General features: G+C 47.2%; 36 protein-coding genes and 2 pseudogenes. 15 read left to right on the top strand and 23 right to left on the bottom strand.

Going from position 1 to position 52,719, the window contains the following annotated elements:
• Window positions 1-114: 114 nt before the first annotated feature.
• From H3001_RS10275 to H3001_RS19460, 7 genes and pseudogenes are all read right to left on the bottom strand, one after another.
• Window positions 115-1,716, bottom strand: coding sequence for a TonB-dependent receptor (locus H3001_RS10275; protein ID WP_246368549.1), 1,602 nt, complete (start codon window positions 1,714-1,716; stop codon window positions 115-117).
• A 132-nt stretch (window positions 1,717-1,848) separates the two neighbouring features.
• Entirely contained in the window at window positions 1,849-2,946 is a 1,098-nt protein-coding gene (locus H3001_RS10270) for a DUF4932 domain-containing protein (RefSeq protein ID WP_181214848.1), read from the bottom strand.
• A 375-nt stretch (window positions 2,947-3,321) separates the two neighbouring features.
• A complete protein-coding gene (locus H3001_RS10265; protein WP_181214847.1) occupies window positions 3,322-5,643 on the bottom strand; it encodes an outer membrane beta-barrel family protein in 2,322 nt (773 codons plus the stop codon).
• 179 nt (window positions 5,644-5,822) lie between these two features.
• Window positions 5,823-6,551, bottom strand: a complete 729-nt coding sequence (locus H3001_RS10260; protein ID WP_181214846.1) for a hypothetical protein — start codon at window positions 6,549-6,551, stop codon at window positions 5,823-5,825.
• Between the two features lie 2 nt (window positions 6,552-6,553).
• Window positions 6,554-6,712 (bottom strand): hypothetical protein, encoded by a 159-nt coding sequence (locus H3001_RS10255; RefSeq protein ID WP_181214845.1) that lies wholly within the window; start codon window positions 6,710-6,712, stop codon window positions 6,554-6,556.
• 277 nt (window positions 6,713-6,989) lie between these two features.
• Complete coding sequence (locus H3001_RS10250; RefSeq protein WP_181214844.1) at window positions 6,990-7,685, bottom strand: hypothetical protein; 696 nt, start codon at window positions 7,683-7,685, stop codon at window positions 6,990-6,992.
• 141 nt (window positions 7,686-7,826) lie between these two features.
• A pseudogene (locus H3001_RS19460) lies at window positions 7,827-7,982 on the bottom strand (DUF6926 domain-containing protein).
• A 148-nt stretch (window positions 7,983-8,130) separates the two neighbouring features.
• Here H3001_RS19460 and H3001_RS10245 point away from each other — a divergent pair.
• Window positions 8,131-8,682: a hypothetical protein gene (locus H3001_RS10245; protein WP_181214843.1), complete on the top strand. Its 552-nt coding sequence runs from the start codon at window positions 8,131-8,133 to the stop codon at window positions 8,680-8,682.
• 2 nt (window positions 8,683-8,684) lie between these two features.
• A complete protein-coding gene (locus H3001_RS10240; RefSeq protein ID WP_181214842.1) occupies window positions 8,685-8,990 on the top strand; it encodes a helix-turn-helix domain-containing protein in 306 nt (101 codons plus the stop codon).
• Between the two features lie 143 nt (window positions 8,991-9,133).
• On the opposite strand, the gene H3001_RS10235 is transcribed toward H3001_RS10240, so the two are convergent.
• Window positions 9,134-11,464, bottom strand: a complete 2,331-nt coding sequence (locus tag H3001_RS10235; protein WP_181214841.1) for a TonB-dependent receptor — start codon at window positions 11,462-11,464, stop codon at window positions 9,134-9,136.
• A gap of 179 nt (window positions 11,465-11,643) precedes the next feature.
• Window positions 11,644-12,558 carry a coiled-coil domain-containing protein gene (locus tag H3001_RS19455; protein ID WP_246368548.1) on the bottom strand — a complete coding sequence of 305 codons (915 nt, stop codon included), beginning with the start codon at window positions 12,556-12,558 and terminating at the stop codon, window positions 11,644-11,646.
• Between the two features lie 1,310 nt (window positions 12,559-13,868).
• On the opposite strand from H3001_RS19455, the gene H3001_RS10225 reads away from it, so the two are divergent.
• The 3 genes from H3001_RS10225 (at window position 13,869) to H3001_RS10215 (ending at window position 19,144) form a co-directional block, all read left to right on the top strand.
• Complete coding sequence (locus H3001_RS10225) at window positions 13,869-14,135, top strand: DUF3836 domain-containing protein (RefSeq protein ID WP_317170766.1); 267 nt, start codon at window positions 13,869-13,871, stop codon at window positions 14,133-14,135.
• A gap of 566 nt (window positions 14,136-14,701) precedes the next feature.
• Window positions 14,702-16,267, top strand: coding sequence for an ATP-binding protein (locus H3001_RS10220; protein ID WP_181214838.1), 1,566 nt, complete (start codon window positions 14,702-14,704; stop codon window positions 16,265-16,267).
• Between the two features lie 393 nt (window positions 16,268-16,660).
• On the top strand, window positions 16,661-19,144 hold the full coding sequence (locus H3001_RS10215) for a sensor histidine kinase (RefSeq protein WP_181214837.1): 2,484 nt from the start codon (window positions 16,661-16,663) through the stop codon (window positions 19,142-19,144).
• Here the strand turns inward: H3001_RS10215 and H3001_RS10210 are convergent.
• The 5 genes from H3001_RS10210 to H3001_RS10190 all read right to left on the bottom strand — a co-directional run bounded on the left by H3001_RS10210 (window position 19,059) and on the right by H3001_RS10190 (window position 25,707).
• Window positions 19,059-21,776 carry a hypothetical protein gene (locus H3001_RS10210; RefSeq protein ID WP_181214836.1) on the bottom strand — a complete coding sequence of 906 codons (2,718 nt, stop codon included), beginning with the start codon at window positions 21,774-21,776 and terminating at the stop codon, window positions 19,059-19,061. The genes H3001_RS10215 and H3001_RS10210 overlap by 86 nt on opposite strands.
• Before the next feature lie 426 nt (window positions 21,777-22,202).
• Window positions 22,203-23,576, bottom strand: a complete 1,374-nt coding sequence (locus H3001_RS10205; protein WP_181214835.1) for a C1 family peptidase — start codon at window positions 23,574-23,576, stop codon at window positions 22,203-22,205.
• Between the two features lie 138 nt (window positions 23,577-23,714).
• On the bottom strand, window positions 23,715-24,302 hold the full coding sequence (locus H3001_RS10200; protein ID WP_178244386.1) for an aminotransferase class IV family protein: 588 nt from the start codon (window positions 24,300-24,302) through the stop codon (window positions 23,715-23,717).
• Window positions 24,286-25,275: an aminodeoxychorismate synthase component I gene (locus H3001_RS10195; RefSeq protein WP_178244416.1), complete on the bottom strand. Its 990-nt coding sequence runs from the start codon at window positions 25,273-25,275 to the stop codon at window positions 24,286-24,288. The genes H3001_RS10200 and H3001_RS10195 overlap by 17 nt, the downstream gene beginning before the upstream one ends.
• Window positions 25,276-25,332: 57 nt before the next feature.
• Window positions 25,333-25,707: a YbaN family protein gene (locus H3001_RS10190; protein WP_178244417.1), complete on the bottom strand. Its 375-nt coding sequence runs from the start codon at window positions 25,705-25,707 to the stop codon at window positions 25,333-25,335.
• Between the two features lie 204 nt (window positions 25,708-25,911).
• Between H3001_RS10190 and H3001_RS10185 the strand changes: the two genes are divergently transcribed.
• Entirely contained in the window at window positions 25,912-26,769 is an 858-nt protein-coding gene (locus H3001_RS10185) for a nitroreductase family protein (protein WP_178244387.1), read from the top strand.
• A gap of 338 nt (window positions 26,770-27,107) precedes the next feature.
• Here the strand turns inward: H3001_RS10185 and H3001_RS10180 are convergent, their stop codons facing one another.
• The 6 genes from H3001_RS10180 to H3001_RS10155 all read right to left on the bottom strand — a co-directional run bounded on the left by H3001_RS10180 (window position 27,108) and on the right by H3001_RS10155 (window position 34,374).
• Entirely contained in the window at window positions 27,108-27,782 is a 675-nt protein-coding gene (locus tag H3001_RS10180) for a GNA1162 family protein (RefSeq protein WP_178244388.1), read from the bottom strand.
• Window positions 27,779-28,129 carry a DUF4810 domain-containing protein gene (locus tag H3001_RS10175; RefSeq protein ID WP_181214834.1) on the bottom strand — a complete coding sequence of 117 codons (351 nt, stop codon included), beginning with the start codon at window positions 28,127-28,129 and terminating at the stop codon, window positions 27,779-27,781. Before H3001_RS10175 ends, H3001_RS10180 begins: the two co-directional genes overlap by 4 nt.
• 17 nt (window positions 28,130-28,146) lie before the next feature.
• Window positions 28,147-28,488, bottom strand: coding sequence for a hypothetical protein (locus tag H3001_RS10170; protein ID WP_178244389.1), 342 nt, complete (start codon window positions 28,486-28,488; stop codon window positions 28,147-28,149).
• Between the two features lie 6 nt (window positions 28,489-28,494).
• Window positions 28,495-29,424 (bottom strand): CsgG/HfaB family protein, encoded by a 930-nt coding sequence (locus H3001_RS10165; RefSeq protein WP_181214850.1) that lies wholly within the window; start codon window positions 29,422-29,424, stop codon window positions 28,495-28,497.
• Between the two features lie 243 nt (window positions 29,425-29,667).
• Window positions 29,668-31,332, bottom strand: a complete 1,665-nt coding sequence (locus H3001_RS10160; RefSeq protein WP_181214833.1) for a RagB/SusD family nutrient uptake outer membrane protein — start codon at window positions 31,330-31,332, stop codon at window positions 29,668-29,670.
• Window positions 31,333-31,359: 27 nt separating this feature from the next.
• Window positions 31,360-34,374 carry a SusC/RagA family TonB-linked outer membrane protein gene (locus H3001_RS10155; RefSeq protein ID WP_181214832.1) on the bottom strand — a complete coding sequence of 1,005 codons (3,015 nt, stop codon included), beginning with the start codon at window positions 34,372-34,374 and terminating at the stop codon, window positions 31,360-31,362.
• A gap of 705 nt (window positions 34,375-35,079) precedes the next feature.
• On the opposite strand from H3001_RS10155, the gene H3001_RS10150 reads away from it, so the two are divergent.
• Window positions 35,080-37,362: a glycosyl hydrolase family 95 catalytic domain-containing protein gene (locus H3001_RS10150; protein WP_181214831.1), complete on the top strand. Its 2,283-nt coding sequence runs from the start codon at window positions 35,080-35,082 to the stop codon at window positions 37,360-37,362.
• 171 nt (window positions 37,363-37,533) lie between these two features.
• Here the strand turns inward: H3001_RS10150 and H3001_RS10145 are convergent, their stop codons facing one another.
• On the bottom strand, window positions 37,534-38,184 hold the full coding sequence (locus tag H3001_RS10145; RefSeq protein WP_181214830.1) for an SH3 domain-containing protein: 651 nt from the start codon (window positions 38,182-38,184) through the stop codon (window positions 37,534-37,536).
• A gap of 442 nt (window positions 38,185-38,626) precedes the next feature.
• Complete coding sequence (locus H3001_RS10140) at window positions 38,627-39,394, bottom strand: hypothetical protein (protein WP_178244394.1); 768 nt, start codon at window positions 39,392-39,394, stop codon at window positions 38,627-38,629.
• Between the two features lie 284 nt (window positions 39,395-39,678).
• Between H3001_RS10140 and H3001_RS10135 the strand changes: the two genes are divergently transcribed.
• From H3001_RS10135 to H3001_RS10100, 8 genes and pseudogenes are all read left to right on the top strand, one after another.
• On the top strand, window positions 39,679-40,242 hold the full coding sequence (locus tag H3001_RS10135; protein WP_178244395.1) for a Crp/Fnr family transcriptional regulator: 564 nt from the start codon (window positions 39,679-39,681) through the stop codon (window positions 40,240-40,242).
• Window positions 40,243-40,308: 66 nt separating this feature from the next.
• Window positions 40,309-41,448 (top strand): annotated as a pseudogene (locus H3001_RS10130) (acyltransferase).
• An 811-nt stretch (window positions 41,449-42,259) separates the two neighbouring features.
• Entirely contained in the window at window positions 42,260-44,809 is a 2,550-nt protein-coding gene (locus H3001_RS10125) for a DUF4493 domain-containing protein (RefSeq protein ID WP_181214829.1), read from the top strand.
• Between the two features lie 24 nt (window positions 44,810-44,833).
• A complete protein-coding gene (locus tag H3001_RS10120) occupies window positions 44,834-46,048 on the top strand; it encodes a DUF4493 domain-containing protein (protein ID WP_178244397.1) in 1,215 nt (404 codons plus the stop codon).
• Between the two features lie 14 nt (window positions 46,049-46,062).
• A complete protein-coding gene (locus tag H3001_RS10115) occupies window positions 46,063-48,300 on the top strand; it encodes a DUF4493 domain-containing protein (RefSeq protein WP_181214828.1) in 2,238 nt (745 codons plus the stop codon).
• Between the two features lie 59 nt (window positions 48,301-48,359).
• Complete coding sequence (locus tag H3001_RS10110; RefSeq protein WP_181214849.1) at window positions 48,360-49,037, top strand: hypothetical protein; 678 nt, start codon at window positions 48,360-48,362, stop codon at window positions 49,035-49,037.
• Window positions 49,038-49,040: 3 nt separating this feature from the next.
• The gene (locus H3001_RS10105) at window positions 49,041-49,889 is read left to right on the top strand and encodes a hypothetical protein (protein WP_181214827.1); all 849 of its coding nucleotides are present in this window, start codon (window positions 49,041-49,043) and stop codon (window positions 49,887-49,889) included.
• A 3-nt stretch (window positions 49,890-49,892) separates the two neighbouring features.
• Window positions 49,893-51,524: a PCMD domain-containing protein gene (locus tag H3001_RS10100; protein WP_181214826.1), complete on the top strand. Its 1,632-nt coding sequence runs from the start codon at window positions 49,893-49,895 to the stop codon at window positions 51,522-51,524.
• A gap of 142 nt (window positions 51,525-51,666) precedes the next feature.
• Here the strand turns inward: H3001_RS10100 and H3001_RS10095 are convergent, their stop codons facing one another.
• A complete protein-coding gene (locus H3001_RS10095) occupies window positions 51,667-52,413 on the bottom strand; it encodes a DNA alkylation repair protein (protein WP_178244401.1) in 747 nt (248 codons plus the stop codon).
• Window positions 52,414-52,719: the final 306 nt, after the last annotated feature.

The following is a 52,719-nucleotide window of genomic DNA, read 5'->3' as shown; positions in this document are numbered from 1 at the left end:
CACTCCTGCGGAGGGAGCGCCATACGGCAAGGGACTGAGCAGTCAGGCCCGACGAGCTTTCATTATACATAAGCATAAACATACTTATAATTGTTAAATATATTCAAGTTTTTATTATAGTTCATTCATATAGGTAGTACTGGTCTGCATATCCCAATAGGCAGGATAGTCCTTTTCTGACGAGACACCCAGCATGAACGTATGTTTCTCCGAAGGCGAATAGGTCAGACTAGCCTGCGGATAGACCGCCCATTTATGATAGTCACCAATGGAATAATACTCACCGGTTGCCGAAAGAGAAAGCGACAGTCCGTTTTCAAATTCCTTGTCGAAGCCACCATAAAAATTGGTAATCTGCTCATAAAGACGTGATGAAGAATTGCAGACACCCTCCTTCCCCTCAGTCTGATTAAAGAACTGAGCGTTCTTGTTGTCCGTATAATCATAACGGACACCGTATTTCAAAGTCCAGTCATTGGCAAGACCGTGGCTCTGGTCGGCATATACAGAGAACTTACGGATTTTCTGGTCCGAAGTATAATCAAGCAGCTGGCGTGTATTGTCTGTCAGTTCACTTTCCAGACGATTCTTGTCATTCATGGTATAGTCTGTATAATCCACCCCAAGATCAAGTCCGAATCCGGAAGAATAGCGGGCAAAGACATTGTGCAGACGACTGTCCTGCAACTTGTCATTGTGGCTGTTCTGGAAGTTTCCATTTACATCAATCGTACCCTTACCATTATCGGAAAGAGCACCGTTGTAGCCCACACTCAATTCGTTATCCTCGTTTATCTGATAGCCATATTCAGCATAGATGTTATGCTTCCAACCCTTTGTATTGATTTTCTGTGTCTGCGTGATATCATATACCTTTCCGTCATACGTATGTTGGGATGCCAGGTCCATCACCGTCATTATATGCGAATAACCCGGATTGTAAGAGACATTCAGCGATGACTTTCCCTTCGTCAGCAGGAAGTTTACATTGCCGCTGTAACTGCTGAAATACTGATTGCTGTAGCTGGCAGACAGTTCACTCCGGAGGGTATTGTCGGCTGCCTTTGCCGTTACGATATTAATGGCTGCCCCACGTACATGATATTCGGGAGGGGTACTATACATCACTTCAGCTGTCTGTACCTGCGAAGCAGAAGTATTCTTCAGCATCTCAATCAGCTGCTCCTGCGTCAGTGTGCTTGCCTTTCCGTTCAGTATCACCGTCACATCCTTTGCGCCCACCAGCGAGAGTTTGCCGCTCCTGTCCTGTACCCCCGGCAGCTTACAGATAGCCTCATAAGCATTGTTTACAATATGTTTCTCCGAGATTGCTGAAATATTATAATTCAGTTTTCCCTGTTCTACAGTCACGAACGGGCGTTCCCCCTCTACTACCACTTCGTCCAGATTATAGTCCTTTTGTTCCAAGGTAATGATACCGGCATCACGCGCCTGCCCCTTTACCTGTCTTGTCTGGTAAAGCAGATGCTGGACAATGAGCTGATAATCCTCCGGTTCGGGCTCAAGCACGAAAGTACCGTCAGCAGCAGATATGGCCGCACCCAGGTAAGTTGAATCCGGCAGCTGCATGATAACGGTGGCACCTCCTACTGGCTGTTGATTGGTATCGAGTATTTTTCCGGTTGTCTGGCAGAAAGCTGAAGCCGAAAAACCGGCACATATCATTGAAAGCCCTATAATTCTTTTACTATTCATAAACTGCTGTTACATTTTGTAATGTCTTATCATAACCATTTAAGCCGCTCGCATGAAATCAGTACATTTCTTAACCTGTAAAATACATGAAGCGTTTTAATAAACAGTACGGATAATTTATATATACGCTATTTATTTTAAGACATCAAATCGTTCATTTTCACTTTTAGCGAAATCTTTAAAGAAATCTATAATTTCGGGATAGAAATTCTCAAAATTTCCATACTTTGAGTGTTTCTTTTCGTATTTTCTCAGCAGGGTAACCAGTTCGGGCATCCATCTGAAATTACGCTGTATCTGTTCCAACAGTACACTTCTTATATCTTCTGTCTTAAACTCATTATCAAGCATATAACAGATAACAGCAGCACGAACAAGCGATTCATTTATCATTGTCTGCCAACTACCATAGGCCTGTTGCGACATGCTCATTTGTGAGTTCATATACAACACATTAGCTGCTGCTTCCAGTTGTCTTACATGTTCGGGATATTTATTTTCATCCAAATAATGATTGATGAAAGAATGGTTAAATTCATGAATCAGAGTAGGCAGAAATCTATTGTTATACATTGGTGTGTCCTCCTCATCTACAAAATAACCGACAATAGCATAGACATCTTTCTTTTGTCCTTTTAATTGTCTTTCTGCACCATAGTTTCCACCCCCGTTACAGAATCCGATTATAATAGTGTAGTTTTCCTGAGGTTCATTACCATAGAAATCGGAATACCAATCTACATTAAAGGAACTTGTTACATTTTTCTGAAAAGATTTAATACCTTTTTCGTAAATATCATTATGAGCTTTGAAAAACTCATTGAACTTTGTATCATTATAAAAGTTATTCAGATAAGACAGAAATTTATCTTTATCAACATCTGTCCATCTGTCATCCAATTCGGGAGTTTCTTCCTCTATCAAAGATAACACGCCATCCTGATTTTTCAGATGTACTGCCATTGACATAACCGCATCATAAGATATGCCATATTTATTTCTTAATTCTTTCATGTACTGGACTGCCGGATGTTCTTTATTATCCTTAAAATAGCTGTCCATATCCTTTATGTATTGGCCTGCCATATCCATACTGTATTCAGGGAAACCAGCCATACGGGACAATATACTCATCAGTTCCACATTTTCATTAGCCTGTGGAACAATAGGCTGTGCCTTTACATAAAGACATGCTATGAATAAGGCGAAAAATAATATTACTTTTTTCATTTTATAAAAATGGTTCTTTAAGGTTATAGTCCTGTATTTACATGACTTTTTATATTGTCTTTGTTTTCATAATACATTGATTAACAGTTATGTATTAACTCTTATTATCTGTACTTGACCATTATTCGAAACCGCCAGTATCGCAAATATAGTGTTTATAATTGAAAGCAAATGCTCTCATCTAACATTTATTTGATAAATAAACCTAATATTCAGCAACTTATAACAACGTGTATATAGTAACACATAAAAATATCCTTCTGCTTTTGTCACAGAATTATATCCTCCTAAAAAGGAAAAAGCATATAGAAGGTAGCTGAAATGAGCTACCCTATATGCTTATGAGAGATTATATTCATGAAATTGATGTTATTCTTACATACGGCTCTTCTGGCTGTCTCCGGCTCCCGTTCCTTTATACTTACTTTTGGCAGTATTGAACTTATAGCGGACTGTTACCGCAAACTCCTGTCTGTCCCATACACTTTTCTGATACAGATAGTAATCGCCGCTATACATGCTATAGCTCATCCTGTTTGTCTTGAGAATATCATTTCCTCTTAATTCTACACTTAAAGCATCATTAAGAAAACTCTTTCTGACTGACACATTCACATAGCCGTTCGGTTTTTCAGAATAAATATTCTGTGTGGCTCCTGCACTCTGTATGTATGAATCAAGACCTAACATAAAGCCAAGCGGCAATTCCCAGGTATTATTGAAAGAGGCGGTAAATATGGGATTATCCAAGTTTTTCGATTCTTTAAAATAATCTATGGTAAGCCACTGTTTCTGCATACCTACACTCATCATAGGCGCCCAGCACCCGATTTTAGGAGAGGCAGACAGAAATGCGGTAAACATAGGAATGGATTTATCCCAGTTGCGCTGACTTAGCATGGTAAGAGAAGCATCTTCATTCACAAGTTCACCCCAATTGAGAATCCAGTCCTTTGTCTGAGAGTAGGATAACGACATCTGCAGAAATCTCCATGCACCGGACAATGTAAGATCGTGTATGATTGTAGGACGAAGAGTAGGATTACCTTTCTGGAGAGTAAATCGGTCAGAATAAAACACATTGTTGCTCAACTCGCTGTAAGTAGGTCTTTGAGTTTTGGCCGTATAGCTCAACTGTGCCTGTACTTTCCCCAATTGTGTTGAAAATGAGATATTCGGAAAAAAGTTATCGAATGTACGGCTCTGCTCATCAATATGTCTGCCGTCTTCATAATAGTCAAACTTTACATGCTCATACCTCAGGCCAAGCGACCAGTCACCCCATGGAAAACTACGGTTATATTCAGCATATCCGGTCGCATTAAGTTCTTCTATTTTACTGTATGAAGCCGGTACATAGTTTTCTTCATTTATATAGTCATCATTTCTATGAGTATAGGTTACTTCACTGCCTATGGCAAAAGTACCTCCACCCAATGGGAGTGATAGAGTAAGCTTTCCAGCCACAAGCCGGTTCTTTACATTATTAACAGAATGCACATCACGGTTTTCTGATGTCTGGCTGATTTCCTGGAATAAAGAGTTGCTGCTCTTACCATTTTGAAGGTAATCTGCATTGAAGTCAACATTGACCTCACCCAACTGTCCGTTATAGTACGCATTCAGTTCATGGTCAGGATCGTAATAGTAATTGTCACAACTGTGTACCTTAATGTTGTCATAGAATACATTATCCACATTTATATTGGTTTCTTTAGAAAGAGGATTTCTTTCATTCAGAGTCTTTCCGGATTTATATTTCATACCGAAAGCATGATTATCATTTAGCTGATAATTAAAACCGATATTACCGCTAAGCATCTTCGAATAAAACTCGCCATAACTCTTCATATCATGATTCCATACTTTTGTACCTCTCTCTTCCAGTTGTAAAGTGAAATCCTGCCAACTTTCCATCTGATTATAGTATACGGAACCGAAAATATCCAGATTATTATGCCGGTAATTGAAATTAGCCTGCTCTATCAAGTCCGTGTTATCCGACTGATAATAACTGGAACGAAGGTTGAAACCGAATCCGTCACCCTGACGCTTAACAGTCTGAATGCGGACCACAGCCTTTACAGTTGCGTCATATCTTGATCCAGGATTGCGGATAACCTCCACACTCTTGATATCATCGGAGTTAAGCTGTTCAAGTTCCGACAAGTCATGCAGTTTTCTGCCGTTGATATATATAAGAGGCGTTCCTTTACCGAAGACCTCAAAAGCATCCTGCTTCTTGGTAATTCCAGGTATTTTGGTCAATACATCATTGGCAGAACCGACTTTGCTCAACACACTGTTTTCCACACTTGTCACCATGGCATCCCCTTTCATGCGTGTCACAGGAAGATTGCCTTCTACCACCACTTCACCGAGCATCTGTGCATCCGAAACAAGCTGCACGATACCAAGATTTACCGGAGATACCGCCTTACATATGGTCTTATATCCGATGGATGAAATTTTCACTATCTGATTTACCGATGTTGCCTCCAGTGTGAATGTTCCATCCTCACTACTGATGGTTCCACTCACAAACACCGAATCCGGCAAGGACAGTAGTACCACATTGGCGTATGGCAACGGCTGGCTGTTCTCGTCAATCAATTTTCCGCTAACTGTCTGTGCGGATAAACAGACAGGTAGTATGATTCCTGTCAGTACGAACAAAAATACTTTAATAAACCTCATTGTATATTACTCTTATTGTTTACGGTTACCAATTCCGATCACAAAGTTAGTATATACAACATTAAAGCGTATAAAACGCATATCTACATTTCAGCCTGAGCAAAAATCAACATATTACACTAATATACAATGATTTATCATATATTTTACACCAAACCCAAAATCTACATTTTCATTTTTCAGAACTCAGCCACCCATCTGTCGAGTGTCATTTCATCCGAAAGACCACCTCGCAACGCATCGCTCAGATGCTTCTTCAGGCGGAACTTTTTCTGAGATACGGAAGTCGTATTCACACCGAAGATCTCTGACATCTGTGCGTTGTTAAAACGTAGTTTTATCAGCAAACAGAGATGCAATTCCTGCTTCGTAAGAGTTGGGCATACACCCTGAAGGCGGCTCACGAAGTTGCTGTACGTACTTTCACACATTTGTTCCAGAATCTCCCATTCCCTATCTTTCAGAATACGGCATCTTTCCCTCAGTTCCTTCACCAGTCTGTCATTGTCCACCACATAGTCGGTAAGCACACGTTCACGCTGCTTCAGATAGAGATTTTCTTCCGATAGGTTGCGGAACTTATCTGCCTCCCGTCTGGCTTTATCCAGTTTGGAAGAATAGTCATTAATATGATGTTGAAGAGAGTTTATCTTTTCAGTCAGCCTGCCGTTCTCAACCTGAAGGCTGTCTATCTGTTCACGGTATGATTCTATATCTTCAGAATTAACTTCCTGACGGGATATCTGCTCCTGCAGTTCCTCCATATAGCGGTTGTTCTGCATGAGACGTGTCTCGTATTCGTGAAGTTGAAGCATGTACTCCTGTAACTTTTCGGACTGTTTACGGATGGTGGTTTCCTTACGGACAAGACGTCTCTGATAAAGATAGGCAACAATAGCCGTAACCACAATCAGGCTATTGTAATGATGAACAGCATACGCTGCACATCCGCCTTCTCCAGCTTCAGACGCTGCTGTTCGGTAATGAGTTTCTGGTGGTCATACTTCTCCTTGTAGGCGATGATTTCCTTGCCTTTGTCAAGAGCTATGATAGAATCGTTATAATACAACAATGAATCACAGTAAGTTTTCAGATATTGACGATATTTAGAGTTATCGCATAATCTATACAAATATCTATAAACAGATTCTTTAGTATAAACATTATCAGTATTCAATGCTTTGTTTAAATAATAGAAAGCAGAATCTAATTTACCTAAACTAAACAAATTCTTTCCTATTAATGAATTTGAACGATATTTTACAGGAAATGGTCGCAAAATACTCAAAGATTTCTCATATTCACAACTGTTAGTATATACCAAAGCTGTTTCTTGTTGCACACCATTAATAATACTTATCATTTTCAAGTCCAAGTTCCAATGCAATCTCCATACATTTCTGATAAGTTTTTATCGCTGCTGGTAGTTTATCCAAAAGACAATAGCATCTGGCCAGATATTGTAATGACACCATCTGATACCTCTTGTTTGAATCCTCTACAGCATAATCGTATGCTTTAGAACAAGCTTCAAAGGCATATCTCTCAAAATCACGATATAAATAAAGCTTTCCTAGAGAAGACATTATCAGATATCCGGTCTTATAATCGTCTGTTTTCTCCATTTCCGTTTTACCCTCCAGATAATACTGCATCGCTTCTTCTATATTCCCTAAGTCATAGTTTATATCTCCCATATAAAGGGCTGCCATCGCCTTTCTTCGGGCATTATCTGTAGGTTTGTAATAATCGTAGGCTATCCTCACAAGGGAATCAGAAGAGATTTTCATGATTAGTTTTACTTGTGCCTGTGTCACCAGCAGACACCACAGCGCATGGTTCTCCTTATCCCAGCGTGCTGAAGGCATCGGCATGTCCTCAAGGATATGAAGCGCACTGTCCGGGTGGTCAAACATCACGGATTCTGCATGAACCAGTTCCGGAAGCGGTGTTTTCTCCTTGCCGTTTCCGCTGCATTGGATATTCAAAAGTGCTGCAAAAGCAATCAGAATGTACAGAATATAGTGGGTTACCTTTCTCATTTCACGAATTTTGCAGCAAAATTAGGAAAAAAGCGAAATACATAAAATGTATTAAAGAAATAGATGCAGCATATTTCCCGGCAAAACTGGAATTTCCGTTTCTATTCAAGGGAACGGAAATTCCGAAGCAGAAGGCTCCGGTCAGGAGCCTTTTATGATTACCACACAGTCCTCGACTTCGGTGGGCAGACCGAAAAGAGGGTATTGAGTGAAATAGGGTTACACTTCTTCATCTGTCAGACTGGTCATATCGCCGTTGAAGATATAACCGAAAGCCCATGTCGGAATTTTCTCAATGCTGCCTTGTCTATTGACTTGTATTCGTACCAGCAGGGGAAGAACTTCACTTATCTCTATAGGAGAAATAAATTATTGAAAAATAGCACACTAAACTTATAGGTTTAGAATAAAATGACTATATTTGCATCGTAATGTTTTTGTAGTTATGGAATTTGTAAGAGTTATAAGAGGATACGACCATCTTTGGGCGGTCAAAGAGCCAGATAAAGAATCAGATGAATTGACATCATTGTTTGATCGCTGGAACGATGCAGAATTTCTCTTTCAGTTTTTCAAGGACAACATTGACGATTTAAAGAGTTATTTTAAGATAGAAAGAATCTCACAGGCGATACATGATACCTTTGAAGACGCTGACGCACTGGAGGAACTGATTCTTACATTTCCTTATACAGAAGAATTGGATACACTATTTAAGCCTCTTGATGTGACAGATACGAAAAGCATGGAGCTGACACGACAGAAAGCGAGAAACTGGGAACGGGAAAGACATGACAGCTGGCTAAGAATATATGCCATTAGACTTGAGCCAAATGTATATGTCATTACCGGCGGTGCCATAAAGCTGACAAGAGCGATGCAGGATAAGGAGCATACCATGATAGAACTTAACAAACTGAACAGGTGTAAGGAATATCTAATAAGAAATGGTGTATTCGATAAAGACAGTTTCATAGACTTAAATATGGAGGAATAAAAATGAGCAGAACGATCGATTTTTTGAAGCAGCATGAGAGTAAAACGCCTTCAAAATTCCAGGAAAATGCGGAATGGAGACGTGAAAACCGTGAATGGCTTAAATGGTCTCGTGATGTAGCCTTGTCACTGGTTGATTACATGGAAACAAATGAAATCAACCGTAACGGACTGGCAGAACGGCTCGGTGTTACGCCACAATATGTAAGTAGAATGTTGTCCGGCAAGGTAAATTTCTCATTTAAAAGCATAGCTGAGATAGAGAACAAACTATCCATCAAGCTTTTGAACATTATGGAGCCAGCATAAATGACAGAAATAAAATAAGGGAAGAACCACATGGATAATGTCTGTTCTTCCCTTATTATTTTGACTGTGTAACAGAATCAAAAGCGAAAGCGGTTCTTTATGTAGCGGAGGAATGGGATAGCTTCCTTGTCAATTGCACAAGTTTACATTGTAATACCTGTTTCGCGGTCCACATTATTTGTGATCTTACCCTCTGCATTGTGTTTCTTACCCACACTGAAATCCCATGATAGAGAGAGAAGGAACATATTTCCGTTATCTTTTATGAAAGACCAGGTTTCCTTACGTACCTCATTGCTCAGCAATTTGGTTCCACCACTCCATCCTTTCGGCTGAAAAGGATAAAGCATACCTGCACCCACATTGACATTTTTGATTCTGTACGAACATTGAAGCATACAGTTCTTTTCTCCGTAGCTGATAGTTTCGCCATATAAAGTATTGTATCGGCTGCTGACGACCGCATTAGCAGAGAATTTCTTGTATGAGAATGACAGATTACCGCCACCATACCATGCGTTGAAGTTATGCGTATAGGAATTCCCCTTTGATTCAAATCTGTTCACACCACCATAGAGACTGAGTGAAAGCATATCAGGAACAAGATTCACATTAGCATAGAGTTGTCCGTTCAGTCTTGAAAAGCGGTTTTGGTTATCTACGCCATATTCAAAAATATAGCTGCCGTCCGGCTGCGCTACCATATTTACCTCTTCCATGATCGGATTCTTGCTTAAATAATAGCCACCTTTCAACTGTAAGTCAACCCATTTATTACCCCATGAAAGCTGAAGTGTGTTGCTGTAAGAACGATACGGCTTCAGATTGGGGTTTCCACGGTTTACCTCTATATCCGTAAGCTGCTGCCGGATGTCGCTGAGTGATGACAAAGACGGCACATTAGGAGTGCTGGAAAATACGTATTTAAGGGTAGCTCCCTCAAATGGTTTGTAGGACAATGAAGCAGAAGGACGGAACATATAAAATGAATAACCTTTTCCAGATTCATCATAGCTTTGTCTTGAAAGACCAACACCCAACAGGTAGCTTAATTTCTTCCATTTACCGTTTACCTGCACATAACCGTACAAGTCGGAGCTGTGCATTTCATCTGTCTGGTTTACATCACCCATATACTTATTGTTCGTATAAGCCAGCGTATATTTCAATCCTCCGCTTAAAGCCACGTTTTTGAAGTTTTTCTTGTAAATACCTTCTCCAATCAGGGAGTATCTTTTACCATCCGTACTGTAGATATATTCAGAATACGGAGTACCTCCTTCAGTAAGCGATTCATTGTAATTACGTTCATAATCGGAACTGATATAAGTACCTACCATATTCAAAACCAGTTCCTGGTCTTTAGGCAGCAGAACTTTTCCGTACAAGTCCAAAGAAGGAGAATTGGAATTGTTGATTTTCTTTGTAAAACTATAGATGTCGTTTTTACCTTCTTCCTGGATAATCTGGCCATAATCATTATGTGGAGAGCGGAAAAGATTATCCGTGAAAGAAGCATTGAAAACATATTTCTCCGGCTTGGTCAGATTATAATTCAGTTCCAGGTAATGGTCGGCATAGTTGAAAGGAGTAGTTATACCTTTCAGATAACGGTCACGGTTTCCATCCGGAAGGCTGAAAGTCTGATCCTCATTCACAAAACGGTCATTATAGTCGCGATAACTCACATAGTAGTTGAAACCAAATTCCGACAACTTATGATTAGCTTTTATATACACATTGTCATTACCGAAACCGGTTGTTACGGCATTGGTCAGATTGAATCCTCCCGCTACACCCGATTCCCTGCGCTTCACGACATAATTGATGACGGCTTCCACATCTGTATTGGCATATCGCATATCCGGGTTATCTATGTATTCCACCCTCAGCACTTCGTCAGGACGTAATGCCTGAACCTGTGCGGTAGATGCTTCAATATCATTAATCCTCAGCTGTACACTTCCACCGCTTACCGTAGAAATACTTCTCTCAATGCTGTTTACCTTCAGCCCAGGGAGCTGCATGTGGCTCAGCAATTCATATCCTGATGTAGCTGCTTTAATTTGTCTGGAAGAAGGAATCACAATCTGACGGTCTATTTTTTCCATCACATTACTGCCTGTTACGGTTACACCTTGTAAAGAAACGGCATCCTGAACCAACCGGATATCCCCTAAGTTTATTTTCCGGTCCAGATTTTCCAGTAATATAGACTGGGGCTGATAGCCTATATAAGATACTTGCAAAAGATAACTGCGTGCTGACAAATCCTTCAGGACAAAGTTTCCTTTGTCATCTGAAGTAGCTCCGCTCACAAATGCCGAATCCGGCAAGGACAGTAGTACCACATTGGCATAAGGCAACGGCTGGCTGTTCTCGTCAATCAATTTTCCGCTGACAGTCTGTGCGGATAAACAGACAGGTAATATAATTCCTGTCAGTGCGAACAAAAATACTTTAATAAACCTCATTGTATATTACTCTTATTGTTTACGGTTACCAATTCCGACCACAAAGTTAGTATATACAACATTAAAGCGTATAAAACGCATATCTACATTTCAGTCTGAGCAAAAATCAACATATTACACTAATACACAACAATTTATCATATATTCTATTCCATAGCCAAAATCTACATTTTCATTTTTCAGAACTCAGCCACCCATCTGTCGAGTGTCATTTCATCCGAAAGACCGCCTCGCAGCGCATCGCTCAGATGCTTCTTCAGGCGGAACTTTTTCTGAGATACGGAAGTCGTATTCACACCGAAGATCTCTGACATCTGTGCGTTGTTAAAACGTAGTTTTATCAGCAAACAGAGATGCAATTCCTGCTTCGTAAGAGTTGGGCATACACCCTGAAGGCGGCTCACGAAGTTGCTGTACGTACTTTCACACATTTGTTCCAGAATCTCCCATTCCCTATCTTTCAGAATACGGCATCTTTCCCTCAGTTCCTTCACCAGTCTGTCATTGTCCACCACATAGTCGGTAAGCACACGTTCACGCTGCTTCAGATAGAGATTTTCTTCCGATAGGTTGCGGAACTTATCTGCCTCCCGTCTGGCTTTATCCAGTTTGGAAGAATAGTCATTAATATGATGTTGAAGAGAGTTTATCTTTTCAGACAGCCTGCCGTTCTCAACCTGAAGGCTGTCTATCTGTTCACGGTATTCATGAAGTTCATCAGAGTTCATTTCCTGACCGGAGAGCTGCTCCTTCAGCTCCTCCATGTAGCGGTTGTTCTGCATGAGCCGTGTCTCGTATTCGTGCAGTTGAAGCATGTAGGCCTGCAGCTGCTCGGACTGTTTGCGGATGGTGGTTTCCTTTCTCACAAGGCGTTTCTGATAGAGGTAAGCTACAACAGCTATAACCACTATCAGGCATATTGTGATGATGAATATCATACGCTGTGCATCTGCCTTCTCCAGCTTCAGACGCTGCTGTTCGGTAATGAGTTTCTGGTGGTCGTACTTCTCCTTGTAGGCGATAATTTCCTTGCCTTTGTCTAAGGACATGACAGAGTCGGTATAGAAAAGAAGTGAATCGCAAAACTCTTTCATGTATATATTAAATTCTGAATCACAAGATAACTGATACAACGTTTTATAGACAGAACGTTTCGTATATACGTTATCGGTTCTTAATGATTTTTTTAAATAATATAAAGCTGAATCTGCCTTAGACAGACATAAATATATTTGTCCTCGCAACAAATAGGTTTGAGAAGAAGGTTGTAACGTTTGTACTACCTCAAGAGATTCATAAAATCTTTTTTGAGCAATATAAACCAAAGCCAATTCTTGCTGTACAACAGCATAAAAATCATTATTCTTTAATTCTAAAGCCAGCTCTGCACTTTGTTCATATATCTGTTCAGCTTTATCCAAATTATTCAATAAGCAATAACATCTTGCTAAATATTGTAAAGAAACCATCTGATAGCGCAAATTCGAATCTTTAACAGAATAATTATATGCACTTTGACAAGCTTCAAACGCATACTCAATAAGATTACGATATAAATATATTCTTCCTAATCCTGACATAACCAGATAGCCCAATTTATAATCATTGGTCTTCTCCATTTCAGTCTTGGCCTCTAAATAAAATCTGATAGACTCTTCAATATTACCAAGATTATAATTCACCCCTCCCATATATAAAGCTGACATAGCCTTTCTACGGGCATTGTTTGTTGGTTTGTAATAATCGTATGCTATCCTCACAAGGGAATCAGAAGAGATTTTCATCACCTGTTTGTACTGCGCCTGTGTCAACAACAGACACCACAGCGCATGATTCTCCTTATCCCTGCGTGCTGAAGGCATCGGCATGGCCTCCAGAATATGAAGCGCACTGTCCGGGTGGTCAAACATCACGGACTCCGCATGAACCAGTTCCGGAAGCGGTGTTTTCTCCTTGCCGTTTCCGCTGCATTGGATATTCAAAAGGGCTACAAAAGCAATCAGAATGTACAGAATATAGTGGGTTATCTTTCTCATTTCACAAAAATTTCCTGCAAAATTAAAAATATTCCAGTACTACACACATCAGTATGCACATTTTGTTAAGGCTAAAGGAAAGGAATAGTTCTGCATGGAGCACTTCTGATTTTCAATTGTAAAAGGAAGATTTATGGCTTATCATGAGTTGAAGACTCCCAAAAATCTTTGTATTTGTAAGTTAATATCAATCTATAATGTTGGTATTGCCTATAATTTGTAATAATCATTTTTATAAGAACATCGAAAGAGTTCTTGCAGAAAATTTCTTAACCTAAAGATAACATGGCGATAACATAAATTCTTGTTCTTTGCGCATACCTTTGCTGTACAAGAAACAAGAAAATAAAGCCTAACTTAAAAATTTAATCATTATGATAGCAGAATTAATAGTTTCAGCAGTAGCATCGGTATCATTGTCAACACCCAAGGTTGTTTATAATGTAGCTTCAGACGAAAAGAAGGTGACAAACATCGAGGCTTACTCGGTAAGTGAAGGTAAATATCTTAAACGTATGTATAAGATAAACTTTATCTATAATGCAAAGGGGGAAGTAACAGACAAGAATACTTATCAGTGGGATGAGAAAAGTTCGGATTATATTCTGAAGGCTACTGAGAAGTTCACCAAATAGCCTCCACAAGGTTTTCTCTCTTAAAAGTTTAACTCTATAATCTCTGATATTCTGTATGTTTCATACTGGATATCAGAGATTTTTTATGGATACACATAATACATTAGATATATATGATATCATCGTCATGATAAACAGCATTATGCTTTACCTGAAATGCCTATCGTCCGGATATTTGATAATATCAAAAATAATAAATTTATTCTCTGAACTCTGATTTGAGCATTTCATCATTATGCTCAATTGTTACCACATTTTTTACAATACACATTCTTATAAGGAATCCAAATAAAATAATAGTCACTATAGCTGTAATAGTAACAATTATTGTTTTTTTGATTAGTTCTTTTATTTTCATGTTACACTATTCCAGAATTCTATATTTGCTTTTATTTCCCGATTGGTTTCGTTTATCATGTACCTGATAAGTTCCGGCACATAACCCGGTTATTTATATTGACAGATTTAATACCGATTCCTCAAAAGTATGATAATCTTTCTTAGTTACAAAACAAAAAATCTGTTTTTTTATTTACCTTTGTATAAGGTACAAAAAGAATGAGGTTATGAAATTTCCGATTGGTATTCAAAGTTTTGAACGCATCATACAAGAAGGTTATATATATGTGGATAAAACAGATATTATTTATGATCTTACACATAATGGCAGTATCTATTTTCTCAGCCGTCCGCGGCGTTTCGGGAAAAGCCTTCTGGTGTCTACATTGGAAAACTACTACTTAGGACATAAGGAACTGTTTCGTGGACTTGCCATAGAAAGGATGGAAACAGAATGGAACGAGTATCCCGTATTCCATGTGGATTTTAACGCAACAAATTTTACCAATTCCGGAGAATTGGAACAGAAACTTAATTTATACCTTGTGGAATGGGAGCAAAAATATAATTTGCAGGTACGTACCAATGAATTAGGCCTCGGTGACCGCTTTATAAAGATTCTTGAAGCAGCTCATCTTCAGACTGGCCGACGTGCTGTAGTGCTTGTAGATGAATACGACAAACCGATTCTTGATGTGCTGGATGTGGATACCAATCTGGAGGATAAGCATCGCAATATTCTGAAAGCTTTTTATTCCGTGTTTAAGGGAGCAGACAAACACCTGCAGTTCGTACTGCTGACAGGGGTTACCAAGTTCTCTCAGGTAAGTGTATTCAGCGGATTCAATCAACCGAAGGATATAAGCATGGACGTCCGTTATGAAGCACTTTGCGGTATAACCCAGGAGGAGATTGAAAAATATTTTACTGAACCTGTGTCGCAAATGGCTGTTGAATATCAGTGTACACCTGAGGAAATGTATAAACAGCTAAAGAAGCAATACGACGGTTACCATTTCAGCGATAAGCTGACTGACATATATAACCCTTTCAGTCTGTTAAATGCTCTTGATGCCAAACGCATCAAGGATTATTGGTTCAGCACAGGAACTCCTACCTATCTGATTCGTCTGCTCAACCGTTCTCATGAAAGGATGAATGAATTTACCGGGAAGTATTATACTCCCGCTGAATTTATTGACTACAAGGCCGACGTGGAACGTCCTTTGCCTATGATATACCAAAGCGGATATCTTACGATAAAAGCCTACGACAGGGACTTCAATACCTTCCTTCTTGACTTCCCGAATAATGAGGTAAAGGGCGGATTCCTTACAATGGTGGCTTCATCATATCTGCAACCTGCTGAAGAAACTGGCGGGTGGATAAGAAGCCTTGTTATAGCACTGCGAAAAGGAGAAGTAGAGCAGGTACGAGAACTGTTTACCTCTTTCCTCTCCGGCATACCTTACACAATGCGCCGCAGGGAAAACGAGATAGAACGTGAGCGATATTTCCAATATACTTTCTATCTCATCATGCGTCTGGTGAGTGTTTATACCGTCTATGCCGAGAAGGTCCAGAGCCAGGGACGTGTGGACTGCATAGTGGAAACATCGGACTATGTATATATCTTTGAGTTTAAGCTGGACGGTACTGCTGAAGAAGCACTCCGACAGATAGAGGAAAAAGGGTATGCACGTGAATATGGAACCGATAGCCGCAGCGTTTATAAGATTGGAGCTTCCTTTTCATCTGTAACAGGTACAATCAGTGACTGGGCAGTCAATTAAGCCCGGTCTTTCGTTGTCCTTCGCACAAATGAAAGCATACATTTCCTCTTTTCCTGCAAAAATCGGCTTCAACGTTCTATAAGTTTCCATTGCCCGTCAAATCATTGTTTCAGTTTCCTCGGCAGGAAATAAAAGTTGCACATATATGAAACTCAAGTTTCACTTATATGAAACAAAAGTTTCTTCAGCTTGATACTGCAGTTTCTTCTATATGAAACTGCACATGCATTTGCGTGAGGTCCGTAAATCGTCTTTTCAGGGTCAGGGAATTATATCGTCCAGAAAGCATGGCGTATTCATCATGTAACCCGAAACCTGGAAAAAAGTTCCTCTTTGTTCCGTTTGTCTGAAAAAACAATATCTTTGCGGACGCGATTCTTATCTCTCAGCCTTATGAAAGTAAAACATATCCTCGGACTCTCCTTCTGCACTTTGCTGCTGATCATCCTTTTTCAGCAGGCAGGTATGTGGTTTGCCTATCACAACCAGATGCAGAAAGCTGAAGCGGTACTGAGTTCAAGTTTTAAAGAAGCCTTTGTGCTCGTAACGGACGCACAGGAAAACCGTCTGCCTTATGCAGAAGGAACAGTGACGCACATGGTATATGCCCCCGACAGCCTGCACCTGAACGATGAAGACCGCCAGTTTTATTATGCGGAGCAGACTTCGACAATCTTGCAGGATGCATACGGGCAGCCCGAAATCTCGCTTGATTCGCTACGACTGACATTAGGCCATATCCTGGAAAATGAAAGGATGGAGGGAAGCATCTACATCCGCAAACTGGATGCTGCGACGGGACAGACCTTACAGGTTTCTCCTGCCGGAACTATATTGCCCGATCAGGAAGGAATCGGTATAGTAAGTTCTCCCCGCGCCTGCCTGCATCTGAGAAAAGGTATTGCCGTTGAAGCAATCATGGACCAGCATTATTTCAGGCATCCGTCGAACCTGCTGTTCCCGGGACTGACTTTTCTTATCGCCGTTCTGCTGATTGGGGCCATTGCACTGCGCATGCACTTGCTGCAGCACTTGCGGCATGACATTGAGCGTCAGTGCGGGGACTTTTACCGGCTGGCCGAACTGATGGCCCAACCGGTACGGAAGATGGAAGCCTGTCTGCATAATGCCTGCTGGACAGAAGCCCGGCTACAGGCCCGGCAAGTACTGGCTGATACAGAAGCTACGCTGACCCGTGCCAAAGAGGAGAATGCCCGGCTGCGTTCACACCGCTTCGTATGGCTACACCGCCTGTCATGGAGCATGATACCACTGGCATTCGTGCTGCCGGCACTCTGGGGCAGATACATTTATCACGAACAGCAGCAAAGCATGAATCATGAAGTACAGGTATGCTTCGAAGAGGCTTTTGTAGAAGAAAATGACTTGCGCCATATCCGCTCGGTAGATGTGAATCACCTGAAGGGAGTCCGTAAGTCGTTCATCACGGGGGCCACCGAATACTTTCATCACCAGACCGATTCCATGACTTCGGTTTTGTATCGGAAAACAACCGATGAAAACGACAGTGTCATCTATGTAATGACCGTCCCGGTATCTATCAATGGAATCTATGTATCCCGCAAGTCCATGGACCTGAGTGAGGGTATCCGCCTTTACCGTGCCTATGGCACACAGCAACTGATCAATGAACGGCCTGTGGCAGTTCCTCTTGACATGCAGCGCATGGACTCGCTGTTCAGAGCCTCTCTGCTGAAGGCTGGCTTGAACGGACAGAGCGGTATCCGTATGCTGCGACCGGCCACCAGTGAGGTAACCGGACAGGCAGGTGATGTCAGTCTGCAGCAGGCAAGTCTGTTTACATCTCCTTTGCGCCTTACGGAGGATGGTTCTCTCTGTGTACAGGGTATGGTAGCCGGTTCCACCATGCATATCCTTCATTCGGCGTGGTATCTGTTTTTGCCGCTGGGGATGGTCTTTATATTCTGTCTTTTGTGCATCGGACTGCTGTGGCGGGCCTGGAGACAACAACGCAGGCTGGAACAGTTCCGGAAGGATTTCACTTATTCGATGATTCACGACATGAAGTCTCCCCTGCAAACGGTACTGATGGGAACCCAGATGCTGGAAAGTGGCAGACTGGCAGATAAGCCCGAAAAAATCGAAAAGATAAGTCAGGCAATGAACGACGAATGCGCCTGCCTGCTCACCCTTTCGGGGCGTGTGGTCGTACTGACGGAGATAGAGCGGGGAGAGCTGGAACTTCATCCGGTCCGTGTGGCACTGTTGCCGTTGTTCAACGACCTGGTTACGAAGTTCCGGCTGAAAGCATACAAGCCGGTAGAGTTTCAAGTGGAATGTGCTGAGGACCTCTGGGTGACAGCCGATTCCTTCTGCCTGCACGAAGTCCTGTCCAATCTGGTGGACAATGCCCTAAAGTATTCCGGAAAGGAAGTACGTATCCGGCTTTCTGCCAACGTCACAGCAGACGGTATCCTGGAAATAAAAGTCGGCGACAACGGCATAGGTATCCCCCAAAGCCAGCAGATGAAAATATTCAACCGGTTTGAGCGTGTGGCTTCCGGAAGCCGTGCTACCGGAGCCTCGGGCTTTGGACTGGGATTGAACTTTGTCTGGCAGGTGGTGCATCTGCAGGGAGGTTCCATCACCGTGGAAAGTACGGAAGGCAGTGGCAGTGAATTCACCATCTCCCTCCCCCTTTCAATCGGAAAGCTACAGGAAAAGGATATAATTACTACAAGAAAAAAGGCTCCCGTCAAGGAGCCTTTCATTATATTCATACATGCGATAACAGTCGGTTTCAAGCCGGTCAGATTTCGCGGATGTTCCAGCCTTCGGAATACAAGGCCTCTTTCAATTGCAGGAAGCGTTCTGCCTGTACTCCTCGCTCGATGAACTCATTGAACTGTGCCACGTTGAAATCGGCCCAGGTCATTCCTTCGCCCACATACTGGTCGGGCATGACCGACAGATACAACTCGGCAGCCTTCTCGAAATCACCTTCCAGCATCCAGTAATGGGCCCGGTTGCTCCGTACGTCCGGTTCATCCTTAAACCGGTCGGGCAGGCACTGGTAAATCAACTCTGCCGCCTCGTTCTGTTCGGCCAGCAGGGCAGCGTGCAGTCCGGTACGCATGGCAACGATACCCCTGGCCGTAGTGACGAAGGCATCGAATATCTGGATAGACAAAATCTGATTGATGATGAAGATTCTCGGTTCGGGCAGATGTGCACACGCAGCCACGATATGCTCCGTATCCATTTCACCGTTGAACAGGTTTTCAAACAGATTCATGTCAGGCAGTTTCACTGCAGTTCCATTGGCAGGCAGGAAACAGGTCCAGAACAGGTTCCGTTCAGAGATGCGTCCGTTTTTATCCCGGTACAGGATGTGCATCGGACGGTAACTGCATATCGCCATCAGCAGGGCTTCCGCCACTTCAGCCGCATTTCCTTCTTCTGAGAAATCGCAGGACATCGCCTCTCCGACGAAAGGAGAATCCATTCCTTCAATCCGCACAATCTCGTCGTTCGGAATGAAGTGATATTCGTCCGTAATGACTTCGCGTCCCTCTACTCCCCAGGTAAACAGTTCGGTCTTCACCTGAAGGGTTCTTGACTCATAAATATACTGGCATCCGTCCGGTTCGGTGGTAATCCGTGTAAAAGGATAATACAAGGTGCTTTCTTCCAGGCGGTTCTTCATATCCTGATAGGCATCCAGCAGACTTTCCGGCTTATGTACCGGTTTTTCTGCTACGGGCTTTTCCGTACAGACTTTTTCATTTTTACGGACATCCTGTGCGGGTTCCGGTGCTTTCTCTGATTCAGTTTTCAATCCAGCTGCTGACTCAGTCTCCGGTTCGGTCGCTGACTCAGTCACTGATTCTGTTTTCGCTTCAGGCTCCGGTGCGGTTTCAGGTGCTGGTTTCCCCGCAGGTTCCGGTTCAGGTTTCAGTTCAGGCTTCAGTTCAGGGGCTTCTTCCGGAAGTGTCGGAGCGGCAGCCTCAGCCTCTACAGCCGGTTCGGATGCGGTTGCCGGCTCGGATGCAGCGACCGGTTCTTCCGTTTTTTCCACAGGACTGTCTGCCCGTGGCTCTTCTGCCTGCACTTCCGGAGTTTCGTGTACCGGCTGCTGCGCAAGCAGTTCCTGTATTTCCTGCAACTGGGCATTCTGCTCCTGCAGTTCCTGCAGCCGGACATTCAACGCCTGCAGTTCTCCGGCCTGTATCTGGCAAACCTCCTTCCAATGGGCCAGTTCCGATACCTGCTGTTCCAGTTCCGCAAGTCGGGCTACCTGTACCTGCAAGGCCTCCGTACGGGTCTGCTGCTCCTGCAGCAATTCCTGGTCCTTCTTCCATCCGGCAAGCTGCTCATCCAGTTCGCGCTGCTGCTGTGAGAGAAGGGCTTCCTTTTCAGTCAACTGCTTCTCCAGGGCTTCGCACTGCTGAGCTCCCCGGTTATATTTTGCTTCCCAATCCGATAATTCATGCTGCTGCTTTTCCGAGAGTTCCTGAGCCTTTGCCAGTGCATCTTCCATCTGCTTCGATGCTTCCCGGGCCTGAAGCAGTTCCCCGGAAACCTGTCCGTGCTGAGCCGTCATTTTCTCCAGTTCGGCGGAAAGGCGCATACGTTCTTCTTCGAATTCCCCAGCCTGCTGCTGTTCTTCCGTCCATCTGTGCTGCCAGTCTTCCCTCTCCTTTTCCAGAATCTCCTGCAAAGACCGGTATTCCGCTTCCTTACCTTCCAGTTTCTCCTTCAAGGTATCCAGTGCCTCCTGCAGTTCATCGGCCTTCAGCGCCTGCGGCTTCAGGGCTTCGAGTTCAGCAAGCTGGGTTCTTAATACCTCAATCTCAGCCACCTGCTTCTTCAGCACATCCATCTCCTCCAGCTGCAAATGCAGGTCCTGTATGTCCTGCTCCCGCAAACGTAAGGTCTCCTCATTCCGGGCCACTGCCTGCTCTTTCTCTTCCAGCACAGTCTGCAGCTGCTTCAACTCCTTACTCAGACTTTCTTTCTCTGCGACTGTCCGGGCACAGGCTTCCTCACCTTCCTGACATTTCTGCTTCAAGGCATTCAGTGCTTCCGCTGCCTTTCCCGCTGCCGCATTCAGGGCCTCTTCCCGCTTTCTGCTTTCCGTAAGCTGAGACTGACAAGTCTCCTTCTCTTTCTCCAAAAGTGCTGCCTGCTCCTGCAAGGCCTTATGCCTCGCTTCGGCCTCTTCCGCACGCTGACTGCAAGCCACCTTTTCCTCGTCCAGTGCCTGCAGCCGCTGGTTCAGTTCCTCAATCTGCTTTTCCAGTCCTGCAGTGTTTTCCTGTACCTTTTCCAACTGTGCCTGCAGTTCGGCCAGTTCATCCTGCTTCTGCGTACACTGGGTGCGGAAATAAGCCGCTTCCTGTTTCACGAGATTCAAGTCGGAAGACAACTGCCAGTTAGAGACTGACAAGCCTTCCTTTTCTTCAAGCAACTGCTTAATATCCACTCCCGAAAGAGTCTTGATTAAATGCTGAGTAAGTTTATTCATATGTTCAATCCAAGTAAGGAATTAGATCTGTTTCAATATCTAATGTCATAAATTCAATTAAACCGGTTATCTCTCACTTTTGGCTACCGGCCGACTGTTTTTCCAGCAAGCCGTCCGACTAATCAAAAGAGAAACAGCCGGTTAGCCAATTTGCAAAACAAAGTTATGTAATTTCAGTGAAATAAGCTAATAAATCCTTCATTTGGCCTCGAAAGAAGCACTATTTTTACCTGATTCCGGCAGAAGTCTTTTCTCCGTCTACGGTTCCTCCCCCTCTCCGGGCTTTCTACTTCCGGTTGTCCTTGCCACCAGATACATGAAAACGGTCTGCCGCAGTCCGTTCACGGTTGGAACGGAGATACGGCAGACCGTCTGAAAAAGGGTTACTGTTTTCGCGTCAGCTCACCCCCTGTATCCTGTCCAGGATTATTCTTCCGGAGCAAACATCGGATCCCAGGCCGGCAGGCGCACCGGTTTCTGTTTCAGGATATCCAAAACCTTGGCCGGTACATATTTCTTTTCCACTACCAGACGGAACATGTACTCATCAAACCATTCGTCGGTCATGATCAGATGACCTTTATAGCCGGCATCAGCTCCCCAGCTGTTTTCCACCATCCACTTACGGGGCTTGCCGTCCTTGTCCAGATCGACAGCCATCAGGGTCATGGCATGGCTGGAACCGCTGGCAAAGGTCTGGATGCGCTGTTTCTTGTCCATACCGAAGGTAGTTCCCATCAGCGACTCATAATCGAAGTTGTTCAGGTCGAGTGTACCGCGCTTGCTGTCCATGAACTTAGCCACATCGCAAGAGAAGTACATCATGGTGCTGTCCTTGATAGAAGCAATGGCCATCTCCTTGATGTCCTCGATAGGCAGGTTCACATACGTCCAGTTCTTGCCATCGTATATATGGCGGTCGTAATCGATTTCATAACATTTGTAGAACTCCCGGCTCGGGTCGTTCATCAGCATCACGTAGTTGTTGGTCAGGTCATTGCCCAGGAATTCCTGGTAGAACGACTGAGGCGTGTATTCTTTGGTTACTCCGTTGACCGTCCAGGTGAACTTCTCTACCGGACGACCGTAAGCCAGTGCCAGCATGCGGTATACCGTACCCAGCATCTCTGTCTTCTTCTTTTCCAGTGCACCGGCCTTCGCTCCTTTCTGAGCCTCTTCACGCAACTGCAGACCGAATTCTTTCAGTTTCAGTCCCACGAGGCGGCTGATCTGAGAGGTATTCTCACTGCTGAAGGTTTCCGGCATGACACTGGCCGGCACCACTCCGTACTTGCCGATGATGTCGGAGATTCCGGTAAACTGACCGCCGTCGCTCAGCGGGTTGCGGAACAGCCATTCCACCATCTTGTCTTCCATCGGCTTTTCGCGCGTATCAATGATTCCCTGCAGGAAGAGGTTCGCCTTCTCCAGCTGATCGTAGAAGAAACAATAGTTCTGCGAAAATTCCATTTCGCTCAGACCGTATTTCGCCATCATCTGCGCACGCAGCACATTCAGTCCGGTAAACAGCCAGCAACGTCCCGAAGACTTCTGGTCGGTAATGCCGTGTGAAATCACCTTGTGCGAAAAATCGGCATTGAAATTAGCGTAATTTTCGTGATTCTTGGCCAGTACTGCAATACTGGTTCCGGCCATTGCATTATATAATGCCTTTTCCGAAGCTCCCGGCTGATAACTCTCTTTGATCTGTTTCAGCATGTCAGCCGAAATTCCCCCATTCTGAGCCTGTGCGGACAACGTCATTGCCATCAAGCCCACTAAAGCGATGTTTTTCTTCATATTTTCTGTTCTTTAAGTGATTACATAACTCGGGACAGTATTCCCATCCCCCATATACCCGATTCGCCTGCAAATATAGTATTTATATGCCAAACCCTTGTGCACGACCCTTAAAAACTCCACACGATGCGGCATTCTTTACTCAATCGCCGTACAGTCGAGGACGGTCTCCTCCCAGTGGAGCATGGCATTGAACAGACAGATTTTCCGATACTCACCCAAGCGGGCTACGGGTATGTCCTTTTCCCGGATAACCCCTTCTTCCAGCAGACGCCTCCGGCAGGTACCGTTCAGCAGCGGACGGGCCGGCGTATGCCATTCCTTTCCGTTCCAGAGCGCCACATTCGCAATGGAGGTATCCGTCAGCAGACCCTTACGGACAATCAGTACGTCATCGGCCTCCCCCCTTTGGGCAAACAAGGCGTCCAGTGCGGAGCGGTCGGCATATTTGAAACGGTAGTCCACCCCTTCCCCGTCCGTCAGTCTCAGGCGGGTGATCCGGCGCGGCACATAAGGCAGGTACTCCACTTTTTCCACTTCTTTCCCATAAACCAGCCGGCAGCGCGTACGCTCCCGGAAAGGCGTAGGGTCCACCCAGTCGCTTACCCGCCATTCCGTACACGCTCCCCAGCAGCTGCGCCGGGTCTCGTTCATCCGGAGGTCGTGATATGACGCATGGCAGATACGTCCCTCCTCAATCCGTATCGTCTCAATAAACCGGTACATATATTTTCTGTTTCATTTCTTCATATTCACTCCTCGCCTCGCTCCGGAAGGTGACTCCTCCTCCACTCTTGAACCACAGTTGCCCTTGCCCGTCCTGCTCCAGGAAACGTATCAGTACGGCACTGTCCAGGTTTTTCCCGTCGAAGTATCCCATTATCCCGGTATAGAAACCCCGCTCGTAGGTCTCAGCTTCGCGGATAATCTCCACTGTCTTCCGCTTGGGAGCCCCAGTGATGGAGCCTGCCGGCAACAGACGGAAAAAGATGTCTCCCAGGCGGGAAGCATACCCCTCTTCCAGTCTGCCCCGGATTTCCGAACTCATCTGCAGCAAGCGTCCCCGATGGGTCTGCAGTTCATCGAGGTAGCGGTAACGTGTCACTGTCACTTCCGTGGCCACCTGACTCAGGTCGTTCCGTATCAGGTCGGTAATGGTGGCATGCTCCGCTGCTTCCTTTTCATCGTTCAACAGTCGTTCAGCCGCTCCCGGACAGGTCGCATCGATGGTCCCTTTCATGGGATGGGAGTAGATAAACCCGTCTTCGATGCGTACGAAAATCTCGGGAGAGAAAACGGTGAACCGGTCTTTCACCCACAGTTTATAGCGGGCCCGGGCATGCTCGAACACCTGACGCAGCGTCAGGTCAGTATCCACCCGGGTCGTACAGGTCAGATTGGTCAGAAACGAATTGCCTCCATAAATATGGCGGTGGACGATTCCGAACGAACGGGCATAGTCTTCATAAGATTGTGGGAAAGGCTGCCAGCGAAATGTTTCCGGACAGCGGGTCTGACAGACTCCGTCGAAATTCGTCATTCCGGGAAACACGAACAGCAGTTCCTCTGCCGGAAGCTGTTCCGGCTCCTCCACCAGGCATTCCGTCTCATCAAAATTAATCAGAAAAAAGAAAGGCTTTCCGGCAGTTCCCAGCCGGTTCATCCGTCTGGCTGCCTCATCGCGATTATAGAAAGTCAATGATTTCATCCTGTAAAAATTTGGCAGGGCATCCCTGCAGTCGAATAATTTTCAATCTCACATTTCTTTCGTTACCCTGCGTGTCTTGAACGAAAGTACATACACGGTTACTCCCAGGGCAATTCCGCCCATGAGCCCCTTCAGCCACCAGTTGTCAAAGACAAAACAAATGCAGTTGATGGCCGTAATCCACAACAGGGAGACCACCAGTATTTTTACGTGCAAGGGTATGGAACGGTCGTGCAGAAAATTCCGTATATACGGTCCCAGGTACTTATGTCCCAGCAGCCAGCGGTACAGCCGGGGAGAACTGCGGAAGTACAATGCGGCAGCGAGCAGCAGGAAAGGTGTGGTAGGCAGTACCGGAAGAAATATCCCCAGCACGCCCAGTCCCAGTGAAATGGAACCGATTATGATATATATGCATCTCAACATGTTGCAAAGATAGCGGGAAAGAAAATTTCTGCCAAGAGGAAAGTCATCGTAAATTCATAAAAAACTGCTAACTTTGTAGCCGGTATCCGGTCTGTTCCAGGATTTCCGGTCCGTCTGTATCAGAAGGAAGAGGAAAGTTCCGGAGGGGAAACAGGAGACCGACAGAAACAACTTACTGCTGAATTCAAAACACTAATAGATATGCCAACAATTGCCATTAATCAGGAGACCTGCATTCATTGCCTCAAGTGTCTCCGAATCTGTCCTTCCGTTCTCTTCCAGCTGAACGACGACAAGAAAGTAACCGTTGATGCAAAAGACTGTATCAGTTGCGGACAATGTGTGGCGATCTGCCCCACCGCATCCATCGCCCACAGTGATTTTCCGGTAAGCCACATCCACGAGTTCGACCGCAATCACCTGCCGACTCCGGCGCAAGTGGAGCTGCTGATCAACTCACGGCGGTCCAACCGGGCTTTCTCTCAGAAACCCATTCCGCAGGAGGATTTGCTGCGCATCATTGAGGCCGGACACCGTGCTCCTACTGCGACGAATGCACAGGGGGTAAAAATGGTACTGGTCACCAATGAGAAAATCATGAAAGAAATCAGCCGGATTACTATTAATATATTTAATTCGGCAGCCGACAAACTCGAAAATCCCTTGCTGAAGCCGCTGCTCAAGCGCATCATGCCCCAGAACTACGGATACGTTCCTGTCTTCCGCCGTCTCAGGGACGAGTTCGAGCAGGGCAACGACGGAATTTTGCGGGGGGCCAAGGCAGCCATCTTTATCTATACTGACAAGAAAAGCCGTTTTGGCTGTCAGGATTCCAACCTGGCTTACCAGAACGCTTCGCTAATGGCGGAATCCATGGGTATCGCCCAGTTCTATACAGGCTTCATATGCAGTGCTGCCGGTATGGATCATTCAAACAAGATTCAGAAACTGCTGGGTATTGAAGGAACCCTTCACGCCGGAATGGCATTGGGAATTCCTCTTTTCCACTTCGAAAAATACATCGACCGGAAGGAACTCGACCTGAAAATCATTTCCTGATTGACGGATGACGGTGCATTTCCCTGTCACCGGAGCAACTGGGACGGACTCCCTCAAAAGGATAGCAGAGTCAACACCGCAAAGGTGGATGATCTTCCCAAACAGAACTGAAAAGTAAAAATCGGATCGATTAAAACTCAGAAATAAAAATCTCCTGCTTTAGTCTTTATTGATTTCAGTATAAGACTAAAACAGGAGATTTTTTGTTGCAACTAACAGACGACAGGCAAACCTATCTCTGTTTTTCTTTTGCGACAGTTCCTTTCTATCGGACAGCCCTGCATGCCCTCATCCGAAGTTCCGGAAGAACGTCACCTTAGGGCTTTTTATATTCTTCATTACTTAACCATAGCCTTAACCACTTTCTTTCCGGCAGGATTATCCATGTCTTTTCCGAAATACGGAGAATATTTCCCAGCGGGCAGGTCGGAAAGCACAAAGGCATTGCACCGCCGTCCTGCTACCACATTGTCCGTAGCAGCCGTGTTGATGGCCGTTGCCACCATATCCACCAGCAGTCCCAAGCCTCCCATACCCGAAGAAATGGAAGTATCGACCGTAATATGTCCCTCCCGGTTGTAAAGTGTTTCACCGGTCTTTGTGGAGCGCAATACGTACTCGATGGTCACGGAAAGCCTGCCCCCGATATTCGACCGGCTCCAGTCTTTTATGACGGTAAACATGACTGCATCCGCGCCCAGCACCTCCTTGAAGGCAGTGAGACTGCCGTTCAGGAAGAGTTCCGCATCATAGGCACTCTCCTGCTGGAACAGTTCCATCGTCAGATAAGGAGAATATACATAATAGCCTTTCTCGCAAAGAGGCATGTACAGCGTCGTATAGAAGAAATCTTTCGCCTCCACATGCGTCGTATGATTGATCGGCGGCATGATGGCAATCGACAAGGGCTTCTCCTCATACATTTTCGGATACTGCTGACTCAACGTAACCGGAGTCGTACAGGAAGTGAGGCATCCGATCACCACTCCCAGAATCAATAGTAACTTTTTCATTCTTCCAACTGTTTAATGATACGGGAAATGTATTTTTCGGATTCGGGATACCAGTTGATTTCCTCTTTCATCATCCGGATACCCTCTTCCTTCTTACCGGTACGGTAAAGCATATAGCCATATTCCGCATACATACCGGGAGGAGCGACACGGCGGAGACCGTTCTGTTCCCCTATCATTTTCTGGAACTCTTCCAGTACACTCATCTTCAATTCATCCGTCCGTTTCTTGCTGTACTGATACGTTGTCTTTTCATAATCGTGCCAGGAATACAGCGACTCGGATGTCATACACGAAGGCAGCACGGCCATTACAGCCGGCACCCATAACCATTTGAGGATTTTCATGATATCTGACAATTACATTACGGGAGTATAATCTGTTTCACTTCCTGGGACGATACAAAAATCTTCTTCTGATACAGCACCTTTCCGCGATAAGTCACCTTGATGCTTCTGGGACCGGTCTTGATGCCGTACTGCGTACCCTTCCGTTTCGACTTCTTTTCCTTTACCACCTTTGCCGCAAACGGTTCCTGATTGTCGAGGGTGACCATCACGTCTTCGCCGGCCAGTCTGTCAGGGCTGACAAAAAGCAGGTAAGCCATGTCTTCCCTGCCACTCTGCTGAGCTACCGGGGCCTTGCAGGCAGACAGTACCACCGGAAGAGCCAGGACGTACAATAATTTTTTTACCAATCTTTTCATATCCTATCATTTAGATTCTTCAATAATATAATTTCCCATATTATCGGCATTGATCTCTGTCGTACCCGTCACTTCCACAAAGGAATATTCTGTTTCGGGGGTGTCACCGCCGGTAGAGATTACCTTTACCTCACCCACCTTCTTTCCAGGAAGAGGAATCAGAATACCCGTCTGCGGATTCTTTACCTTCCGTCCCTTGCTGAGCACTGAGAATGTCATGCCTTCCTTAATTCCCTGACTTGCACCTCCGGCAATCAGTACCGCATCCGGCTCATAGGCCAGGAAGTAGGTTTTCCAGGGAGCATCCGTACACTTGTTGATGATGTTTTCCACCAGCTGACCGATGGCTTCCGAAATCGCCTTGTCGCTCAGTGTAGCATCGAAACTGGCCTGTCCGCCAAGCCCCATGGTAGTCTTGGTCGTCAGTTCGGCCACTCCCTTTCCTTCATCCGAATAAATAATCAGTCCGGTAGAAGCATCTACCAGGCGGATTGCCACAGCCGCCTCTACCGTCTGTGTCTTTTCGGAAGAAAATACCTTGCTTTTACCGGTATTCTTCCGGCCATACTCGGTAATGGAGCCGATGATCACGTAATCGGCCCTGATGGTCGATGCCGGATTCTCGTTTTTACTGTTTTCTTCCAGGATTGTGGCAAGGTCATTGCGCTCCAGCAACAGGAACTTTCCCGAAGCAGCCAGTTTGGAAGAAAGGATATCCAGGGCCTGCTTGCCCATCGGATCGTTCTCGCGGTCATAAAAAATTCCTTTTGCATATTGGGTTTCATTCGAAAAACGACCGATGGCCACTTTCCGCTTCAACACCATTCCGTCGTCTTGTACCTGCGACGGTGTTTCGACAATCTCCGTTGTTCTTTGTGCCCAAATGCTGCCTGAACATAACAACAGACAGAGGGCAACTGCATGCTTAAAAGTCATCATACGATTCAATAAATATGGTATTCACTTTAATAATCACTCACTCGCTTCATCCCGACTGCGGTCATCCCTCCGGAACTCCCCAGTCAGTCTCCTCAAATATAGCTATTTTTTAAGAAACCCCTCCGGTTCCGGCTTTCTTTTTATTCTTTCCGACGAAAACTACCGGCAGATTCCTACAAAAGACTGTCCCGGTCAGCCTTTCTGCAAAGCCAACCGGGACAATTCCTTATTTATTCCTCATCAATATCCCTCATTCTGGGTCAGTTTCGGATTCTTATCCAATACCTCCTGTCCAAACGGAAAATACCTGTTCTTCTTTTCAAACTTCCGGTCCTCAATCTTCTTGTCGGCTGCAGAAGCATCCTGCTTGATTGTGGCACGGCTCTCCGGATCACTGCCTTTCATGTCTACGGTTCCCACCCTTCTTTCGAGTGTCACGTTCAGTACCTTTTCGGCAAGCATCTTACCGTCGGAAGTCTTCCATCTCAATATGTCTGCACGACGGATACCTTCGCCCGCAAATTCTACGCCACGTTCTCTCCAGATCAGCTCACGCAATGTTTCCTTGCTGTTGTACTTGTTCCGGTCAACCTTCGGCATGCCCACCCGGGTACGTACCTCATCGATTTTTGCATACACATCCTCCGAAGGACCGTTCAGTTCGTTTTCAGCCTCCGCCCAGGTAAGCAGTACCTCCGCATAACGGAACACTATCGGACACGCATTGCTCTTCCAGATATCCGCATACTGAGTAATGGGACCCAGATACTTGTTCCATGTCAGACCGGTTTTCGAAGCATTGTCGGCAGCCGTCATGAAATTGGCATTGGCACTTCCGTCGACTGTTTTATCCAGCGTATTGAAGACCGCCTTCGTACCGTCGGCCTTGATGTAGTCGGCACCCGGATAAATCACTGTCAACGCAAGACGCGGGTCACGGTTCTTGAAAGGATGTGCCGGATCATAGCCCGATCCGCTCTCTGTAATGGTAAGACCGGATTTCATCTCATACGTATCTATCAGCTGATATGTCGGCACAATGGAAGACCAGCCACCGTCACCGTTATTGTACATCTGTCCGATTACCCCCAACGGTTTGGTTGAGTTGATATACTGTACCGCCAGGATAATCTCCTTCGAATCCTGTCCGGCCACCTGGAACAGTCGGGAATACCCATCCGCTCCCTTCTCCAACTCGTACAAGTTACCGTTCTTCTTCGACAAGTCGATGATAGCCTGGGCCTTCTCCTTCGCCACCTGCCAGTCGCCGTAATAAAGCGCCTCTCTCATGCGGATGGCAAGTGCCGCACCCTGAGCAATGCGTCCCCGGGCAGCCGGCTTCTCGCTCAGGTCGGAAGTACACTCATCCAGTTCCGTATGGATAAACTCCCTGATCTGCGCCTCGGTAGCCCGCTCCACCTGAGCCTCCTGGGCACTTCCGTAATTACCGATCTGCGCAACCCCTCCGTACAGCCAGTTCATCTTGAAATACCGGTAAGCCCGGATGACCCTCGCCTGTGCAATCAAGTCCTTTTTCACCTTCTCGTCCGAAAAAGCAATCTTATCAATATTCTCGAGCAACGTATTACACCGTCTGATGATGGTATAATCATAAAAGTTGGTACCCGGATTGGCCTGCGACAGCGTACCGTTGCCAAAGTCCTTGTACCCTTCCCACTGGAAATTATTGTATCCGAAGTCGGAAGCACAGTCCATATACAGCAGTTCCTCCCCTTTTTCCCATCCGTCATAACATCCGATCAGGAACTTCTGTGCATCCTGTTCGGTTTTCCAGGTAGTTTCAGGAGTCAGCGCATCGCTAGGCAAGGTATCCAGAAAGTCACTGCAGGAAGCCATCAGCGTCAGTGCAACTCCTGCAAATATGTATTTTTTCAACGATTTCATGATTCTAAGAGATTTAAGATTAAAAAATTAAAAAGTCACATTTACCCCGAAGGCATGTGTCCGCAACAACGGATAAGAAGAAAGTCTCTGGCTGGTAGCTTCCGGATCGATATTGATCTTCATGCCGTCAATCGTGAACAGGTTTTCTACCGAATAATAGAAACGGATGTTCTCAATGCCCCATCCCGAGGTCAGACTCTTCGGCAGAGTATATCCCAACTGCAGGTTCTTGAGACGCAGGTAACTGGTATTCTGCAACCAGAAAGTAGAAGCCACCTGACGTGAACTGCTCGGCGAATTGGTATCGGTAAAGATACGCGGCATGGAAGCATCCTTGTTGGTCTCTGTCCACGCATCCTTCCAGATGCTTGCCGGATGTCCGGCATCTCCAGAGAAGGCTCCATATACCTCATGCGCATCGAAATACCGGGCCACCTTTGCCGCTCCGTTGAAAGTCAGCGCCAGGTCAATTCCCTTCCATCCGGCATTCAGGTTCAGACCGAATGTATAAACCGGATCAGAACTGTTGGCCAGCACACGGTCCTGACCGTCCAGTTTGCCGTTGCCATCGGTATCCACGTAACGGATGTCACCCGCCTTGAAGTCTCCTCCTCCAAACGGATTGCCATATTTGGCAGTAAACGCATCAGCCTCTTCCTGTGAGTTGAAGAACCCGTCGGCCTGATACAGATAATACGAATTCATGGCATGTCCCAAAGCATTCCGCTGGTTGTAGCCGTTCACCGCATTGATGTAGTCCACTCCGCCCAGTTCCAGGATCTCATTATGGTTGAAAGCGAAATTGGCAGCCGCTCCGAATGTCCAGTCACCAAACTTATCGTTATAAGACAACGTGATTTCAACACCCCGGTTCAGCACCTTGCCCACATTATCCTTATAAGGATCAAGTGCAAACTCCTTCGGCACATCCACATCCATCATAATACCCTTGGTCAAGCGGTTGTAATAATCCACCGAACCCGTAAGACGGTTGTTGAACAACCCGAAGTCGACACCCACTCCCCAGGTAGTCGCCTTTTCCCACGTAATCGTACTCAGGCGGTATGCCTTCTGATAATATCCCGAGTTCAATGCTCCGTCGAAAGGATAAGTCGCTCCGATTTCATACGAATTGATTGCCGGATAGAACGATCCCGAAGCATCACTGTTCAGCGCATCCTGATTACCCAGCATACCCCAGGAACCTCTTACCTTCAGGTTACTGAGCCATCCTCTTGCAGCAGACATAAACTCCTCTTCGCTGATACGCCATGCACCCGAGAACGAAGGGAAATATCCCCAGCGGTTGCCCTTGGCAAAACGCGACGAAGCATCGGCTCTGATATTGGCCTCAAACAAGTATTTTCCGGCATAATCATAGTTCAAGCGCGCGAACCACGAAATCATCGCAAGCTCCCGGTTATAACCCTCATTGGTCTGACTAGCCGCATCCCCCGCATTGATATCAGTCAGGTCATTGTTTGGGAAATCCTTACGGTAGACCTTCATGTACTTGTAATTGTATTTTTCGGTATGCCATCCGGCCAGTCCCTTGATATTGTGACGACCGAAACTCTTGTCATAATTCAACAGCGCATCGTAATTGGTACGGTCCCAGCGATAATACCTTTCATCAAGCGAGTTCGGATCGGAAGCCTTGTTCGGATTATACTGGATGAACTTCTGGAAATACTTATAATGCTGCAGATTGTTCACATACGACCCGGTAAGCGTCAGCACCAGTCCGTCCAGAATGGTATAATCCAAAGACGCACTACCCGTAAAATTGTAATTGTCGCGCGTAACCTTCATGCCCGAATCAAGCCATGCAATAGGGTTACCGTCCGAGATAGTTCCGTAAGTACCGTCCTCATAGCGGTTCACAATCCACGGAGAAATCAGGTTCAGCTGACGGATAATCTGGTCCGAACTTCCTCCGTTATAAGCCGAACTCGCATCGTCGTACTTGTTCTTGATATAGGCAAGATTCATTCTGGCAGACAACCGCTTGCTGATCTTCATGTCGAGATTGGTACGGGCATTGAACTGCTCCCTTCCGGCATTGGGCAGGATACCCGTCTGATTGAGATAACCGAGCGAGCCCATGTACCTTGCATTTTCATTACCACCCGATATGTTCAGGTTATGTCTGTGCTGGATACCTGTCCGGTAAGCCAGTCCGTACCAGTCGGTATTCGGATACATCGGGTCGGTTCCGTCCTTGAATTTCTGTATCTCATCGGGAGTAAACCGGGGCGCCTTTCCTTCACTCTCCAGCGCCTTGTTGTACATATCGGCATACTCGTAGGAACTCAGACGGTCCACTTTCTCCGTCGCATTCTGGAAACTGATGTATCCACTGTACGATACCCGGGGCTTTCCCGTAGCTCCACGCTTGGTGGTAATCAGGATAACCCCGTTGGCAGCCTTCGAACCATAGATGGCCGCCGAAGCCGCATCCTTCAACACCGAGATGCTGGCAATGTCATTCGGGTCTACCGCACTCATGGTTTCCGATTCCACCCCGTCAATAAGAATATACGGAGAAGCCGAGTTCAATGTACCGATACCCCGCACACGGATATTTCCCGCATCCTGTCCCGGCGCACCGTTGGTTCCGGTCACCGTCACTCCCGGCATCAGTCCCTGCAAGCCGCTGCTGACATTCTGAATGGGGCGGTTCTGCAACTGCTCACTGTCGACCGAGGCTACCGATCCCGACAGGTTTGCCTTTTTCTGCGTACCGTAACCCACCACCACTACTTCTTCCAGTGTTTCGGTATCCTCACTGAGCACTACCTTTACCGGGGCAGAAGCACTGGCCGTCACTTCTTTCGAAGTAAAACCGACATACGAAAACACAAGTACCGGATTCGCCGTGGAGGTTCTCAACGTAAAATTACCGTCGAAATCGGTAATCGTACCGTTGCTTGTTCCTTTCTCGATCACATTGACACCTATCAGCGGCGTATTATTCTTATCAAGGACGCTTCCTTTTACGGTATGTTCCGACTGCAACACACTCAGCTGACTACTGTCCATCTTTTCAGATGCCGAAGCTTCGGATAACGAACTCACTGCGATTAACAGACTCAAGGTAACCGGGACAGAGGCCAACAACCTTTGTCTCCAAGGCGATTTCCCGAAGGAAAATGATTTAAAAGGTTCCATAATTTTAGAAGGTTAAAGTTAACAAGCGCTTTAAAAAACGCCGTGTATAATCTAGTTTTTAAAGCTTTTGCAAATCTCACAACACAAACTTATAAAAATTAACAAATCAAATCAAACTTATTACTGTTAAAAAATTCCCCTTCCGAGCATTTTCAATCACTCATCTAATACACTGATTTACAATATGTAAATAATTATCATATCCACTTCCGGATTTGCAGAAGCCTCCCAACTTCCTCCAGGCATACCACCCGTTTTTATAAAATTTCTAACCTCTCAAAAACCGCCGGTACCGAATAATCCCTTAATTCACAAGAAAGAAACGCTTCACTTCCCGACAATATGAAAATGCATGGAACCTCACAAACGCCCCTCCCCAAAAACAGTTTCCTGATCCGGTATCCTCGCTGTTTTCTTTAAAAGTTTTTACCGGACTGTTCTCCAGAAGTTTTTTTCTCAAAAAATTCTTTTTCCCTTTCATTGCAGGCACAAAAATTATCCATAATTTTATGCCATTATAAAAGATGTGTAAACAAAATAAAAATATAGGCATAAATATCTTAATTCATTTCAACTATGAAATTCCACTATCTCTTACTGCTGATTCTTCCTTTCACTTCGTGTACGCAAGAAGAACTTCCCGTAACTGCCGGAAAATCAGACATGGTATTCCCGTCGCTTTCCACGACCTGGGACGAAGGGGTTCCACTTGGCAATGCTACGGTAGGTGCCCTGGTCTGGCAACGCGACTCTGTCCTCCGCTTTTCACTCGACCGGATTGACTTATGGGATCTCCGTCCTACCGACAGCATTTCCGGCCCCAACAACAAGTTCCGCTGGGTAATGGAGCAGGTCAGAAAAGGCGACTACCTGCCGGTACAGAAGAAATTCGACTGGCCTTACGACAGAGAACCTGCTCCTTCCAAAATTCCGGGTGCCGCCCTTGAATTCCATACTACCGGATTTGGAAAAGTAAAGGATGTCCATCTGTACCTCCGCAATGCACTCTGCCGGACGGAATGGAGCAACGGTACTGTACTGAAGACCTTTGTCCATGCTTCCGAACCTATCGGATGGTTTGTTTTCGAAAACCTGCCCGACGCTCCGGCCATCTCCATTGTCCCCCCTCAGTATGAGTCAGAGACAAGTAACGGAACAGAAGACCCCGTAACCGGTCAGGACCTGCGCAGACTGGGCTACCGGCAAGGGAGCATTAAGAAAAAGGAAAACTGTATCACCTATCACCAGCAAGGATGGAACGGTTTCTACTACGACGTCAACGTACGATGGGAAAAGAAAGGACGGAAACTCTATGGAGTATGGAGCGTGACCTCCTCCATGACCGGTCAGAAGGCCTCATCGGAAACCATGGATGCCATGAAGCGAGGAGTATACAGTGATTTTTCGTCGCACAACAGCTATTGGAAGAATTTCTGGAACGCCTCTTCCGTGTCAGTGCCCGACTCCATCATCCAGCGACAGTACGACCAGGAAATATACCGCCTCGGCTCGGTGGCCAGAAAAGACTCCTACCCCATCTCCCTGCAGGCAATATGGACTGCCGACAACGGGAAACTGCCCCCCTGGAAGGGCGATTACCACCACGACCTGAACACCCAGCTCAGCTACTGGCCGGTATACAAAGGCAATCACTTGGAGGAAGGAATGGGTTATCTGAATACCTTATGGAACCAGAGGGAGGTCTACAAGAAATATACCCGGACGTACTTCGAATGTGAGGGAATGAACATTCCGGGAGTATGTACCCTCACCGGTGAGCCGATGGGAGGATGGATACAGTATTCCATGTCACCCACCGTCAGCGCCTGGCTTTCCCAGCATTTCTACCTGCATTGGAAATACAGTGCCGACAAGGAATTCCTCACCGACCGGGCTTATCCGTTTGTGCACGACGTAGCCCTGTTCCTGGAACAGATTACCCTACTCGACTCCAACGGCATACGGAAGCTGCCCATCAGTTCCAGTCCTGAAATCTTCGACAACAGCCTCAATGCCTGGTTCCATACCATGACCAATTACGACCTGGCCCTGATACAGTTTGCCTTCCGCGCAGCCGAGGAGATGGCAGGGGCACTTGGCAAAGACGAAGAGGCAACCCACTGGAAAGAACTGTACGGTCAGTTGCCCGATTACGACCTGGATGCCGACGGAGCCCTGACCTTCGCCAAAGGATTTCCTTATAATGCATCACACCGCCACTTCTCACACGCGATGGCCATCCACCCGTTGGGACTGCTGGATTATTCACAAGGAGAAAAGGCCCGGAAAATCATTGATGCGACCCTCCAGAAACTGAAGGACAACGGTCCCGACTGGTGGTGCGGCTACTCCTATTCCTGGTTTGCCAACATGAGCGCACGTGCCATGAAGGGAGAGGATGCCCGGGATGCCCTCCGCACGTTTGCGGAATGCTTCTGTCTGACCAACGGTTTTCATGCCAACGGCGACCAGAGCCAGTCGGGCAAGTCCAAGTTCACCTACCGCCCGTTTACCCTTGAAGGCAACTTTGCCTTTGCGGCTGCCCTCCAGGAAATGCTGTTGCAGAGCCATACCGGAAAGATACATATTTTCCCAGCCCTGCCGAATGACTGGAAGGACCTGTCTTTCGAAAAACTGAGAGCGGAAGGTGCCTTTATCGTCAGTGCATCGCTCCGGGGAGGCAAACTTGCACACGCAGAAATTATGGCCGAACAGGGAGGCACCCTGCAGGTTATCAATTCATTCGGACCTGAATACCAGCTGAAAATAGGCGACAAGTACCTGCAAGATACGGAGGGCATCTGGAAAGTCACCCTTTCAAAAGGAGAGAAATGTACCATTGAGGCGGTCGGCCAATAACACAAAGCGACAGTAACCTGCCCGATGGCAGTATATAAAAAGGATGGTTGCCGTTACGGAAATCCGTAATTACGCAACCATCCTTTCGTATTTCATAATATATCCATCCGGCAATCCCCGCCCTACTTCACCGGGCAGGGCAACTGCCGTTCTCAGATGAGCACACAATGCTTAAAAATCATTCTTAACCTTTGCAAGCGCTTCTCCATTTACGATAACCCCCTTAGGAGCGTTAGAGAATACCACAATCGGCGTATCCAGTTTGCCCATTGAGTTACCTTCCCAGTCTACCTGTTCGTCAAACAGAAGATACCATCCCATCTGCTTGCCTTTGTAATACGTTTCATTCGTGAACGAACGGCCCGTCATGGTATTTACCGTTGCCGAAAGAGTCGTATATACCACATCCTTTTCGCCCTTCTGGTAGAAGACATAAGAAGTAATCGCTTCTTTCTCGCTGTCAGTCACCCGTTTCTGATATGCAAAGCTGGTAAGATCACTGTTTTCTACCAGTCCCTTATCGGTTCTGGGCAGGAAACGTCCCTCCATCAGATTGGCCACCGTAGTAGAAATATACACCGTCTTGCCCGTCTTCACGTCCTTTGCTTCATACCAGTTGCCTTTCCGGGCAATCAGTTCGTACAAAACCCCTTTTGAAGCCTTTTCCACCACCGCAGCAGTCGTTTCAGGAGCCTGGCGCACGTTAGCCTGAGGCTTCGCAATTACCACAGCAGTTTCAGGAATACGGTATCCCTGCGCACTCAATGAACATGCCATTCCGGAACAAATGGCCAAAAACAATGATAAAATTACTTTTTTCATGATGTATTTATTTAATAACAGAAAAATCATATTCTTTTTATTGCCGGAATCATCTTATCTTTAATGAAATTATCTCATCCTTGGTATTGATCAATCAGTTATCATCGTATGTTCCGCCAGTTTTTCCTTATTATTACGAGTGCAAAGATATGAAAAGTTTGTTACTATGTATACATTTATTACTACTATTTGGTATAATAAATACAGACAAACGGATTTTACCACTTTATCCATACAAGAGAACAATCCGCCCCCAAAATACCTTATTCACAGAATAAATCCAGCAATTACATACAAAAACCCCTCCGAAAGCCGTACATAACTTCCGGAGGGGTTCAACAATTAATTATTACATTTATATTACATCCCTGGTAATTTATGCCCATCTGCATCCTGCCTTGCTGAAGAATCAGATACGAAGGCGCTCATCAGGACCCGTTTTTCAGAAAGTCCATCCCAGGCGGAGATGCGGATCAACGTGGATTCCGTAACTGTTCTGCTTGAATTCATCGTTGGTCTTGTCAGTAATCGTCATGCCCGAAGACGTGTTCCGGTAATCCAGTTCCACCGGTTTGAAATTGGAATGCCTCAGCGAGAAATTAAGTTCCGCACCAATATACAGCCCCTTGTACAGATACATGTCCACACCGGCCAATGCCGCCGCTTTGAAACCGGAGCTGGCACGCACGCCCCCGGCAATGCCCTGCAGATTAAAGCTTCCCGAACCGACCATATCCTTGGTTGCATACGCATTGGTTATGGTAAATTCACTGAGTTCTCCCCCATTCACGAGCTCCCCTGTAGTCTTTGCAAAGCGATGAGTGAAACCCACTTCACCTCCCACATAGAAATCAAAACGGCTTCCGGTATTAAAGTGACGTTCATAACCCAGGCTCACTTCCCAATACCGTGTACGGGCTTTCAGGGATTGCAGCGTAGATCCGAAAGAGTCCTGATCGACTTCCTCCGAGTACGTTTCCGACTGGCCGCTCATGTCCAGATTCAGCCTCAATGCATGCTTCGGATTCAGGAAATAACGCATGCGGAGTCCGTCGATACTGAAGGTAGACCCGTTCTGGTCAAAGGGGTTGACCTGTATTTCCACACCGATGCTTCCGGCTTCCGGAGCCGTCCAACGCTGCTGGGCATTGATTTCACCACACTTCCACATACCCAGCAAAACTGCTACTGCTGTAACGATTTTCTTCATAATTATATAGTTAAGATTTTCTCAAAATTAGAAAAAAAATAAATGCGGACAACGATTCACCGCCGGAATTTCTTCTTTTACTTCCTCGATACTGCCCGCGACCGCCCCGTTCCCAGACACAGGAACAAGACTACCGGAGAATTAAACCTCCTGTACCAGTTCGTGACTGTCTTCATTTTTCGTATATTTGCACCTTGAACAGAATGACCAACCGGCAGCGGAATCCGTCAGACCGGCAGCCGGCCACCTTCGACTAATCCCTTATGAACATGACAAGCACGGAAATGGAAAATATCAGAAAAAGTATCAAACGGCACTATCCCGTCAGTGATGCATCCATCGCCCAGCTCTGTGCGCATTTCAAGGTCCATCATTTTCCGGCCAGACACCTGATCATCCGAGGAGGTATCATCGACCGGAATGTCTATTTCATCGAAAAAGGACTGACCCGTTCGTATTGCCTGGTCAACGGCAACGAACATACCACCTGGTTTTCCAAGGAAGGCGACATTACATTCGGACTGCTGTGCCTGTACCATAACCGGGCAGGATTTGAATACGTCGAGACCGTAGAGCCCACCCTTGCCTACTCCATTCCCATCCACTGCCTCAACCACTTGTATCAGACAAACATCGAGATAGCCAACTGGGGAAGAGTGGTGCATCAGGAGTGCCTGCTCTCGCTGCAGTGCATCCGCATCGACAATCTCACCATGACTGCCAAAGAAAGGTATCAGGCGCTGCTGCAGACTTTTCCGGATATCTGCCAGAGGGTCAACCTGGGATACATCGCTTCCTTTCTGGGCATATCCCTCTCTACCTTAAGCCGGATCAGGGCCGAGAAATAGCCTGCCTTTTTTGCCATAAGTCAAAAAATAAGAATTATTTTACGTCTACTTTTGCAGCAAAAAAGTATGAAAACACCGTCAACTGAAACAAACAGGCAACGCATCGTATGGCTCGATGCGGTGAAGGTCATTGCCATTTTCATGATGATTGCGGTCCATTGTACCGACAACGTAACCCCGGCCGAGCGTTCGGCACCGTGGTACAACCTGTGGGGAAGTTTCTACGGCTCCTTCATGCGTCCGGCCATTCCGCTGTTCGTGATGGTCACCGGAGCCCTGCTCCTGCCGGTCAGGACAACCACTCCCGCATTCTACAAGAAGCGCCTTCTGAGGGTCATGGTTCCGTTTCTCATCTGGTCGGTAGCCTACAATCTTTTCCCCTGACTTACCGGCGTACTGGGATTTCCGCCGGCCGTAATCAATGATTTCTTTGCCTGGGCCGAGCCCGACCAGTCTTTGGGAAGCGCCTTGCACCATATCCTGCTGATTCCCTTCAACTTCTCTCCGTTCGCCATACAGATGTGGTATGTGTACCTCCTCATCGGACTCTATCTGTACCTGCCAGTTTTCTCGGCATGGGTGAAGCAGGCTTCCGACAAGGAGCAGCAGTTCTTCCTCGGACTGTGGTTCATCTCTCTCTTCATTCCTTACCTGAGAGAATACCTTACCAGGGACCTATGGGGAACCTGTTCCTGGAATGAATTCGGACTCCTGTATTATTTTGCAGGATTCAACGGTTATCTGCTGTTAGGATACTACCTGTTCAATCACCCTCAGCTTTTCAGCTGGAAGACACTCGCCATAGGAGGAATACCTTTATTTATTGCCGGCTACTGCATCACCTTCTTCGGGTTCAAGTCGGTTACGGCTGTCCCCGGACAACCGGTGGAACTGGTGGAACTGTTTTTCACCTACTGTACGCCTAACGTACTGATAATGTCCCTTCCCATCTTCCTGGCAGTACAGAAACTGCCCCTCACACCGGCGGCAGTCGCAAAGCCCATCACGAGCCTGTCGACCTGCACTTTCGGTATCTGGATGTCGCACTACCTGTTCCTGGGGCCCTGCTACATGCTGATGGAACACCTTCCTGTCCACACCATGCTGAAGTTGATCGTGTGTACCCTCCTGCTGCTGACCGTCACCTGGGGCTTCGTCCACCTGGTCAGAAAATCAGGACAGTGGGGCAAATGGATAATGGGCTGATCCGAATACCGGTTCCGCCCTCACAGACCCGGACAGCGAAAGCCCGGGCCGCTCTTGTCATTTTGACATTTTGCATATTGGGGGATGCAGGAATCATTTCTTTGCATCCCCTTCTCCGATCGTTCTCCATTTTTCAATTCTCAACAAGGATACAGGAATATTTGTCATTGTATTTCAATAACATACGCTCATTTTCCGTATTCAGGAGCCAACGCATTCCAGCAATAAAAGCGGCGTAACGGCCCGTTTCTTTCACGAAATATCCGGCCATTTCCGTCTTTTGGGCATTCCATCACGAGAGAATCTTTCACACACCTAATAAGTTGACAACTTTCCTCGCCGGCTTTTTCCGAAAGCCCGCGGTCTTTTCACCGGAAGATGCTTTTAAATGGCCTCATCCATCCTTATGTTTTTTCCAAAACCGCTATTTAAATTGCATTTTTATGCAGAATCATTTTCCATTCCACCACTTTCAAAGAAAAGGCCCGTAAGCAGAACGCCTAATTATCATATCAAAAAGAAAGGAAAATAACCGATGAAACTTCATAAAGTCAAACGTAGAGAAACCACGAAAAGTGTTCCAAAACTCCAGTTCAAGATGGCAATATTAAATTTCGACCATGATATGCAACATAAATCTTCAACAAAACCCAATAAAATAAGCCAGTATATATTCCTCGAGAACGCACAAAAATGAAAAACAGGACAAAAATATGAAAAAAGAACCTTGTGTATCCGCCGGGAAAGGTGTTACTTTGCAAGTTGGATAAAAATTATTAAACCTAACTCTTATTTAAAGAAAATCAATTAGATGAAACAAAAACATTTTGTCATCTGGAGCTTTTTGACAATGCTGTTTGCCCTTTCCTCCTGTACACAGGAGTCGTATACAGGTGAAGGAGACAGCGGCAGCTTTCAGCTCTCACTTGCCACACGCTATGAAGTAATAGCGGGTGATCCGAATCTCCAGCAAGATGCTGCAGAACAGACAGAGACAGACGTCAACCTGTTTTCCGTAGCCATTTCCAAGGGAGAAGAAACATTGTACAGTTGGAATACTTACCGTGAAATGCAGGAGGCGGGCGCACCGGAACTTCGCCCTTCCACTTATACCGTCAAGGCATGGCACGGAGACATTAACCAGGAAGGCTTCGATGCTCCCTGCTATGCAGGAAGTTCGGAACTGGTTATCCGCAAGGGAGAAACCACTCCGGTTGCGGTGACCTGCTACCTCTCGAATGCCAAACTGCAGGTTGCATATACCGAAAACTTCAAGAAGTATTTTGAGACCTACTCGGCACAGGTGGCATCCTCGCTGGGAAATACGGTGGAATACGTGCAGGACGAGACCCGCTTCGCCTATTTCAAGCCGGGAACGCTGACCGTAAAGGCGAAGGTCAGAAAGGCCGGACAGGCCAGTGAGTCGGTCTATGAAGTCAAGACCATTCAGGCCGAAGCCCAGCACGCATACGTGCTGACCCTGGATGTGGATGCCGGTTCGGCAACCATGACGGTGACCTTCTCGGAAGACCGTCTCCATCCGGATGAAGAGAAAGTCTTCGACGTTTCGGATGCGGCACTGAACGCACCGGTTCCGTATTTCAAGACCACCGGTTTCACCGACGGAGAAACCCTGAGCATGCCCGAAGGAAACGTCGGTCAGGAGGTTTCGGCTTACCTGAACGCCGTTGCCCATATCGCATCGTGCCGGCTGAGTACGACATCGGCTTACCTGACCGGAAGAGGATGGCCGGCCGACATCGACCTGACACAACCGGGAGCTGCGGAAGAAACCCTGAAAGAGTTCCGTCTGGAAACCCGGGGACTGACAGGCAACAAAGACCAGATGGCATGGATCAACTTTACGCGCCTGCTGGCTGCCATTCCTGCATCGGCCGGAGAGACGCATGAGTTTACGCTCAGTGCCACCGACCTGTATGGAAAGACTTCCGAGAAACCGCTGAAACTGCAGGTAACGATGACCAGCGACGGAGAACTCCAGTTGTCTGCCTCGGAAGAAAAGGCAGGCTTCCTGTCGCATGTCTGCAAGGTAAAAGCCACTTTCCAGTCGAGCTACCCGGGCTTCAAGGGCGATCCGGAGAACATCCGGGTATATCTGGATGAGAACAAGCAGACCGAGCTGAAATGCATCCACAGCGAAGCTCTCAACGACAAGGAATTCGTCCTGACACTGGAAGCCCCCGAAAGTGTGAAGTTCCTGGAACCGTTCACTCTGTCGGGAGAATACCTGGGTCAGACACCGCAGAGCGCCCCGATACCGGTGGAATACGGAGTACTGGTCATGCACGAAGGAGAAGTCTGGGCCAGAAAGACCTTCGTACACCTGTTCAACGCCAGCACCGATGAAGTCAACCTGCAATACCTGCCGTCGGGAGGTACCTGGACCGATTTTACCGAGGTGACACAAAAAGCGGAATACCAGCCTCAGGTGGGCACACTGCTGCAGGCAAAGGGTCTGAAGGAAAATCAGGATTACCGCATCCGGGCTGTCTGGAGAAACGCAGCCGGAAAACCGAGCAACGAATGTGAGATACATACGGAAAATGCCATGCAGATCCCGAACTCCGACTTTGAGCAGTGGTATGATGAAGAGGTATGGTATAAAACCATCTTTTTATCAGGAGGAGAACATATCTATTCGTTCTATCCGTATGCTTCGTCTGGAGAAAAATGGTGGAGTACGCTGAACGACATGACTACCCTGGAACGCTCTGGAGTAGCTTCGTGGTATTACTGTGCCTACCCGGGTACGATGCCGACCAACGCTTCGAACCTGCACACGGCTGCCTGGCACTGGAACAAGTACGGAAAGACCTCACTGACAGAAGGCAGTCACGGCGGAAACACAGCCATGGAAATTGCGACGGTGGGCTACGGAAGCAACAACTGGTCGGCAGTTTCACAAAACACCGAGTACCGCAGTGCAGGACAGCTGTTCATCGGAAGCTTCGACCGGAGCAGCCAGAAGCAGACCTTAGGACATGCCTTCGAATGCCGTCCGGAACAGGTGGACTTTTATTACAAGTTCTATTCATACAACAAGGAAACGACACAGGCCTATGCCATTGTATACGATGCTTCCCAGCAGGAAATCGGTAAAGGAGTGCTGAAAATCACCGAACCGGTCAACGAATATCAGAAAGGAAGCATCCGGATTGAATATTCCAACGAAACCGTACGGGCAGCTTCCATTGTCATCATGTTCCAGTCTACCGATGCCGCACAACCGGCCACACAGACATTACAGGGTTCGAAAGGGGCCTGGAACGCCGGATACGGTGACTCCCGTCACATCGGAAGCATACTTACCGTGGATGATGTAGAGCTTATTTATGAATAACCGTGAAAATAGAAAATGCAAGATATGAAAAAGTTACATTTATTATCGATTATCCTGCTGGCGGGACTTTGGATGCTGGCAGCGTGTCACAATGAAAAGATAGATTACTCCATCAACCAGTCGGGACAGGTAGACCTGGCTTCGATTGTACTTGACCCTCAGACCGAACCGGTGGTATCGGTATCGCGGGTTACTGCCGAGAAGGGAAGTTTCATCGTGGGTATCTATACGGAACAGGACGAACGGGTACAGGAATGGACATACAGCGAAATGCCGGACGTATTTACGCTGAAGGTCGGAAAATACCGCATCAAGGCACATGCCCCGCAGACAGAGGGAGCGGCTTTCGATACACCGTACTGCGCGGGAGAGTCGGGACTGTTTGAAATCACCAAGGACAACCTGACCAAGGTGGGTGAAGTCAAGTGTACGTTGCAGAATATCAAGGTGACCCTGAAATACAGCGATGCCCTGAAGGCACAGCTGGGAGAAAGTTTCCGGGCAACGGTTTCTGTAGGCCAGGAACGTCTGGAATATACCCGCGATGAGACCCGTTCCGGATTCTTCCACGGACAGGCCGGTGAGAACACCGTTGACGTGGTACTCAGCGGAGAGATTGAAGGGGCCGAAATCGAACCCATCCATAAGTCGTATTCGGGACTGGCACTGGGAACAGAACTGGTGCTGACCCTCAACTGGCAGGGAGTTAACGGCGACCCGGGTACGGGAGGCAGCGTCAGCACTCCGGACAACGGCATTGCGATAAGCGGCGAATGTGTCACCGTGAATGAAAGTGCGGACATCCTGCCCGACGAAGATGAAATCCTGGATTTCGGCGATCCGAAGATTGAAGGAGAAGGCTTCGACATCAGTCAGCCGGTAACCGACCTGAACCAGCCGGTAGTGGTGCTGCTGAGCGCACCCGAAGGCATTGCCCACGTATGGGTACAGATTACTTCCGACAACGAAAGTTTTGCGGGAGTGGTAGCGGAAATGTTCGGAACCGAACCGTTCGACCTGGCTTATCCGGGCGGCCTGAAGGAGACCCTGAAAGGATTGCAGCTTCCGGTAGAAGAAGAAGTAATCAACCAGCAGCTGGTACGCTTCGACGTATCGCAGTTCATTCCGCTGCTGAAGGGAGAATTTGCGGGAATGCACCGCTTCAACCTGACCGTAGAGGATACTACCGGAAAGCAGGTGAAAGCTACTTTGTCGGTAGACAGTCGCAACGCACAGTAATGTAAAGTATGGAAATGAAAAGAATCTATCAGATAATAGGATTATGCATCGGCATGGGACTCTTCAGTTCCTGCCGGCAGGAGGAGCGCTCGCTGTACGAAGGCGAAGGACTGCTGCTTCTGGGCATGGAGGTGTCGGAGCAGGTGGATGTGGTGTCGCGTGCTGCATCGGCTGCGGAAGACAACCAGGACGAACTGAAGGCAAAATGTAAGGTGCGCATTTATGAGGGCGACAAGCTGGTGCGCAAATATGCCGGATGGAACAATGTGCCGGCCGAAGGAATCACGCTGGCATCTCGTCCTTACCGGGTACGGATTACTTCGGGTGACTCGGTGGCGGCCTCTTTCGACCGCAAGTTTTACGAAGGCAACCAGGAGTTTGAAATCCGGAAAGGTGCGACAACGAAGGTAGATGTGATCTGCTACATTGCCAACGCACTGGTACAGGTCAACTTCGACAAGAGTCTCACGGACTACCTGACGGAAGGAAAGGTGGAAGTGAGCGTAGAGGATGCGGAAGGTACACTGGCTTTCCCGTATCCGGAAGCGGAGGGCGGACAGCCTACGGGATACTATACCTTCCCTGCAGGCAAGGAATACCTGACCTGTAAGTTTACGGCTACTACCAAAAGCGGGGAAAAGATTGAACAGACCGACCGTATCGAGGGAGCCAAGACTTCTACCTTGTATAAACTGACTTATCGCCATACGGACGGTGAGACACCGGAACGTCCGGAGGAAGGTGGAGGTTTCTTCGACCTGGTGATCGATGAGACCCCGCTGCATACACAGGACGAAGAGGTGGTTATCTACCAGCGTCCGGTCATCAGCATGCAGCACAACGGAGAGACCGTTTCTACGGATGCTCCCTGGCTGATCGAGGTGAACGAGCAGAACGTACGGCCGCAGGTTACCGTCAAGGCCTCTTCTCCCCTGCAGCAGGTGAATGTGGGAGGTACACTGTTCGGTTTTCTGGGAGGAAGTACGGTCGACCTGATGCAGGAAGACGTACGTCAGCAGTTTGCTGCCCAGGGCATCGCCGTCAGCCTGCCACAGGAAAGACAAATGACCATCGACTTCCAGGAGTACCTGTACAGTGCGGGACTGCTGGCAGCAGAGGGCAACTATGAGATGGCGTTCGACGTGCGCGACCAGCAGGGAAAGCAGCGTGCCTCGACCTGGGCACTGAGCATATCGAACTCCAACGTTCAGACTTTGCCGATTCCTTATCCGTACCTTATCTGGGCCGACAGGGCTACACTGTACGGGGAAATCATCGAAGGACGCCAGGCAGAGGGTCCTTTCTATTTCCGTTACCGCAAGAAAGGAAGCGATGAGAACTGGAGCGAGAATGTCGAAGGCAGTCAGCAGCCGGACAGCCGCCTGATTCTCTCACCCGAAATCAAGGGACTGACACCGGGAACGACCTACGAATATCAGTTGCTGGAGGGTGAGAAACCGTCGAGCATCGTTTGTGAATTTACGACAGAAGCCGCTGTCCAGTTGCCGAACTACAGTTTCGAAAACTGGTCGGGAGGGGTACCCAAGCTGATTCACGGCAGTGGAGAAAGCATGTTCTGGGATTCCGGTAACCACGGTACACAGAAAGTGAGTGCGAATGTGACCGAGCCCGATTCGTCAGTCAAGCACAGCGGCAACTACTCGGCACGGTTGAAGTCAATGTACGCCAGCATGCTCGGAATCGGACAGTTTGCTGCAGGCAACATGTTCATCGGACAATACCTGGATACCCAGATGAGCGGACTTACCGGAAACGGAGTCCTCGGCTTGGGACGTCCGTTCACCGCCCGCCCGCTGGCACTGCGCGGATACATCCGGTACATCAGCGGTACGGTGGACAAGGGAGGTGACCGCATCGCCAACGGAAAACAGGACGAAGGTATCATCTACATGGCACTGACCGACGGTGAAGGAGAGTCTTACAACGGCACCAACTGGTCGTTCATCATCCGTACCAAGGACCAGCATTTCTTCAGCAAGGACGAAGCCAACGTCATTGCCTACGGAGAAAAGGTTTGGACAGCCAATACTGAGGGAGAAGGCATGGTAGCGTTTGAAATCCGCTTCAACTACGAAGAAAAAGCAGACGGAAAGACGCGTATCCCGAACCGACTGCTGCTGGTGGCAGCCGCCAGCCGTTACGGCGATTATTTCCAGGGAAGTACTCAGAGCGTCATGTGGCTCGACGACCTGGAACTGGTTTACGAAGAAAGGGAGTTATCATCTAATTAATCGAAGGAGTAGTGAAAAAAATTATCACCCTGTTCTGTTTCTTATGCGTGTTCCTGACAATGGGCGCACAGAACAAAAAACTGAAAATAGCAGACAACGTGTTTGTTCCGAAAGGCCAGTGGATTGTGGGAAGCTCGGTATCCTATTCGGAGCATACGGAGAATAATTACCAGTTTCTGGTAATCGACAAGTTCAATGCCGACGGATATACCTTCAAGGTCAGTCCGCTGCTGGTCTACGGGGTTAAGGACAACCTGGGTATGGGTGGACGTTTCTCGTACGGACGTACCCTGACACGGTTCAACGGACTGAACCTGGGACTGGGAGATGACCTGACGGTGTCACTCGACGATACCTATGAGCTGAGTCATTCGTACAGCGTCATGGCGGTCATGCGCAACTATATCAACCTGGGAAGCAGCAAGCGTTTTGCATTGTTTGCAGAGACTCAGCTGCAGTTCGGTGGCAGCCAGTCGAAACTGGTGACCCGCTCGGGCGATGAACTGACCGGAACCTATTCGAAGTCCGTCGACCTGGGTATCGGTGTTTCTCCGGGTATCGTTGCTTTCGTCAACAACTATACGGCGGTGGAAGTCAGTGTGGGAGTATTGGGTATCGAATACGGAAAGGTGCACCAGACCAGAGACCAGATTTATTCCAGTGACCGCACTACAAACGTAGCTAACTTTCGTATTAACCTGTTTTCCATTGGCTTGGGAATCGCTTTTTATTTGTAGCCTATGAAATTATTCATCAAGATACTGGGGGTCATCGCACTGCTGGCAAGCGTACAGGCGGGACATGCCCAGGAGCGTGATACCATTGTGGTACACGATACCATTTACATTGAGAAGCCTAAGAAGAAGGCGGACATTGTGGAATCGACCGATCTGGTCCGGCTGAAGCCTTTCGGACGGTACGACCGCGGAATCGTCAACTATAAGTTCCTGCCTAAGGGAAAATGGGTGGGCGGTCTGACTTTCTCGTATATTACTTTCGACAGCAAGGAGAGCAGTATCCTGTATTCGCTGCTGGGAAACATCAATGCCAACTTTGCGGTGAAGGCCATCAATCCTTACATCGGATATTCCCTGAAGGATAACATGGTAATCGGTGCGAAGTTCGGTTACAACCACCTGCTGGGAGACCTGGGAAACATCGACCTTGACCTGGGAAGCGACATGAGCTTCAGCATCGGGGACATGAGGTATACCGAGGACCTGTATTCGTTCGGTGTGTTCCACCGTTCGTACGTGGGACTGGATGCCGGGGGTATCTTCGGTCTGTTCAATGAGACGTCGCTGACGTACAAGCACGGAACGTCTTCTTATTCGACCGACAGGGAAAGCAATGCGCCGAAGCACACTGAAACGACCATCAACGAGCTGCACCTGGGTATCAACCCCGGTATCGCTGTCTATATTACACCGAATGTGTGCGCCGAGATGTCGTTCGGAGTGGCGGGATTCAAGTACCGGAACGAGAAGCAGCAGAATGAACTGGGTGAAGAGGGCTCGCGCTCGACCAGCGGGGCCAACTTCAAGATCAACATTCTGAATATAAACATTGGTATCACTTTATGTCTGTAGGCCATGATGAGAAATGTATTTTGCAAGATAAGTTTACTGGCCGTGCTCCTGGGTGTGAGCAGCGGCTGCATCAAGAACGATATTCCTTATGCTACCGTACCGCTTTCGGTTACGTCACTGAAGGTCAGCGGTCAGACCGGTGAGTCGGTGATTTCGGAAAAGGACCGCACGGTGACCGTTACACTGGAAGAGACTGCCAATCCGAAGAAGGTGAAGGTGGAAGCCCTGACTTACACGGAGAACGCCTCGTCGACCCTGCAGGTCAATCAGGTCATCGACCTGACGCAGGACTATGCGTTTACGCTGTCGCTTTATCAGGATTTTGTATGGAAAATCATCCGCAACCAACCGATCGAACGTCGGGCTACGGTGACCAACCAGGTGGGAAATGCGGTGTTCAATGAGAACGAGCGTGCGGCCATCATGTATATTACCAAGAGTGCGAGCCTGAAGGAGGTGAAACTGCTCGACCTGAAACTGGGACCTGTAGGAGCCGCCATGAACGGAGTGACGGAAGGAGTTCCTCCGGTAGAGTGGAAACAGTACAGCAACTATGCGGCTGCCACGGTACGGGTGACATACAGTGATTTCCTGGATGAGGAATGGACGCTGAAGGTGTACCACAGTGAGAGCGACGTGATGACTGTCGGGGCTGATGGCTGGGTGAATGTGGCCTGGCTGTACGGTTCGGGAATGGCCGGCAAGGAATGCGGTTTCGAATACAAGGAGGCCTCAGCCGGAGAATGGACGGTGGTGGACGAGAAATACATCACTTTCGACGGAGGTAATTTCCATGCACGTGTGCCTCACCTGAAACCGGGCACGACTTACGAGTGCCGGGCTTATTCGGGCGACCAGAAGGCTGAGAGCGTATCGTTCTCCACTACCACGGAAGGATATATTCCGAACATGAGTTTTGAGGATTGGCACAAGGACGGCAAGGTGCTTTGTCCATGGGCTCAGGATGGCAGCATGTTCTGGGATTCGGGCAACCACGGAAGCAATACGCTGGGAGAAAACAACATTACCCAGAATACGGATGAGGTCCGTCCGGGAGCTCAGGCCGGCAGTCAGGCAGCCAAACTGGCATCGACAAGTATTGTGGGAGTATTTGCTTCGGGCAACCTCTTCGTGGGTGAGTATAAGTCGACAAAGGGCATGAACGGTATCCTCGGATTCGGAAGGGAATTCAAGTCGTACCCTACCCGACTGAAAGGATGGTTCAAGTACCAGACACAGAACATCAGTCACACGGACCCGGGATTTGAATACCTGAAGAACCGCCCGGATACCTGTATCGTGTGGGTGGCCCTGGGCGACTGGGAGCTGACGACTTCTGCTTCGGGCGAAAGAACGGCGGTGGAAATCGTGACTTCAAAAGGTAAACCGGAGAAAGGTACGTATTTCGACAAGAAAGATCCGCACATCATTGCGTATGGAGAAATGACCTGCGGAAAGACAACGGAGGGATATCAGGAGTTTACGGTGGAACTGGATTACCGGGCTACCGACAGAAAACCGACCTCACTGCTGATTGTCTGCTCGGCCAGCAAGTATGGAGATTATTTCACCGGTGCGGCAGGAGCGACGATGTGGGTAGATGACTTCAGTCTGGAATATGACTACAACGACTGAGAGGGTGCTGCGGCTGTGAATGACAGGCTCAGCCGCCACGCCTCTCAGGGAAAATAAATAAGTGAAAGAGCCAGGGCAGGCTTCCACCGGCAGGTGTGAAAGCGTTGCCCTGACTCTTTTTATGGCAAACAAGCAGCACCGGTTATGCCTTCTTCTTGCGGGAAACCGTTGCTTTCGGCAGCCGCATCTCCCGGATCCGCTGCTTGGTAGCTGCATCCACCCGATAGGATTCCAAGATTTTCTGCAGCGTTTTACGATAGGTGAAATCGTCCAGATGATGCTCTCCCTGCAGGTAGGCCATCGTCTGTTCCGGGAATTTCACAAAGCAGACCGACAGTGCCCAGGCAACGGCCATGCGCACATAGTAGCCTTCGTGACGGATAGAGTCGTACTCATGAAGCAGCAAAGGCAGGTGTGCCTCGTCGATGAAGTAGCGGAGGGTCATCACCACCCCGAAACGGAGGGTATATTCGTCTTCGGTATGCATCCAGTGAAGCAGGTATTGCCAGAGACGCTCACGATGGGCGGAAAGGAACTTCTCTCCTCCCCCGAAGGTAAAGGTGTCGCAGACCGACCAGCTGTTGATGATCCGGACAAAACGGGTCACCCGGTTCAGGTAGACCTCGATATCGGCATCGGGACGGATAGCCCCCAATACCATTCCCTGCAGCATCCGTTCTTCCATATAAAAAGCATCGGCACTGAAGAGGTAGTTTTCCCAGTCGCCCTTGGCGATGCGGGAAGCCAGCCGGCGCAACTGCGGCAGACGGATTCCAAGCACGTGTTCCACTCCGGGATGCAGTGATTCCGTAAAAGCTTTGTTTCCCTGGGCTTCCATAGCCAGCAAATGCTCCTTGACGGTGAGTCCGTCAATACGGTATTCATCCATAACTTTCTTTTTTTGATTGACAGCGGCAAAGATAGCAATAATCAGAAACGGATTTTCTTCAATCAGCGGAAAAACGTACGAAAAGGAGACGGAAGAAAATTTCTTTATTTCTGTTAATAAGGGGCGGTTTGAAAAAACGGTGAAGGAAAGGTCTAAAATATATGTTACCTTTGCAAGTAAATGTGCGACAAGAAGTCGTACAAGTAATTGTTCAGCATGATGTCTGAACCTGTTGTTCCGTCAACAGTAGCCTAAAGAGGCGTGCTTTACGAGTAATTGTTTGGTGCGAAGCCCTCTTGACAATAT

The sequence above is a fragment of the Phocaeicola faecicola genome, from assembly GCF_013618865.1.
In the GTDB taxonomy this organism is placed as follows: Bacteria; Bacteroidota; Bacteroidia; order Bacteroidales; family Bacteroidaceae; genus Phocaeicola; species Phocaeicola faecicola.
Note: the sequence above shows the minus strand (reverse complement) of the source record. Positions and strands in the feature narration are given on the sequence as shown.

Excerpts from the sequence above, each read along its gene's own strand:
- H3001_RS19455 (WP_246368548.1), bottom strand. The coding sequence starts at position 12,558 with ATGAAAGAGTTTTGCGATTCACTTCTTTTCTATACCGACTCTGTCATG.
- H3001_RS10240 (WP_181214842.1), top strand. The coding sequence starts at position 8,685 with ATGAGCAGAACGATCGATTTTTTGAAGCAGCATGAGAGTAAAACGCCT.
- H3001_RS10135 (WP_178244395.1), top strand. The coding sequence starts at position 39,679 with ATGGAAAATATCAGAAAAAGTATCAAACGGCACTATCCCGTCAGTGAT.
- H3001_RS10185 (WP_178244387.1), top strand. The coding sequence starts at position 25,912 with ATGCCAACAATTGCCATTAATCAGGAGACCTGCATTCATTGCCTCAAG.
- H3001_RS10250 (WP_181214844.1), bottom strand. The coding sequence starts at position 7,685 with ATGAGAAAGGTAACCCACTATATTCTGTACATTCTGATTGCTTTTGCA.
- H3001_RS10170 (WP_178244389.1), bottom strand. The coding sequence starts at position 28,488 with ATGAAAAGATTGGTAAAAAAATTATTGTACGTCCTGGCTCTTCCGGTG.
- H3001_RS10110 (WP_181214849.1), top strand. The coding sequence starts at position 48,360 with ATGGGCGCACAGAACAAAAAACTGAAAATAGCAGACAACGTGTTTGTT.
- H3001_RS10215 (WP_181214837.1), top strand. The coding sequence starts at position 16,661 with ATGAAAGTAAAACATATCCTCGGACTCTCCTTCTGCACTTTGCTGCTG.
- H3001_RS10175 (WP_181214834.1), bottom strand. The coding sequence starts at position 28,129 with ATGAAAATCCTCAAATGGTTATGGGTGCCGGCTGTAATGGCCGTGCTG.
- H3001_RS10115 (WP_181214828.1), top strand. The coding sequence starts at position 46,063 with ATGAAAAGAATCTATCAGATAATAGGATTATGCATCGGCATGGGACTC.
- H3001_RS10210 (WP_181214836.1), bottom strand. The coding sequence starts at position 21,776 with ATGAATAAACTTACTCAGCATTTAATCAAGACTCTTTCGGGAGTGGAT.
- H3001_RS10105 (WP_181214827.1), top strand. The coding sequence starts at position 49,041 with ATGAAATTATTCATCAAGATACTGGGGGTCATCGCACTGCTGGCAAGC.
- H3001_RS10245 (WP_181214843.1), top strand. The coding sequence starts at position 8,131 with ATGGAATTTGTAAGAGTTATAAGAGGATACGACCATCTTTGGGCGGTC.
- H3001_RS10120 (WP_178244397.1), top strand. The coding sequence starts at position 44,834 with ATGAAAAAGTTACATTTATTATCGATTATCCTGCTGGCGGGACTTTGG.
- H3001_RS10145 (WP_181214830.1), bottom strand. The coding sequence starts at position 38,184 with ATGAAAAAAGTAATTTTATCATTGTTTTTGGCCATTTGTTCCGGAATG.
- H3001_RS10125 (WP_181214829.1), top strand. The coding sequence starts at position 42,260 with ATGAAACAAAAACATTTTGTCATCTGGAGCTTTTTGACAATGCTGTTT.
- H3001_RS10200 (WP_178244386.1), bottom strand. The coding sequence starts at position 24,302 with ATGTACCGGTTTATTGAGACGATACGGATTGAGGAGGGACGTATCTGC.
- H3001_RS10275 (WP_246368549.1), bottom strand. The coding sequence starts at position 1,716 with ATGAATAGTAAAAGAATTATAGGGCTTTCAATGATATGTGCCGGTTTT.
- H3001_RS10205 (WP_181214835.1), bottom strand. The coding sequence starts at position 23,576 with ATGAAGAAAAACATCGCTTTAGTGGGCTTGATGGCAATGACGTTGTCC.
- H3001_RS10235 (WP_181214841.1), bottom strand. The coding sequence starts at position 11,464 with ATGAGGTTTATTAAAGTATTTTTGTTCGCACTGACAGGAATTATATTA.
- H3001_RS10180 (WP_178244388.1), bottom strand. The coding sequence starts at position 27,782 with ATGAAAAAGTTACTATTGATTCTGGGAGTGGTGATCGGATGCCTCACT.
- H3001_RS10150 (WP_181214831.1), top strand. The coding sequence starts at position 35,080 with ATGAAATTCCACTATCTCTTACTGCTGATTCTTCCTTTCACTTCGTGT.
- H3001_RS10095 (WP_178244401.1), bottom strand. The coding sequence starts at position 52,413 with ATGGATGAATACCGTATTGACGGACTCACCGTCAAGGAGCATTTGCTG.
- H3001_RS10165 (WP_181214850.1), bottom strand. The coding sequence starts at position 29,424 with ATGACTTTTAAGCATGCAGTTGCCCTCTGTCTGTTGTTATGTTCAGGC.
- H3001_RS10155 (WP_181214832.1), bottom strand. The coding sequence starts at position 34,374 with ATGGACAGTAGTCAGCTGAGTGTGTTGCAGTCGGAACATACCGTAAAA.
- H3001_RS10265 (WP_181214847.1), bottom strand. The coding sequence starts at position 5,643 with ATGAGGTTTATTAAAGTATTTTTGTTCGTACTGACAGGAATCATACTA.
- H3001_RS10270 (WP_181214848.1), bottom strand. The coding sequence starts at position 2,946 with ATGAAAAAAGTAATATTATTTTTCGCCTTATTCATAGCATGTCTTTAT.
- H3001_RS10140 (WP_178244394.1), bottom strand. The coding sequence starts at position 39,394 with ATGAAGAAAATCGTTACAGCAGTAGCAGTTTTGCTGGGTATGTGGAAG.
- H3001_RS10100 (WP_181214826.1), top strand. The coding sequence starts at position 49,893 with ATGATGAGAAATGTATTTTGCAAGATAAGTTTACTGGCCGTGCTCCTG.
- H3001_RS10160 (WP_181214833.1), bottom strand. The coding sequence starts at position 31,332 with ATGAAATCGTTGAAAAAATACATATTTGCAGGAGTTGCACTGACGCTG.
- H3001_RS10220 (WP_181214838.1), top strand. The coding sequence starts at position 14,702 with ATGAAATTTCCGATTGGTATTCAAAGTTTTGAACGCATCATACAAGAA.